Raw genomic sequence first — 48,039 nt, 5'->3', positions numbered from 1 at the left:
TTTGTACGTCTGATTGCTTAAACTTCATAGTAGGAGCGCCTCCTTGATGTGTTGTCGACAAACCCATCATACTGAGGCGCTCCCTTTTTTACAAAGCCCATTTCTTAGGCTCAACAGGAATGTTTAGCGTAATGCCTTACACCATCTAAGGACTGCCTCGTCAACTTCATCGATATAACCTACATTATCGGTAAAATTCCAAAATAAAATTTTGTCTGTTTCATCATTTTCTTTAAACGGAACTACCTTATCTAATTCTGCATAATAAATTGGGTTATACTTCATTGTTCCATCTGGTTTTCTAACTTTCAGTAAGCCCCTAAGCTCCATATCCTTAACGACCTGCCCTGTTTCCTCATAAAGCTCCCGAATCGCACATTCCTTCGTCGTTTCATTGCCATCTCTTCCTCCAGCAGGTACTTCCCACTGTTTTCTCAGTGTATTAAAACAAATCAGATACTTACTATCGAATCGAACTACGGCGTATGAACCTGCCAGCGGTGAGTAATGATTTAGTTCGTGTTCATTCAATGAGATGCACTCTACAAACTCGTAGCCATCTTTATTAATAATAGCTGTCAATTCGAGCCCTCCTTCCCTCAAATTGTACCATAATGTTACAGGAGACTATTAAGCAAATCTGCCCGTTAGTTTAATGCCACCCTTTAATTTTACAATATTCCCACCTATCCAGGCAGAGTAATTTTTGAAGAACGAATTACACATATCTTATATTTTGTGAAATTCGCGGCATATCGCCAAACGCTTGGGAATACTGGGTTTGAGCCGATTTCAGAAAATGAATTTCACCTATCCTGCAAATGAGTAATTGAGCGAATGAGACGTAAGTTCCACTCGTTCAATTACTCCATTTTCTAGGAGATTGGGTTGGCCATACCGGACATTCTGTTCAACTCGCTCGACTTCGCAAACGCTTAGGAATATTGATCTTTTCCTTTTTTTTTAGAACGAGTTGCACATACCCGCAATATGTTCAACTAGAGATTAAGAACTCAAAATTTCCTGTGACCTTCGCCGCGATTATCAGTTCTGTAATTCCAGTTATTATTCGCCTATCAATGGTTGAGTCAGAATACATGCCCGCAAAATGTAAAACAGTAATTTTGTGAGGCTGCCCTTTAAGATACCTGAAAGCTATGATTTTCTTAATCTCTTCATCTCCGATCAAATCGATTAAGCTTTCAATCATTTGAACTTTCTTATTAAGTTTCTCGTATTCAGCAGAATTGTTCTCACAATGCGCTTCAAAAAAACCTAATAAGGATTTGTTTTTCCGATACTGCTCCAAAGTTATTTTCATTTGGCGATATTCTGCCTTCGAAACTTCAAGCGTTTTAGTCATGCTAATTCACCCCACATTTTAAACGATCTTGCTATATCGTTAATACCTTCAGTTATCTTGCGAAGCAATGTTCTCTCGGTGTAAGCAAGCCCACTAAAGAACAACATGGTCTGAGCATAAGATTGGCCTTTTAAGTACCTATGGGTTAGTAGCCGTTTGATGTCCTCGTCCAGTATCAATTCAATTGCTCTTTCAACCAATTCAAGTAAGCGACTCATTTCAACATAAGCGGGTATTGTTTGAAGATTCTCAGGAAGTTCATGTTTTTCGAAATCTTTAACAAAGGCCTTCGTTTTCGGGATAGTCTCCAAAATAGATTTCATTTTGTTGTATTCAACTTTAGTTACCTCGTAAGTCATCATTCCGTTTCGATTCCCCTCTTCCAGATATAATCACGATCAATGGAACGCCGCCGATCCGGCCCAACCATTTCAATAAATTCGGATTGACCGGTGATACGGCTAGAAATCTTCCCGCCATTGAATGGCAGCCGGCTTTTAATCCTACCTACAGCGTAATTGCTCGAAAAAATGGTTATTCGCTTCTTCCTCCACCGCTCATCCAAAATGCCAAACAATTTACCTTCGGCCCATTCTGTGTATTGAGCCGAAAAAATATCATCGATCATAAGGATAGGCACCTGATAATAACGATGTAAAACTTCCCTTTCACTTTCAACGTTCTTTCGTTCATATGTAGCTTTAATGTCCCCGAACAACCGCTCTTCGTTCACGAAAATTCCAGGTTGTTTTCGATGTGCCAGAGCATTGGCTATACACTGCATGAGAAATGTTTTACCTGTACCGAATGCGGACATCTCTTTTACTTGCTTGTTCAAGGATTCCGCCCTTTGTGCTTCTTTGACTTGCTTGCTTAAATAATCAGCTCTGAGTTCGTCACCGAAAACGTAAAGCCATGTGCCGTTATTGATATGAGCATCCAGATTCCGAATGAATGAAATTGCCGCTTCGAATTGCTTCATGTTGTCATCATCAATCAATGCGTTTTTGAAAGTGTGGCGCAATTCCTTATTAGTAAAATCCTCTGAAGGATTAAACTCTTTAAATCGTCTTTCTTTAACGCAGCTACATGGCTCCATGCTTGAGATATAAGTTTTGGTTTCATCAGTAAATTGATAAATCACTTCATTGTCCGAGCATATCGAACATTTATATAAGCTTTGCTCTTTAGTTGTAGAGGTCTGCGTATGGATCTTCATCTGCTCGATACGGTTCGCCAGCATTCTTGCTATCTTTTCTCCTTCGTTCGGCCATTCGATTTTCTTCATGGTGCTTGGCTCCCTTCAACTCATCTTGACGTACACGATCTATGACCCAATTGAGAACGGCCCGGTAATCGCTCTTATACACTCTGCCTGAAGCTCCCTTATAGTTATCCAGTGTGCTAATACACCGCTTAGTAAAATCTTCTCCTTCCGCTTCACAAAGCTTCTGATATTCTGCTTCAGTTAATGAGACGAATTCAGAAAAATACTTCTTTATCTCTTTTTTCTTACCATTCTTTTCATTCTTATCATTCTTTACATTCTTGTTTGTGCTCACTAGCTGCTCATTTGTTGATCGTTTGTTGCTCATCGATTGCTCAAATGACTGCTCATTCTGTTGCTCGTCATTTTGGTAAAAAGACCAATTAACCACGGTAACAATGGAGAATTTGTTGCTCGAATTGATGCTCACTAAACCATGCCTTTCTAAGGTCTGTAACCATCTCCACACCGTATACTCCGCAACTTGGTCGCTTCGCTTTAATCCTCTGTTATACATGCCATGAAGGTCGAATCTACCTGTTACAAATTGTCCTGGACTGAGTGAAACTGTTTGTCTTCCGACTGGTTGTTGATGCTTTTTATGACTCGCTTCAAGTAAACAAATGCTCCACAATCTATATAGCTGAAGATCATTAAAAATTGGATTTTCCCTAATTTTTCTATGAAGCTTAATCCAACCTTCCATCCTCACTTCCTCATTTCAAGTCGTTGAATAATTGATATACTTCAACTACAATTAAGGTTGAACAATAATGATTTACTTTGCAGGTTGCCTCTATTCGCAGTAGGGGCAACCCAACTTTTTTCGATTTCCTCAACTATGTCGTAAAAGAATTTCCCACGCATGATCCTCACACCACAACAAGAACCTGATTTCGTGCATATTGGAAACACGTAAGTCCGTTCTCCAAGAGTTTGAATCATCCTCTCAGAGCAAATTTCTGCAACGTATGTCATCATGCCAAATATCACTTCCAGCTTTTCGACAGATTTCATTTCTGAATCTGTCCGAGCTAAGTTTACAAATGTCTTTATTGCGGTACGAACTCCAACTTTTTGGATGACGATCTTAACGTTACTTTTAATTTCATTATTTGAGCATCGGTTCATTTTGTACCGCTCCCTCTCCCCATCCGATACAATTTTCTTTTTCTTGTTCATGCATCCACTTATCCAAACTTCCAGCTCGGAAAAATATTTTTGGTTTTTTTGAATTTGCAGCCCCACCCCTGTAATGGGGTATTTGCTTTTGTTTACAGAGAGTATAAATCGTATCTTCAGAGAGGCCAGTATAGCGTGCAGCATCTGGAACCGTTAGACAATGATGGTACACTTCGGTGTAAATGATCGGCAGAAGCTCCCCTCGAATTTCTTCGATCAGCTTCTGTTTAATTGATTTAAAAAAATCAGATGTTTCTTTTTCAAATTGCATGAATCTTTCTCCCTTCCTGATACCTTTTGGCAATTATTTATTTAAATGAAACAACTTCTTTAGACTTGTACTTTTAAAAACGCTGATTAGGCCTGCAATAAACTCATTACCAGGCGCTCTTTGACCACGAAAGACACGGTATACTTGCGTCCGCGAGACACCAATTTCGGCTGCTAATTTCTTTTCATCCCAGCCTTTCTGCTCCATAATTTGCCTAATGGTTTCTATGTTTAAATTTAGCCTCATACCCCTTAACCTCCTCTCCACTTTGTTACCATAAGGCAACATTACCTTATGGCAATAATATAAATCCGATTAGCCAAAAGGTAAAATTGACTAATAGATGATTTTCTTGATAAAAACATATGTTCTCTCACATATACTTGCTATTGCTATCTCATTCATCATTTTTCATTTTGCCAAATGGCAACAAAAATGATATTATGCCTTTAGGTAAAGATATAACGGGAGGAGTACAAAATAATGGAGAACAGTTTCGGGGATTACCTTAAAGAACTACGGTTATCAAGAAACATGAGTATCAATCAATTGGCAGAAGAATCGGGGATCAGCAATTCGCAAATTTCAAGGATAGAAAACGGGTTGCGTGGAATTCCAAAACCTGAAACGATCCGGAAAATTGCAGATGCTTTAAAGGTTGAATACGAAGTGCTTATGAATGAAGCTGGTTATTTGCCTGATAAAAAGGACATAAATACAATAATTGAAACTGGTAAGCAATATATAGATAAAGCCAGAAGCGACGCATTAATATCATCGGAGTTTTTAGATGAAACAGAAAATATGTTAAAGCGCGTTATAGAAATTGATAGTTTTATTGAAAACAACCCAAACATTGATGTAGAAACAAAATTTAATAAATACCTGGAATTGCAAGGATATATTGAGAATGCAATTTATGGTATGGAACGTATCAATAAACGAGTTTTGATTTCGATGAACCGATCACAAGGAAATGGGCAAGTACCTGAAAACTTGAGGACTATTTCTCTAAAATATTTGAACTTAGCCAATGTACAATTAAATAAGATTCGTCCGTTTAGAAACAATACCAAAAGTGAGAATGATGAAGCTGATTATGACATCATTGTTGATTTGTGGTTAGACGATATCATCCCCTATATCTCGTTTGATGAATCTAGATTCTTCCCAGTCGTAAAGGAAGAAATTGACGATATCCTTTTTGAAGTAGCTCCAGAGATTCGAGATCAGATCGAAATTACGCCTCAAGGCTTACCTAGATCCTTAAAATCGATAGTAAAAAGTGACAGTAAGATAGTCGACAAAATCCTAAATCCTCTCAGGTTAATTGGATTCAGATATAAAGCAAATGCAATCGACAATCCAAGTTCAAAAAAATATACTCTCGATCTTGAAAAATGGTTAAAAGAAGGTTCAATTATGTATCACAATATAATTCTAAATGAAGATCAGAAGCAGCATTTATTACGGACACTAAGCTTTATGGTACAAGATGACACAAGATAAGGGGGAGTCTAGGTGGCATCGTTTCAGAAACGCGGGAAAAATTCGTGGTATATGTACGTTGAGGTAGGTACAGACTCTTCTGGCAAGCGAATTCGAAGAACACAAACTGTAAAAGTAGATGATTCACAATTATTGAAGTCGCCAAAGAAATTAAATGCATATTTGAATGAAGAATTATTAAAGTTCAAAATGCTTATAGAGTCTGGTCAGTATATAACCCCTGAAAAAATGAGTGTATCAAAATTTATTGATATATGGATTGATAAATTTGTAAACAAAAATCTTGAAGAGACAACAGCCTTCAATTATTCTTATCATGCAAATAAACGTATAAAGCCTTATTTCGGGGAAAAATCAATTGAAAAGATAAAGACTATGCATATAGTCGATTTTCTAAATGAACTTGCTGAAAACAATGTTGGAGCAGCTACACGTGTGTATATTTTCCGCGTCCTTAGAAGCATTTTTATAAAAGCTCAAGAGTGGAAGGTTATTCCTCAAAATCCGATGGAAGGTGTTTCCAAACCAAAAGAAACGCCTCAAGAGATGTCTGTATATAACGAAGATGAGGTTTTATCTTTACTAACCTCTCTCCAAACAGAAAGTATTCGTTTGAGAGTAATTATTACTTTAGCTCTTACAACTGGAATGAGAAGAGCGGAAATTCTTGGATTAGAATGGAAGCATATTGATTTAGAAAATGGAACTATCGATATTAAGCAAACTATACCTATGTTTAAAAATGGTCTCCCTATAATAAAGGGCCCAAAAAGAAAAAGCTCATTCAGAAGAATCGTTATCCCCACTTCCCTAGTATCTGAACTTAAAGCTTATCAAGCCCATATGATGAAAGTCAGATCAAACTCAGAAGTGCCTTGGAAAGGTGGGGAATACTATTTCTTATTTGCGAGTGAAAACGGTGTACCACTCTACCCGAAAACAATTAGCGATAACTGGAGAGAATATATTAAGCGCATTCCAGGAATGAAATATATACGATTTCATGATTTAAGACATACATCTGCAACTTTACTAATCAATCAAGGAATTCACGCGAAAATCATTTCGAATCGACTTGGGCACTCAAAAATCTCCACTACTATGAATGTTTATGGTCATGTTATTGAGTCTGCTGATAGGGCTGCAGCAGATACTTTTGATGCCTTATTATCAGCAAAATCAAAAAAAGCAAAACAAGAATTTCGATGACTAGGTTGATGACAAATTGATGACTTAATACACAATACATATGCCGACAACACCCAAATATACAGACTCAGTTACTTCAGAAACCCATATTTATCAAGGTTCTAAAGAATATATCGGCAATCAACAGAAATGAAAACACACATCTCCCATGAAAGGGGCCCTTCGAAAGAAGGGCCCCGGATTTTTTTTACCCCTTTATGCGAATAAGCGAAGGAATCAAAAGCCCGTTGCCTTTGACGGCCTTTTTTTGTTGGCAGAAGATCCTTCTGCCGCGGCCGCCATTCGATAAGAATGGGCTGCCGTACGTTCCGCGGAGATATCTTCGATATGCTCGGGACATGCTATTAACAATGCGAACATAAGGAGTGGGTAAGCGGTGGAACTGGAATCCGCCATCCTGACCGCGTTGGAAGCAGTCAAGGATCCCGAAGTAGGAGCGAATATCGTGGATTTGGGGCTGGTGTACGGCATCGAAGCGGAGGCGAACGGCAGCGCTAGCATTCGACTGACGCTGACCATCCCGGAATGTCCGCTCGCCGATGAGATTGTCCGCGACGTGAAGCATGCGGCTTTGTCCGTGAACGGCGTGAACGACGTGCAGGTGCATTTGGTATGGGAACCGAAATGGACGCCGGCGATGATGAACGACAATGCCCGCGAAGAGATTCGGGCGCTGCGCCAGTCCGCGCACTGACGAACTTGCCTCTGCCCTGCGCGCTGACCGCGGTCTGCGGCAGCGCGCAAAACGAAAGCCGCCTTCCGGTCGAGCCCGGTATGGCGGCTTTATCGTTTCGCGTTCAATTCGCTTCGGAGAAAAGCCAGGAACCGCAGCGCTTCTTCGCGCGTCAACTCCCGTTCGCCCAGTGCAAAATTGAATTGCTTCAGAATGATGTCATCGTCCAAATGAAGCGCGTCGACTAAGTCTCGCACATGCTTGTCGATGTCAACCACGGCCATTTTCCCTCCTCATCCGGCAGCTGGCTGGCATTGAAGCCCCTATAGCTTTGCGTCACCACTTTTCAGTGGTTTTGCCTCGTCTTGCATACGTTTGATCGGGAAGCGATGAATGCTTAAGGAAAACGAAGTCGTTGCCCTAACGAACGGCCTGGATCCGCGGGATGCTCCTCCGGAATCTGTTCGACCTCGCCCTCGCTAGTCTCTTCGTCCATGACGATCGCAAACGCCCGGCCCTGTGTCTCTGTACGGGCTGCTTCGCCATCCAGCACGGCATCTTTCCATGCGTTGAATTTAACTGAACTAATTCCGAGCTGCTGTATTATATCACTTAAATCCAACTTCATCAATTTCCCTTCCCCCCATCTGCCAAAGGCATTCATGACAACCGACATCATTAACCATAGCAAGAATCGGACGAGGAAGTTGTCGAACGAGGTCGGCGATTTTTGTCGAAATCAACTTCATTTAGTACATCGAATTTTTCTTGACAAGGTAACGTTCCTGTGCTCCTAGAATTTTCCGGCTGTACCGGGCTGTCCCGCTTCTCGCGGCGCTGGCTTTAGCAGCGATATTGCCGATTCGACAAAACAAATGATGGCTCGCCCCTGCGGTTCGACGTACTTTTTAGCCAAGATTTAATAAAATGCTGTTATTCCGAAAACATTCATGATCCATGATACGATCAAAGGAGAATGCAACCCGTCCTATGAAAACGAGAGAATGCTCCTCCCAAGCGACGTTCGAAGCACTTATTTCGCGCATGGTCATTTCGAGAACGAAAAAGGAAGCCGTCCGGAAAGCAGCCTACGAATTGAACGCCGACAACGCCGATGCCAACCGGATCACGCTGCGCGGCGAACAAGGCCAGCCGCTGGTCTTCTTCATCGAAAGGGTCGAATTGTTGGATTGGCATGACGCGGAAATGACGGATTGCTGCCATCAATTCAAGGTGTTCGGACGGATGCGTCTCGCGATTCGGCCGCTTCAGACCTCGTTCGATCCAAGCGGCGAACCGGAGCGCGGCGGCTTCCGCCTGCCGGGCACGTCCTTCGGCGAGAATCCCGTATTCGTATTGCCGAACGGATCGGAGCCTTGTTTCTTGACGGTCCTGCAGCAAACCATGACCTGGGAATCTTCGCGCATCATCGGCATCGCCCACTTAAGCAAGCTTGCTTGACCCCGAAATCATTCATCGAGGAGATGGTAACATGCGGACGATCTACGAAAACTACAGAGGCTTTACGATTATTAAGCATTCAAACAATTATAACGCGGTCAAGAAAAAGACGGACGACAATCAAAACGACATCGTGTTCTGCCATCGGCAGCTGGGCGAAGTCCTGGACACGGTCGATAAGTATATCGAAGAATAACCGGCGCGGCCGGATCGAACCGCCTCGCCCCACGACGATATAATAAATCAAGCAGCAAGCACAAAGCAATTCGCGTCCGGCCGACGTAAACCGGACACGGGTTGCTTTGTCTTATATCCGCCGCCGCGGAGACGATATCGTGACGCCGTCAGGCGGTGCGCTGGTCCGGCATCACGGCCAGAATGTGCGCAATACGAAAAACGCGGGGCGCCCGCTTCTCCAGATCGAACGCTTTGACGCGTTCCCCTTGAACCGCATCCACCCGAATCCGACGCTGCGTAATCCGGCCGGATCGATCGCAGTAGATGATCGTCACGACCATACCCACATATTTATCGGGCATCTCCGTTCCCTCCGTTATCAACTTTTCTATAAGTATAAAACAGAACGCTTGTTCCCATCAAGCGTCAAAATGGTTCGGGAGACAGGGAAATAGCGGAAATCCAAAAAAGTGATTCATTTACCATTTTTTCAATACTAATTTCTGGAAGTTATAGAAGGGAAACGCAGCTTGGGAAGGAATTCATGTGAAGTCATCGTAATTCATGACCAGAAAGGGATGTTCGACATTGAAAGCCTTCCACCTAGACCGGACGGGCTCGATTCGGCCGCATGCGGAAGTCGGGCTGCTGAAGGTACATGGATTGACGGATCCGGTCATGACGGAGGCGATGCGCGCGTACTACCCGCACGGCCTGCCGTTGAACCAGGCGGTCGCCTCCGTCACACTGGCCGTGACCGGCGCCATCACCGGCCTGGACGGCTCCGGCTTCTCCGGCATTTCGCTCGCCGGTTCCGTTGCGCAATTGTTCGCGTCGGCCATCGGCTCGGGTGCGGCTACGCTGACGGCGCTAGGCCAAGTCGCGGCGATATGGGTCGGCGGCGGCACGCTCATACCGTGGGCGCTCATACCGGCCGCCGCGATATGCGGCGTCAGCCCGTTCGAGCTGGCGCGCCGCAATTTGAAGCCCGTTCTGATCGGCTTGGCCGCGACGACGGTCGTCGCCATGTTTCTCGTATAACCTATTGACTAATATTTTTTTCTATGGTATAATAGAAATTCTATATATTGACTAACCCTATCCCTTCGATTAAGATGGTCCTCGAGACTTTCTATACGGAGGGATTTTTTGATGATCATCGCAAATGGCATCGCCATGCTCGAACTTCGCGCCGTCGTCATGGGACGAATGACTTCGGTCTATCCGGCCTTGCTCTGGCGGGACGGCCGCGTCCTGCTCGTCGATACCGGCTACCCGGGCTAGCTGCCACTGCTGCGGGAAGCCATGGCGGAAGCGGGGCGCCCGCTCGAATCGCTGACCGATATCCTGCTCACCCACCAGGACATCGATCACATCGGCGGGCTTCCGGCACTGCGCGACAGCTTGCCGGCGCGTCCCGTCACGTGGGCGTCGGCCATCGAACGGCCCTACGTTCAAGGCGAGCGGCTGCTCCTCAAAATCACGCCGGCTGCCGTCGAAGCGGCCGTTGCCGCCCTGCCGCCGGAAATGCCGGACGACAAGCGCGCCGCCTTCCGCCATGCGCTGCTGCATCCGCCGCACGGACCGGTCGACCGCCTGATCGGCTATGGCGAAGCCAATGCGCCGCTCGAGGACGTCGACGTACTGGATACGCCCGGTCATACGCCCGGGCATGTCAGCCTGTATCACCGGCCGAGCCGGACGTTGATCGCCGGCGACGCGCTCATGCTCGAGGATGGCCGCCTGCGGCTGCCGGACGCTCCGCTGAACATCCACCACGAGCAGGCACGCCGTTCGCTTCAGCAGCTGGCCGGGCTCGATATCGCAGGCGTCGTCTGCTACCACGGCGGTTATTTCAAGGGCGACGCGCAGGCGCAGCTTCGCGAGCTGCTTGCCTAAACCACGCGCGGCAGCAGACCGATCGTCCCGGCCGCCGCCGTCCCGTCAAGCCGCTCCTTAACGCGTAACGCAAACAGCGCCGCGGTCCCTTCCATGAGAAGGGATCCGCGGCGCTGTTTTGTCGTGCGCAGCCGCTTAAGGATTCGCGCTCAAGACCGGGCGCCCGCACTTCCGAATCCGCCCGCCGCCGCGCGCCTACTCTTTCCGGCACGCCTCGCAGACGCCGAACACCTCGAAGCGGTGATTGATGATCTTGAAATTGCCGGGCAGGTCGAGCTGCTGCTCCATCGGGCAGTACTCGAACGTCAGCGTTTTCTCGCAGTTGATGCAAATCAGATGGTGGTGGTGGTGATCGAGACAGCTGGCCCGGAATTTCAGCCCGCCGTCCATGAAATAAAACTGCTCGAGCGCTCCCATCTCGCTCAGCAGCCGCAAATTGCGGTAAACCGTATCGAAGCTTACGCCGGGGTAGGCGACCGCCATTTGATCGTAGACGTCCTTCGGGGATAAATATCCTTCCGCCCGAGAGAAGATTTCCGCCAGCTCCCGCCGCTGCTCCGTGATCCGCCAGCCGTTGGCGGTCATGATCCCGATCATCTGCTTCACGGGATCTTGGTGCTGGTGCTGTGCTTCGGCCATGTTCCTCGCCCTTCCTGTACGGACCGCCGGATCGCCGGCGACCGCGTCATGAGATGATAGTGATAGTGTAGCATATTTCCCCGACGATTCATCATTTTTGGACCAAATTGCGCATCGCACCCAATAAAAGCCCTTCCGGCCTCCCCGGAAAGCGCGATTGCACTGCTTGGCCCGCGGCACGGCGCGTACATCGCGCACCCGCGCGCGGCACGGCGCGCAGGCTCAAGACAACCCGTAGAACGCCAGCGCGTTGGCTAGCAGACGATTCTCCGTCTCCGGCACAGGCAAGCTCTTGATCGCCGCGATCTCTTCCGCGACCCGGCGCACCATCTCCGGCGCGGTGCGCCGTCCCGCGAACGGACCTTCGAACGGCCACGGCCCGTCCGTCTCCGTCATCAACAGCCCGAGAGGGTAGATCCGGACCAGTTCGCGGATCTCCGCTTCGTAGAGCACGTCCGGCGTGACGGATACCGCGTACCCGCTTGCGATCATGCGCCGCACCGTCGCTTCCGGTCCCTTGAACCAGTGGAAATGCGCGCGCCGGACCCCATAGCGTTCCAGCAGCTCGCAGGCCTTCGCCGCATCCTCGTACACCGCGTGCAGCACGATCGGCCGATCCAGCTCGGCAGCCAGCCGGACGAACCGTTCAAGCAGCGCGGCATATGGCGCTTCGTCGAAACGGCGGCCCGCCGCCTCGGCTTCCGTGCGCGCATAATACGGCAGGCCGACCTCGCCGACCGCGAACGCTTCGCCCTCCGCCGCGCGCGCCGCGATCCAGGCGACCAGCGCGTCCAGCTCGGCCTCCAGCGGCAGCGGCTGCTCCGGATGGAAACCGTACGCGGGATGGACTCGCCCCGGATACAGCCGTGCCAGCCGGCGGTTCGTCTCGCAGGAGCGCAGATGCATCGAGACGGCGACGACGGCCGCGACGCCGCCTTCGCCGAACGCGCGACGCAGAAGCGGCTCTCGCTCATGCTCCTCGTACATATCCAGATGAATGTGGGCATCCGCCCATCGGCCGTCATGCCGCATATGACTCATGATGCCGCCTCCTTTCCGACGCTTCCAATGAGGGATTCAACCGCGGGCCGATTCGGGCCGCAGCATGTCGTACAGCTCCTGCTTCAGCCGGATGAATGCCGGATCGCTCCACAGCGCTTCCGAGCGCGGCCGCGGGAAAGGCACGGCCACCTCGCGGACGATCGATGCCGGTGCCGCCGACAGCACCAGGATCCGGTCGGACAGCAGCAGCGCCTCCTCGATGCTGTGCGTGACGAACAGCACGGAGCGGCGATTACTCTCCCATAGGGAGAGCAGCCAGGCTTGCATATGCTGCCGGGTGAGCGCATCGAGCGCGCTGAACGGCTCGTCCAGGCACATGAGACGCTGCGGGGACAGCAGCGCCCTCAGGAAGGAGACCCGCTGCTGCATGCCGCCGGAGAGCACGTCCGGATATTGGTCCGCGGCTGCCTCCAGCCCGATCCGGGCCAGCCAGTCGCGGGCGAGCCCGCGCGCTTCGCGCTTGCCGAGGCCGGCGATCGTCAGCGAAAGCTCGATGTTCGCGGACACGGTGAGCCACGGCATGAGGGACGCCTGCTGCGGCATGTACGCGATCCGGCCGCGCGTGCCGACCGTACTGCGGCCGTGCAGCAGAATATCGCCCGACGTCGGCATTTCCAAACCGCCGATTAAGTGAAACAACGTCGTCTTGCCGCTGCCGGACGGACCGATCAGCGTGACGAACTCGCCTTCGTCCACGCGGAACGACACGCCGCCTAGCACCGCCTTCTCCGGCGTTCCCCGCTTCCCGGGGAACCGCTTGGACAACGCCCGAACTTCCAATACGGCGCTCACGATGGCCGTCCCTCCCTTCGCCTATGCGCCGCGCCGCGCGCGAGAAGCCGCTCTGCTAGCGCGATGGCGCCGAACAACGCCAGGCTGAGCAGTACGATCACGCCGATGGCGGCGAATACTTTCGCGGTCTCGAAGCCGTGCTGCGCGATCAGCATGAAATAGCCGAGGCCGCTGTCCGCGCCGATCGCCTCCGCGTAGATGGCGCTGATGACGGCGTAGGACGCGGCGATCTTGAGGCCCGAGAACAGATGCGGCACGGCGCCCGGCAGCTCCAGCCGCCAGAACAGCTGGCTGCGGGAGGCGCCGATCATGCGCATGTAGTCGTACAGCTTGCCGTCGCTCTTCGACAGCCCCGTCATCGTCGCCACCGCGATGGGAAAAAACGTGACAAGCGCGATCAGGATGACGCGCGGCAAGGCGCCGAAGCCGAACCAGAGCACGAGCAGTTGGCCGATCGCCATGACCGGCACGTTCTGGCTCAGCACCAGCAGCGGGTAGAATCCCGCGCGCACCCAGGGCAGCACGTGCAGCAGCGCGGCGATCAGAAATCCTGCCGCCGCACCGATGCCGAAGCCGAGCAGCGTGATGCCGAGCGTCGCCCGCATATGATGCGCCAGCAGCGGCGCGGAGTCCATCGCCTGCTTGGCGATGGCGGACGGCGCAGGCAGGACGTACGCCTCCGTCCCGAAGAGCCAGACCGCCCCCTGCCAAAGCAGCAGAAGAGCCGCCATGACAATCGCTGGCGGCAGCAGGAGGGCTCGTTTATTGCCCATCCGGATATTTCTCCAGCAGGGCGTCCATCGACGCAGTGCCTGCCGGCACATAATACACTTTGATCTGCGAGATGATCGACGGGCAGCCCATCTCCGCCATGGCGCCGTTCATCTCCTGCACGATGGCGAGCAGCTTGTCCAGCTCCCCCTCCATCGTCGTCTCGAGCGGCGCGACGCGGTACGGCACCCCTGACGCCTTGATGACATCGATGGCGCGGTCGACGTACGGAATGACGCTTTCCCCGTTCGGGGTGCGCGGCAAAATTTGAATGCTCAGCAGTGCGTTGGCCATAGATCAGTTCTCCTTTTCCGGCAGGAAGTCGTTGGTGAAGGCTTTCTCGGCGTCGAGCGGCTTGTCGAGCAGCTTATGGTCGTACATCCATTCGGCGTAATTTTTCCACACCGTCAGCTTCTGCTCGCCCCAGCGCGGCGCGTCCGACTGATAGCGCGGGCTGAGCCATTTCTGGCTGGCGCGGACGAGATCCGCGTTCAGCTCGGGCACGGCCTTGATCAGCACGTCCGCGGCTTCGTCCGGATGATCGATCGCGAATTGATAGCCTTCGGACGCGGCCGCCATGAACGCTTCGACGGTGTCCTTATGCTCGGCGATCATCTTCTCGTTCGTCGCCAGCACCGGCGTGTAGTAGTCCAGCTTGTCGCTGTAGTCGGTCAAGTAGACCATGTTGATCTTCTCGCCCTTCAACTCGGCCGCGACCCCGTCCCAGCCGTAGAAAATCCATGCGAAGTCGATGTTCTTCTTCGTCGCCGTGAAGAAATCGGCGTCGCCGATGTTGGCGATCTTAACCTTCTTGAAGTCGCCCTTGTCTTCCTGCATCAGCGACTCGATGACCGCCGGCTCCGCGGGCGAGCCCCAGCCGCCGTACGTCTTGCCCTCGAACGCCTTCGGCGACGTGATGTTCTTGTCCGCCGGCGACGCGAAGCCCGAGGTGTTATGCTGAATGACCGCCGCGAGCGAGACGAGCGGCACGCCTTGGATCCGCGCCTGCGTGACGCCTTCCTGGTAGCTGACGCCGAAGTCGGCGGCGCCCGTCGCGATCATGGTGTCCGCGCCCGCTTCGCCGGGCTGGATGATATCGACCTTCAAGCCGTGCTGCTCGAAAAAGCCTTTGTCGCGGGCCACGTACAGACCCGTATGATTCGTGTTCGGCGTCCAGTCGAGCACGACCTTGATCTCCTTCAGCGCGTCTCCCGCCGAAGCGTTGCCGCCGCTCGCGGACGCGTTCGAGCCAGCGTTCCCCGCGCCGTTCGCGGCATTTCCCGCGTTCCCCTCATCGTTCTTGGCGCCGCAGCCGGCCAATGCCAATGCCGCGATCAGCACCGTCGTCAGCGCGGCCGTCCAGCCGCCCCGTCTAGCTTTGTGTCTCATCTTGTTTCTCCCCCTCGCCTGCCCTCGTACCGGGCTGCGGATAATCGTGCGAATCCATGCTGCTCCGAATCGTGATCTGCGCCACTCGGATTCCCGTCGTTTGCTATCTATCGTGTCCCGAACGCCGCAGCGGCATCAGGCCGCGCCTGGCGTCGCGCGCCGGTTCTCCCCGAATGAACCGAACAAGAACCAAAAAAGCATCCCCCGTCCGGAGGATGCCTCTATCAGCTGCTTACGGCTTGCCACGACGCCGTGCCACGGCGTGCGCCAAGCAATTGTACGCGGTTCCTACGCTGGCATTATCCAGATCAGGTCTAGGGTCGAGATCGTACGGAATCTCCTCTCAGCCGGCCTTGCCCAGCTCCCCGTCGCTATTCGATTGGTTGCAACGTGCTAATTATAGCAGACCCTCCGCCAAATTGGCACCCCCTCCGGGAAAAAAGCCCGTACGGCGGGAATGAGCCCGGAGCTGCTCCGTTCAACGCAAAAAAAACCGGGGGTCAAGACCCCCGGCCGTTACGAAATTTCTGCGTATGCGCCTTGGCCTCGTCGGTATTCGTGACGCGGTTGCGGCTCCACTCGATCAAGATCCGGTCGATGTACCGGAAATGCAGCTTGCCGGCGAATACCGCCTCCTTGAGCGCAAACCGGATCAGCTCGTCCGGATACCGGTCCTGGTCGACCCAAGCGCTGATCGTCTCGCATTCCATCGGCGACAGCGGCCGGCCGAATTCCTGCTCGAACGCCGTGTACAAATCCGCCGGCTTCGTCCACTCCGCCGCATCCGGCTGCGCTGCGGACGACCGTCCGGATTGCGCCTCCCGCTCGGCGCCGACCGAGCGGCGCGCTTCGTCCGCCAGCCATTCGGCGCCTCGAATCAGGAAGCCTGTCCAATTGTACCGCTCGATGACGATGCCGCTGACGGGATCGGCCTCTTCGTCGATCGCGAGCAGCCCTTCCTTGATCAAGCGGCCAAGCTGCCCGTGCGCCGCCTTCGGCGCGATGCCGAGCCGCTCCGCCAGCTGCTCGGGCGTCGGGAAATCAACGCCCTCCACCTGCCGGAACAGCATCAGCTGCAGCATCAGCATCATATCCGCGTCGGACAGGCCGACGCCGCGGTAAGCGCGCAGCAGACCGGCGGGAACGACGACGCTGCCGCCGTTCATGGCCGCCGCCATCCCGCGCGCGTACGCTTTCCACATGTCTTGTTTCACCGGCCGTATTCCTCCCCCTTGCCTGGCCTAACCGATGCCCGGTGCGTCCGGCGATTACGGATACAGGCGGTACAGCATCCGCGGGAACGGGATCGTCTCGCGTACGTGGTCGAGCCCGCAAATCCACGCGACGGTCCGCTCGAGGCCGAGGCCGAAGCCGGAATGCGGCACCGTGCCGTATTTGCGCAGGTCGAGGTACCATTGGTACGCCTCCGTGGACAGTTCATGCTCCGCGAAGCGCTCCGCCAGCAGCTCGGGATCGTCGATCCGCTGCGAGCCCCCGATGATTTCGCCGTACCCTTCCGGTGCGATCATGTCCGCGCACAGCACGACTTCCGGCCGGTTCGGATCCGGCTTCATGTAGAACGCCTTGAACGACGTCGGATAGTGCGTGATGAACACCGGACGGTCGTACATCTCGGCGATGGCCGTCTCGTGCGGCGCGCCGAAATCCTCGCCCCATTGGATCTCGTGGCCCTGCTTCTGCAGATACGCGATCGCTTCGTCGTACGTGATACGCGGGAACGGCGCCTGAACGGCCTCCAGCTTGCTCACATCGCGGCCGATCATCTCCAGCTCCTTGCGGCAGTTCTTCAGGACGTTCTGCACGACGAAGGAGACGAACTGCTCCTGTACGCGCAGGTTCTCTTCGTGGTCGACGAACGCCATCTCCGGCTCGATCATCCAAAATTCGATCAGGTGGCGGCGCGTCTTCGATTTCTCCGCCCGGAACGTCGGCCCGAACGAGTACACCTTGCCGAGCGCCATCGCCGCCGCTTCCATGTATAGCTGGCCGCTTTGCGTCAAATACGCGTCTTCGTCGAAGTATTTGGTATGGAACAAGTTCGTCGTCCCTTCGCACGAGGACGGCGTCAGCACCGGCGGGTCCACCAGCGTGAAGCTGCGCTCGTCGAAGAATTGCTGGATCGAGCGGATGATCTCCGCGCGGATGACGAGAATGGCGCGCTGCTTCGGCGCGCGCAGCCACAGGTGGCGGCGGTCCATCAGGAAGTCGACGCCATGCTCCTTCGGCGTGATCGGGTAGTCGTGCGAAATCTGGATGACCTCGATCCCCTCCACCGTCAGCTCGTAACCGGATTGGCTCCGCGGCTCTTCCCGCACGATGCCTTTCACGTACAGCGAGCTCTCCTGCGTCAGCTCCTTCGCGGCGTCCCAGACGCCCTCCGCCACTTCGCTCTTCACGACGACGCCCTGCACGTAGCCCGTGCCGTCCCGCAGCTGCAGAAATTGGATTTTGCCGCTCGAGCGCTTGCCGTTCAGCCAGCAGCCGATCCAGACGGACTGGCCGACCGCGTCTTTCAATTGTCCGATCGTCGTTAAGGTTTTCATCGTTTATCGTCCTCCGTTAAATGTCTTCAATGTCACGCTATTCTTTGATTATTTTCGCGAGCCGGTACGTGTCTCGGGCGATGAGCAGCTCCTCGTTCGTCGGCACGACCAGCGCCTTGACGCGGGAGTCGTCGGTCGTGATGAACCGCGCTTCCTTCGAGCGGACCGCGTTGCGCGCCTCGTCGAGCTCGATGCCGAGGAACGACAGGTTCTCGCACACCGCCTTGCGCACCGCGACGGAGTTCTCGCCCACGCCCGCGGTGAACACGATCGCGTCAAGGCCGTTCATGCCGGCGGCATAGGCGCCGATGTACTTGCGCAGCCGGTACGTGTACATGTCGAACGCCAGCTTCGCTTGCTTGTCGCCGTCTTCCATCGCTTCAACGATCTCGCGCATGTCGCTGCCGATCCCGCTGATCGCGAGCAGCCCGCTGTGCTTGTTCAGCATGGAGTTGACCTCGTTCAGCGTCAGCTCTTCCTTGTTCATCGTGAACGGCACGATGGCGGGATCGAGATCGCCGCTGCGCGTGCCCATCATGAGCCCTTCGAGCGGCGTCAGCCCCATGCTCGTATCGAACGACTTGCCGTGCAGGATCGCAGCGCAGCTCGCGCCGTTGCCGATGTGGCAGGTCACGAGCTTGAGCGACTCGAGCGGCTGGCCGAGCGTCTCCGCCGCCGCCTTGCTGACGTAGTCGTGGGACGTGCCGTGGAAGCCGTAGCGACGGATCTTATGACGGCGGTAGAGCACCATCGGGATGGGATACAGGAACGTCTCCTGCGGCATCGACTGGTGGAACGCCGTGTCGAAGACGACGGCCTGCGGCACGCTCGGCAGGTTGTATTCCACCGCGGCGATGCCCATCATCGCCGGCGGGTTGTGCAGCGGCGCCAGGTCGAACAGGCGGCGGATCTCCTTCTTCACGTCTTCCGTGACGAGCGTCGACGCCTTGAAGCTTTCGCCGCCGTGCACGACGCGATGGCCGACGGCGTCGATCTCCTTCATGGACAGCAGCACGCCGTGCTCCTTATGCGTCAGCATGTCGATCACCCGGCGCACCGCCGTATTATGATCCAGGATTTCGCTCACTTCGTTCACTTCCGGCCGCCCCGCCGGCTCGTGCACGAGAATCGACGCGTCCATGCCGATCCGTTCCACGCGCCCCTGGGCCAGCACCGCTTCTTCTTCCATATTATACAGCTGGTACTTCAGCGAAGAACTGCCGGCGTTCATGACCAGGATGATCATACCCGTCCACCGTCCTTGTCGTATTCGAAGAAGCCGCGCCCGCTCTTGACGCCGAGCTGGCCGCCGCGCACCATTTTTTTCAAAATGAACGACGGCCGGTACTTGAGCTCGCCGTACTCGCGGAACATCCGCTCCAGCGCGGCCAGCACGGCATCGAGCCCGAACCGGTCGGCCATCTCGAACGGCCCGTGCTGGAACGCGTAGCCGATCCGCATCGCGCTGTCGATGTCTTCCGCCGACGCGACGCCCTCCTCCAGGACATGAAGCGCCTCGTTGATGAACAGGCAGATCAGCCGGGTCGTGACGAAGCCCGGCGATTCGAACACCATGACGCCCTTCTTATGTATCGTCGATTCCACGAACCGCTTCGTCCGTTCGAACACGTCGTCGCTCGTCTTGAGCCCGCGCACGATCTCCACGAGATCCGCCCGGTTGACGGGATAGACGAAATGCATGCCGATGACGCGGTCCGGATTGGACGTCACGCTCGCGAGCTCCGTCAAGCTGAGCGTCGACGTGTTGCTCGCCAGGATGACGTCGGGCGGGCAGACGGCGTCCAGTTCGTTGAAGATCGCCAATTTGCTGTCCAAGTCTTCCGTGATCGTCTCGATGACCAGCTCGCAAGACTGCAGCTCGTTCAGCGTCGTCTTCGGATGAATGCGGCTTAGGACGAGCTTCTTCTCCGCCGCCGTCACCGCCCACCGTTCCATCTGCTTGTCCAAGCTTAATTCGATCATGTTCAGGGCATGCGCGAGCCGTTCTTCGTTCAGCTCGGCCATATACACGTCAAGCCCATTGGCGGCGAGCATCTCGCAGATGCTCTGCCCCATCGTTCCGGCGCCTACTACGCCGACTTTTCGTACTGCAGTCAATCAAGCACACCTCCAAATTTCATCTTCTAGTATACCGTTTTTGCGCGCAAATAAGAAGGCGGATCCGCATCCGCCTTCTTAAGCGATACCTATCATTGCGCGAGCGCCTCGGGACGCTCCGCGGTCAGCTGCCGCAGCAGCGCGCGGAACCGGTCGCCGCTCAGCGTTTCTTCCTTGATCAGCACGTCGAGCGCCGAGAGGAACACGTTCCGGTGCGCCTCGAGCAGCCCTTTGACGCGATGCATCAGCTCGTTCAGCACGCTGCCCGTCACGGCCGCCCATTTGTCCGGCGTCATCATGGAACCGTCGACGATGCCGAGCTCCGTCAACCCCGACTCCACCATCGAGCGGACGATGTTCATCGCCTGCTCGAAGTCGCCGCGCGAACCCGTGCTCCGTTCGCCGTAAAACATCTCTTCGGCCGCGGCGCCGCCGAGCGCGATCATGATCTGGCCCTCGAGGAACTGCTTCGTGTACAAATATTTGTCCTGCTGCGGATTGTGGCGGACGTAGCCGAGAGCCCCGCCCCGCGGCAGCAGCGCGACTTGCGAAACGCTGCCGGGACGGACGAGCTCCGCCGCGATCGCGTGGCCGAGCTCGTGGAGCGCGACGCGCTCCCGCTCCTCGTTCGTAGCTTCGCGGTCCGTCCGCTCGCCCATCATGACTTTGTCGATCGCCATGGACAAGTGCCGCTGGCAGATTACCTCGCCATCCTCGCGCATCGCGTAGATGGCCGCTTCGTTCATGACGCTCTCGAGCTGCGCGCCGGAGAAGCCGAACGACTCCTCCGCGATTTTCCCGAGGTTCACGCTGTCCGGATCGATCGGCTTGTTGCGGGCATGCAGATTCAGAATGTGCTCGCGGCCTTTCTTATCCGGCAGGTCGACGGCGATATGCCGGTCGAATCGTCCCGGACGAAGCAGCGCCGCGTCGAGCATCTCCTTGCGGTTCGTCGCGCCGATGAGCAAGATGCGCGGCGTGTCCGTCGTGTGAATGCCGTCGAGCTCAGTCAGCAGCTGGTTGAGCGTCTGGTCGTATTCGCGCTGCTGCCCGCCGTCCCGCTTGCCGCCGATGACGTCGATCTCATCGATGAAGATGACGGCGCTGGATTTGCCCTGCTTGGCGGCCTTCTGGCGCGCCTCCTTGAACAAATCGCGGATCCGGCTCGCGCCGACGCCGACGTACATCTCCACGAACTCCGAGCCCGACGCGCCGATATAGACGGAATCCGTGTAACTGGCGGCGGCTTTCGCCATCAGCGTCTTACCCGTGCCCGGAGGTCCCGTCAGCAGAATGCCTTTCAGCGGGCGAATGCCGAATTTCGAAATTTGGTCGACATGCACGAGAAAATCGAGCGCTTCGATCAGCTCCTGCTTCGCCCGATCCTGTCCGCCGATTTCATCGAACGACATCGGTTTAAGCGGACGCGGCTTGCTTTTGCGCTCGCCGCCGACCGTCGCCAGATTGCCGCGCGAACGGGCCATGTAGATCAGCCCGCCGGCGATGACCGCCAGCAGGACGAGCGGCATGATGTTGATGCCTGCCGCGAACTGAAGAAACAAAATCAAGACCGGGACGAACCCGATCAGCATTTCCTTGCCGTATCTAAGCATTTGGCCACGCTCCAATCGTATTGGCTTCGCGCGGAAGCACGACGTATTTGACCGACTGGCCGTCTTTCAGCGTAATGTAGACGTTCGCGTCGTCCATCTCGGACACGGCTTGAATGCCGGGATGTTCGGCCTGCGCCTCTGTCATGGCGGCCGGGATCGCCGCGTATTCGCGATGATCCATCGCCTGGGCGACCTTGAAGAGCATGGAAGACCACACGTCGTCCAGCTTCGCGGACGAGCCCGAAGGCTTGATGTTCAGCTTCAGCGTCTTGGAACCGATGATGGCATCGCCTTTCGTGGCGATCGCATCGTATATTTGCCGGAGATTCGCATCCCGGTCGAGCGTCAGATTCACGGTGATGGCATCGCGGCCGATGACGGGCTTGGCGTTCATGACGCCCGGCGTGCCGGTTGCGATCCGGTCGAGCGGCTTCAGGTTGGCTTCGTTGCGGTACATGAACCACCCGCCAGTCAGCAGGGCGGCGGATATGACAGCCGTCAGCACGATCGGCAACGGACGTATTTTCATGGCAAAAAAGCTCCCTTCATCCTTGGATATGCTATACTTTCGTCTATCAACGTTGCTATACGAAAGTATATCATAATCCACGGAGTTCAGGAGCCGGGGAATGCTGGCAGGCCTGCCTGTCGGCTATTGGGCCGGCAGCTTGTACATGACGATCAGCGACCCGTCGCGAAACCGGTAGAAGTCGTAGAAATGATACACGACGCCGCTTTGCTTGCGCGAATAAAACACTTCCCACACCGGCTCGCCGCCGAACAGGCCGAGGCGGATGTGGGCGATGTCGGCGTCCGGCTTCTGCAGCAGGAACGCCGCTTTGATGTCATCCTTCGTTTGGCCTTCGCTCGCCTTGAGCGTGATGGCTTCATCCTTCTTGAGCCAAGCGTATGCGGCCGCGCCGCTCTCGTCCTTGCCCTTGACGACCCATACCGGCTCGTCCCAGACGTACGAATACGAACCGGTAATGTCTTTCAATCCGCTGCGCTTCTTCGCGTCGGCCTCTGCGGCGTCCTCCGCCTTCCACACCGGCGCCTGCACGTAACGATAGTAGGCGTTGAAGGCGACGAGCAGCAGCGCGAGCACGACGACGAGCAGCGCGATCCAGCGGCCCGTCGTCATGAACGGCGCTCTCTTGAACCGGTTGACGCGCATCAGCTCGTTAACAGCCTTTCGAAGCAGCGCTGCGCCTCAGCCCTGATCCGCGCCTCATCGAGGAAGACGCAAGCGCCGTCCTTGACGACCCGAACGCCGTCGACCCAGACATGGCGCACGTCCCGTCCCGTTCCCGCGTATACCAGATGGGAGACGAGATCGGTCCGCGGGTAGAAATGCGGCTGTTCGATATCGAGCGCGATGAAGTCGGCTTTCATGCCTTCCTTCAGTTGGCCGATCCGTCCCTCCTGCCAGATCGCGCGGGCGCCGGAGACGGTGCCGAGCTTCAGCGCTTCCCAAGCGGGAACGGCGGTCGGGTCGCCGGAGACGCCTTTATGGATCAGCGCCGCCAAGCGGATCTCGTCGAACAGGTCGAGGTTGTTGTTGCTCGCCGCGCTGTCCGTGCCGAGACCGACGGTCACGCCCAAGCGCAGCATATCCGGCACGCGCGCCACGCCGCTCGCCAGCTTCAGGTTGCTCGCTGGATTGTGTGAGACGCTGACGCCGCGCTCCGCGAGCAGGGCGATCTCGTCGTCCGTCAGATGCACCGCGTGCGCCACCAGCGCCGGCCGCGAGAAGAAGCCGAGCTTGTCCAGATGCTCGACGGGACGGCAGCCGTAATCGAGGACATTGCGCTGCACCTCGGCGGCCGTCTCCGACATGTGGGTGTGGAGCGGGAGATCCAGCTCATGCGCCGCTTCCACGATGCGCGCGATATAATCGGGCGGGCACGTATAAGGCGCATGCGGGGACAGCATCGTCCGAATGCGGCCGTTCGCCCGGCCATTCCATTCCTGCGCGAACCGCGTCGCTTCGTTCAGCTTGGCGGTCTGCACGTCGGGCGGGCACAAGCCGATGACACCGCGCGTCAGCAGCGCGCGGATGCCGGACTGCTCCGCCACTTCGGCGACCAGATGCATCCGGTCGTACATGTCAACGAATGTCGTCGTGCCGGAGCGGAGCATCTCGCTGACGGCCAGCGCTGTCCCCCATCGGGCGTCTTCGTCCGTATACTTGCCTTCCATCGGCCACATCTTCTGCTCCAGCCATACCTGCAGCGTTTCATCGTCCGAATAGCCGCGCAGCAGCGACATGGCGGCATGGCCGTGCGTATTGACGAGGCCGGGCATGAAGACATAGCCGCGTCCGTCGATAATTTCGGCGCCTTCCGGCGCGGGGTCCGGCGTCTCTTCGCTTAAGTATAGGATGGTATCGCCTTCTACGACCATATGGCCGTAGACCACGGGACGAACGTCGTCCATCGTGACGAAGGCGCCGTCTTTAATCCAGATCCGCTTCATTTTCGTTCTCTTCTCCTTCTTCGTCCAAATAATACGCGAGGCTCATTAGTTCGGTCGTGAAATTCGCATAGTGGATCCGCACGCCGTCCTGCACGCGGAGAATGGTCGGCGCGAAATTCAGGATGCCGTCGACGCCGGCGTCGACGAACCGGTCTGCGACGTTCTGCGCTTCGACGGCCGGTACCGTGATAATACCGATCCGGATATGTCGCTCGACGATCGTCTCCTTCAACTTCTCCATCGGCAATACGGTCAGCCCGTTGATGGACGTGCCGATCATCGACGGATGCACGTCGAACACCGCCGTGATCTTCATATTATCCTTTAAATACGTGTTGTAATTGCATAGCGCCCGGCCGAGGTTGCCGGCGCCGACGAGCGCGACGTTGAGCGGTTGGTCGAGCTTCAGGATTTGCCGGATCTTCTCGATCAGGTACGTCACGTCGTAGCCGATTCCTTTGCGGCCGAAATCGCCGAAGTATGCCAGATCCTTGCGGATTTGAGCAGGATTGAGATCGAGCCGGTTGCCGAGCTCCTGCGATGAAACCGTCTGGACATCCCGTGCGCTCAAGTCGTTCAATACCTGCAAGTACACGGGAAGTCTGCGAACGACGGCCTCGGAAATTTTCATCGGTTTCATGTTTCCACTCCTTCTTCGCGCGAGGCCAGCCACTCGTGCATCCGCGGCACGATTTGGTCAACGTGCATCGTTTCGATCTTCGGGCCCGGAAGCGAGTACAGAAAATATTTGCCGTAATAGGTATCGATGACGCGAGTATCGTAAATAAGGACGATGCCGCGGTCCTTCGCCGTCCGGACCAGCCGGCCGAAGCCCTGCTTGAAGCGGATGACCGCCTGCGGGATAGACAGCTTCATGAACGGGTTCTGCTTCTGCTCCTGCAGCAGCTCCGACTTGGCTTCGACGAGCGGATGGTTCGGCGGCTGGAAGGGCAGCCGGACGATGGCGAGGCACGTCAGCGCGTCGCCGGGAATGTCGACGCCTTCCCAGAAGCTGCTCGTCCCGAGGAGGATCGAAGCGGCCTGCTGCTGGAAGCGGCGCGTCAGCTTGCTGCGGTTGCTGCTGTCGATCCCCTGCCCCAAGACCTGAATGCCATGTTCCGACAGCGCTTCTTTCAGCGGCTCGTACGCCTGCTTCAGCATTTTGTACGACGTGAACAGGACGAGCATCCGGCCATGTGTGCCGACGGCCGTCTCCGTCAGCGACGCGACGAGCTTCTCCATGAACATCGGGTCTCCGGACGCGCCTTTCAACACCGGGAAATTGCGCGGGATGATGACGAGCGCCTGCTCCCGGTAATTGAACGGCGACGGGAGCTGAACGGTCTTCAGCCGCCCCGCCTCTTCCTCGCCGGCCAGGCCGAGCTGCTCGCATGCGTATTGAAACGATTTCTGCACGGACAGCGTGGCCGACGTCAAGATGACGCTGCGCTTCGTGTCGAAGAAATAGGTGCGCAGCTGGCTGCTGACGTCCGCGGGCACGGCGTACAGCTGCACCGATTTCGCCCGGGAATTGGCGTTCGCCTCCAGCCAGTACACCGTATCCGCCTTATCCGCCTTGATGAACTGGCGCAGATCGTCTCTCGCCCGGGCCAAATCCTTCACGGTGCCGCTAAGGTCGGTGACGAGCGCCGCGATGGCGGGATCGTCGATCTCCTCTTTGATGGCGGCGAACACCTTATCGAGCGGCCGGATGATTTGGCTCAAGTAGCCGTGCACCGCTTCCTCGATCAGCTGGGCTTCCTTCCACAGCTCCGGCAGCTTGCCGCCCCGAAGCCGCAGCACGTATTGCCCGCCCTCGCCGCCGGCCGCGTCGGCAGCCGCGCTCTTCGCCCCGCCGCCCGCGCTCGTGAGCGCGTACAGCAGCTCGAACAGCCGGTCCCATTCGTCGCGCAGCTCGCCGAATACCGGCACCACCTCGTCGATTTCCTCGCGCCACTTCTGAGTCTGTTCGACGTTCTCATGCGCCAGCCGGCTGTTCAGCACGATCAGCTGGCCGTTCCGCGCATCCTTGCAGAGCCGGAACACCGGCTGCTGAATCGCGTAGTACGACAGCTGCGTTCCGAGATGCTTGCCCGCGACGTCTTCCAGGTGATGTGCCTCGTCCAGGATGAGGTGCTCGTAGCCCGGCAGCAAGCGGTGATCCGCGCGGATATCCGTGAACAGCATGGAATGGTTCGTGATGACGACGTCCGCGAGGTTCGCTTCCTGCTTCGCGCGGTGATAATAGCAGCGCTTGAACCACGGGCAGCTTCGGTTCAAGCAGGAGTCCGCATCGCTCGCGACCGCGCTCCAGAAATCCGCGCCGCGATTGCCGAAGTTCAGCTCTTCTTGGTCGCCGTGCTCCGTTTCGCTGAGCCAGACGACCATTTGCGAAGCCGTTATCCGGTCCTCGGCCGGCGCGACGAAGTCGCGCATGTTCACTTTGCCCTCGAACTTGCGCAGACATAAGTAATTACCGCGCCCTTTGAAGACGGCTGCTTTAAACGGATACGGCATGACGGCGAGCAGCAGGGGCAAATCCCGCGACCGCAGCTGTTCCTGCAAATTGATTGTATGCGTGCTCACGACTATCTTCTTGTTGTGCTGGACACCATAGTAGAGAGCCGGAATGAGATAGCCGAGCGACTTGCCCGTGCCCGTGCCGGCTTCAATGAGCAGATGCCGTTCTTCCTCGAGCGCGTCGATGACTTCCTGGAACATCATGTTCTGCGGTTCCCGTTCTTCGTAGCCCGGAATGACGGCGGCGATGCCTTGCTTGAGATGGTTGAGAAATGCGGAGAACGTCCAATCGGCGGCTGCGGCGGCCGCGTCCTCGTCGCTGCGCGGATGCTGCTCCTCCGTCCAGTCGCCGGCCTTCATCGCGAACTGCCGGAAGTACGCGAACGCGTCCATGTCGATCGCCGAGGCCATCTCCTTGCGAGTCGCGAATCGCGAGACGAACCAGCCGAGATCGTCGGTCTCGTCGCCGAGCAGCTGAGCCACCCGCTGCAGCGTCAGCAACGGAAGGCCTTCCAGTTTGCGGCAGCACGCAGCGAACAGCTCCGCCGTAGCCATGGCGTCGCTGTCCGCGCGATGATGCTGATCGTGTTCAATGCCGAATAGCTCCGTCACCGCGCCTAGTTGATAGGTCGTCAGCGTCGGATACAAGATGCGCAGCAGGTCGATCGTGTCGAGCCGCCGTCCGTCGAACGCCACGTACCCGCAGCGGTCGAGCGCCGCGTTCAGAAATCCGGCGTCGAAGCCGACGTTATGCGCGACGAGCACGGCGTCGGAGAGCAGCGGCACGACCTCGAGCAGCACTTCCTCCAGCTCCGGGGCATCCGCTACCGTCGCGTCATCGATACCGGTCAAGCCCGTAATGAAGGCCGGGATCGAAATGGCCGGCTTGACGAACGAGCTGTACGTCCGCACGACCTTCATGTCCTCGTCCATCAGGACGAGCCCAACCTGTATAATATCGTCTCCGGCGCCGTGGCCGGTCGTTTCCAAATCCAATACGGCGTAATTCATCCGGTACGTATCCTCCCCAAACAAGCAAAAACGGCTGCTCCCGGCAAGCGCGGCGCGTGACCGGGCAGCCCGGCCGGCGCCGGCCGGGCGCAGCGCGTTTCGTTTATAGAACGTTCAGCGAGGACCGATAGTTTCCCCTGCTCACATGACCGTTCGATTTTACAGCTGGCCGCTCCCGAAATAAAGCGACAGTTGGCCCGCGTGCTTCGCGCATGATTGCATGTTCGCGAGCGGGTCGGTGAAATTCGGATCGGCCTGATGCGCCTTCTCGAAATAAACGGCCGCCTGCTCCAAATTCATGCGCACCGCTTGAATGCAGCCGAGTGCGTTCAGCCCGAGCGCCCGCCATCTCGGATGCTCCGTGATTTCGACCAGCAGCTGGAAGTGCCGCTGGGCTTCGTGCCATTCCTGCAGATGCATGAAACTCATGCCGAGGAACAGGCGAGCCTGGTTATTCTCGGGCGAGCGGTGCACAGCGTCTTCGAAATGCGCGGCCGCTTCGCGGAACATCAGCAGCTTGAAGTAGCCCTGCCCCTTGGACATGGACCGGTGGAACCCGGCCGCGGCTTCCCATTCGCCGTCGTCCGCTTCCGCCAAGCCGATACCGGCCGGGGAAAGTCCGGCCTGCTGGGCCGCTAGCGGCACCTCGGAGACGATTTTCGGGTACGCCTGTTCTTTGGGGCTTGCCCCGGCCGGCTGGCTGTCGCCGGCTGCCGGGCCATACCCGAATTCCTGCTTCAATTCGCGGAAATCGGCCATCTTCTCCTCGAACTGCAGCCATTCTTCGATAAACTGATCGCTGAACTGCTTCAGCTTGGCTAACTGCTCATCCAATCGTTGGCGCTCTGTGTCGTTGGCATGCGGATAATGAATGATGATGTCTTGAAGGATGTCCTGCATCGTGGCAAAAACATGCTTGAACATGATACGCCCCCCACCTTCACGCCGTAATGTAGAGAATGAAGCGAGTGTTATGCTCATTCTTTGCCCGGGCATCGGTTTTCATACTCCAACCCAGACGTTTCACAGCGTTGGCATCGGGTTTTCGACGCTCTCGTTACAGAACGGTCGCGTGCAGCTCTTCATTCGTCAATTGGACGGGCTTGTTAGCAGCGTCCAGGATAACGACCTTCGGCTTATAAGCGCGCGCTTCTTCCTCCGTCATGACGCCGTACGAAATAATGATCACGTTGTCGCCGGGCTGCACGAGCCGCGCCGCCGCGCCGTTCAGGCAGATGACACCGCTCCCCCGCGGGCCGGTGATGACGTACGTCTCCAGACGCGCACCGTTCGAGTTGTTGACGATTTGCACTTTCTCGTTGGGCCATATGTCAGCCATCTCCATCAAGTCTTCGTCGATGGTGATGCTGCCGACGTAATTCAGGTTCGCTTCAGTGACTGTGGCTCGGTGAAGCTTCGATTTCATCATCGTTCTGAACATGGCGGCCACCTCCAGTCGGTTGAAATAAACGGTTATCAATTAATCGCGTGCCGCCGAATTTGACGGCAAGCGCGAGAATCAGCTGCGTGTCGGCATCGGCAAGCGGCTGATCCGGATCGAGCGGCTGCAGCGACGGATACGTCAGCAGCTCCACGTAGTCGATCTCGGCCAGCGGCGCCGTGCGGATGCGCGCGGACGCTTCGGCGGCCAGACGTCCTGCGGTCATGCCTGGCTCGGTCAACCGCTTCTCCGCGGCCTCGAGCGTTTGCGACAGAACGAGCGCCTGCCGGCGCTGCTCCTCGCTCAGGTAGACGTTGCGGGAGCTCATCGCGAGGCCGTCCGGCTCGCGTACCGTCTCGCACGGCACGATGTCGACCGGCATGTTGAGGTCATTCACCATTTGCTGGATGACCGCCACCTGCTGGGCGTCCTTCATGCCGAAGTAGGCGCGGTCCGGCTGAACCAAATTGAACAGCTTGCTCACCACGGTGCCGACGCCGTCGAAATGCCCGGGCCGGGAAGCACCGCACAGTTTCTCCGTCACCTCGCTGATCAGCACCCGGGTGAGCGGCTTCGTCGGATACATCTCGGCGACCGAAGGCGCGAAGAGCAGCCCGGCGCCGTTCCGCTCCGCAAGCGCGGCATCCCGCTCCAAGTCGCGGGGATAGCGCTCGAAATCCTCGTTCGGCCCGAACTGCAGCGGGTTGACGAACACGGACACGACCGTGAACGCGCCGTCGTCGGCCGCGCGCCGCATCAGGCTCGCATGGCCTTCATGCAGGTAGCCCATCGTCGGCACCAACCCGATCAGCCCGTTCGGCGACTCGCTGCGCCGGCGCGCGAGCTCGGCTTTCAATTCGGCGATCGTCGCGCAGATGATCATGACTGTCCGCCTCCTTTGGACGCGCCCGTCTGGTCGCCCTGCGCCTTGTTCTCTTCGGCGGCATCGGCGCCGCCGCCATACAGCCGGCGAAGCACTTCCTGCTCCATCGGGAAGGCATGCGCCTGCTCCGGAAACGCGCGCGACTTCACGTCAGCGACATACGCCCCGATCGCACCGCGGATCGTCGAGCCGAGGTCCGCGTACGTCTTCACGAACCGTTTCTCGTAGTACGGCGAGGCGTACTGTAAAATATCGTGATACACGAGCACTTGCCCGTCGCAGCCGCGGCCCGCGCCGATGCCGATCGTCGGGATGGACAGCGCGGAGGAGATCGCTTCCGCGAGCGGCTCCGTCACGAGCTCCAGCACGACGCTGAACGCGCCTGCCGCTTCAAGCGCTTTGGCATCGTCGATGAGCTGCTGCGCTTCCTTCTCCAGCTTGCCCTGCACCTTGTAGCCGCCGAGCTGGTGGACCGACTGCGGCGTCAAGCCGATGTGTCCCATGACCGGAATACCGGCCTTCACGAGAGCCTCGACTTCGTCCGCGACCTCCGCGCCGCCTTCTAGCTTAACGGCATGGGCATAGCCCTCTTGAAGCAGCCGAGCCGCGTTGCGCAGCGTCGTTTCCCGGCCGAGCCGGTACGTCATGAACGGCAGATCGGCCACGATGAACGTATGTTGAGCGGCGCGGGCGACCGCGCGCGCGTGGTACACCATATCGTCTAACGTCACGGGAATCGTCGTGTCGTACCCCAGTACGACGTTGCCGAGCGAGTCCCCGACGAGGAGTATGTCGATGCCCGCTTCCTCCGCGAGCTTGGCGGATGGATAGTCGTAGGCGGTGAGCATCGAGATCGGCTCTCCGTTTTGCTTCATTTTTTTCATCTTCGTAATCGTAAGCGGTTGGGTCATGGGTTTCGTCCTCCTTAGAATGGATGGGCGTCCGCGAGGTTCGTCATGCCTAAGTTAAGCTTTCACGATCGGCGTTCGTCCTATGTGATCAACACAAAAAAACCTTCTAGCCGCCGCTAAAAAGGTTCCAATCCAAAAAGGAACATCCTGGCTAAAGCGAGCTTCCTTCTGTCTCGGTCCCTGACGGCTCAGAGCAGAAATGCGCACTGCCTTACATACGAAGCGGATGAATATCAGTCCGGTCCGCCGCATTGTCCCGGGTGCGGTTCGCGTCCCAACGCGATACCGCCCCGTCCATGAGCATGACTGGTAAGGCGAGTATATCATTAAATCGGCATGCCGTCTATGAACGGTTACCCCTGCTGCGGCACCTGTTCGGCGGAGAACAGCGGCACGACGGCGCCGTCGTCCATCCGCACGAGCAGTGCGCCCTGGTCATTCAGGCCGATCGGCGTGCCCGTCGTTTCCTTGCCGCCGACGATCAGCCGCGCCGGCTTATGCAGCGTAACGGACAGCGCCTCCCAGAGCGTCCGAATCGGAGCGAACCCCTCCCGCTGGTAGACGGCGTACAGCTGCTCGAATTGCGCGAAAAACGCCGCGACGGTCTCGGCCCGGTCGAGCTCCCGGCCCAGCTGGATGCGAAGCGACGTCGCAATGTCGAGCAGCTCCGGCGGGTAATCGTCCTCCGTCAAGTTGACGCTGATGCCGATACCGGCGATTACGTGGCGCAGCCGCTCTTCTTCGGCCGTCGTTTCCAGCAGGATGCCGCTGATTTTGCGGCCGCCGACGAGCAGGTCGTTCGGCCACTTGATGCCGATGTCGAGCGGTGCGGTGGCCGCGCGCAGGGCGCGGCACAGCGCGACGGCCGTCAGCAGCGTCAGCTGCGGCGCGAAATGAAGCGGCATGCCGGGACGGAGGATGAAGCTCATCCAGATGCCCTTACCCGAAGGCGACACCCATTTGCGGCCCAATCGGCCCCGCCCGTTCGTCTGCCGCTCGGCGATGACGAGCGTTCCTTCGGGCGCGCCTTCTTCGGCCAGCCGCTGCGCGATATTCTGAGTCGAATCGACCTCGTCGAACAGCCGGATGCCGCCGATCATCTTGACGCCTTTCTCCCCGAGCTTCGCGCCGAGCTCGAGCGCCGTCAGCTTGGAGGGACGGCCGACCAGCCGATAGCCGAGCCTGCGCGACGCTTCGATCCGGTACCCCGCGGTCTCCAGCTTCTTGATTTGCTTCCAGATCGCAGTCCGGCTGACCCGAAGCTCCTGGCTCAGCTGTTCGCCGGATATGTAATGTTCGCTTCCCTGCTGTTCGAGCAGCTCGAGCAGGCGATTGTTCATGAATGGTCACCTCGTGTTTCGTGCGGCCTGTCTTCCTGCGCCAGACGGGCCGCCGCTTCGGCGAGCAGCGCCGCTTTCTCGTTCGGCACGGCGCCGAGCGCCGCAGCCTCCAGCAAGCTATGAAGCAGCCGGCCCAGCCACGGCCCCGACGGCCTGTCCGCGAGCGCTAGCAGCTCCTTGCCCTTCACGGCCAAATCGCGCACTGCGCCAGCGGGCATCCCGCGAACCGCCGCCTCCAGCGCCTGAAGGTACGGACCTAGCACGGCATGTTGTCGTTCCGCGGCATGAATGTCCGCCGCGATCAAGTCCGGGACGCGCCCGACGATGCCCGCCCAGGCCAGCGCGGCGGTTTGTCCATGCCGCAGCGCAGCGAGAATCCAGCTTCGCCGCGTATCCTCCCGCAGCCGTGCGGCCAACGCAGCGTTCTCCGCCGCCACCGGCTGATCGGCGAGAGCAGTCAAGTCCCGTCCGGCCTGCTCCGCCATTGCGCCGTGAACGCCAAGCACAACCGACAGCCGCTCGCCGCGGGCCGTCGCGTAGCGCAGCGTTCCGAACAGCTTCGCGGCTTCGTCCGCGCCAAGCCCGAGCAGCGCGCAGAGCGCCGCCCACCGGTCCTCGGCGTCCGCAAGGCCGGCAAGACCGCGGATACCGCGGGCGAGCGGCTCCCCTGCTTCTGAGCTCCGGCCGGCGTTTAGCGCCGCGTAGGCTGCCGCCGCGGACGAAATAGCTTCCGGAAGCAGCTCCTTCGTGTGGGCCAAGAGGCCGCTCGACGCGAGCAGCGCGCCGGCCCGTTCCGGATGGCGGCCGCCGATCATTTTGTCGAACTCGAGCCCGATCCGTTCCATGGCGATATGCGCGAGCAGCGCGCGATGCCGCCGGATCGCGCGCCACGTGCCGGGCGCGATCCGAAGGTCGTACGCCGCGGCGAACCGGACGGCCCGGACGATGCGCAGCGCGTCCTCCTGCAGCCGCGCGTCGGCGTCGCCGACGCAGCGCAGGATGCCGCGCCCGAGGTCCCGCCGTCCGCCGAAGGGGTCGACCATCGTCCCGTCGCTGCGCATCGCCATGGCGTTGATTGTGAAGTCCCTGCGCAGCAGGTCTTCCTTCAGCTCGGTCACGAACCGCACCTCGGACGGCCGGCGGAACCCTTCATAGGCCGATTCCGTGCGGAACGTCGTGATTTCGTACGTATCGCCATCATGCACGACCGTGACGGTACCGTGCTGCAGCCCTGTCGGAATCGTATGCGGAAACGCCGCGATGACGTCTTCGGGCGAAGCGGACGTCGCGATGTCGACGTCCTTTAGCGGCCGTCCGAGCAGCGTGTCCCGGACGCAGCCGCCAACGAATACGGCTTCGAATCCGCGGCTTTCCAGCGCGGCTAGCAAAGGGAGCGCCTTCGTCAGCGCTTCGCTCATCGACATGGCCCTCCCTCCTTTTCCGCTATGGTTGATTGATGGCTTACTCGCAAACCGGCTCCGGAATGTCCGCTTCGATGCCGAGCGTTTTATAGTAGATTCGTTCGTATTCGGTCGTGATCAGATCGTTGCAGAAGCGGGTTCTGGCCCGGTGCAGGCACGCTTCGCGCACCTTCCGGTAGAGCGCTTCGTCGCGCAGCAGCTGAATCGCGTTGTACGCCATATCGTCCGTATCGCCGATCGGCGACAGGTAACCCGTCTCGCCGTGCGACACCAATTCGGGAATCCCGCCAGCCGTTGAGCCGATCGTCGGCACGCCGCAGGCCATCGCTTCCAGAGCGACGAGCCCGAAGCTTTCCTTCTCCGACGGCAGCAGCATGACGTCTGCGATCGAGATGACCTGCGCGACGTCATCCTGCTTCCCGAGGAAGTGCACGCGGTCCTGCAGGCCGAGCTGGCGCGTCCACGCCTGCACCTTCGGCAAATCCGGTCCTTCCCCGACGAGCAGCAGCCGGCTCGGCACTTCCCGGACGACCTTGGCGAACACCTCGACGACGTCCTGGAGCCGCTTCACCGGCCGGAAATTCGAGATGTGCATGAGGATTTTCTCGTCGCTCGAGGCGAAATCGCCGCGCAGCGAGCTGCATTCCCGCGGAAAGTAGACGCGTTTATCGACGAAGTTATATGTCAGCTCGATCGGTTTGTCGATATCGAGCAGTTCCCGCGTTTCCCGGATCAGGTCCTGGGAGACCGCCGTGACGGCGTCGCTGTTGTTGATCCCCATGCGAATCAGGTCCTTGAGCGATTCGTCCTGCGCCAGCACCGTAATGTCGGTCCCGTGCAGCGTCGTCACCGTGCGGAGGCCGTCGCCGACCATTTCCTTGGCCAAGTAGGCGCATACCGCATGCGGCACCGCATAATGGACATGCAGGATGTCGAGCTCCTGCATTTTCGCGACCTGCGCCATTTTGCTCGCGAGCGACAGATCGTATGGGGGATAGCGGAAGACGTAATAATCGTTAACTTCGACTTCGTGATAGAAGATGTTTTTCTGGAATTGGCCCAGCCGGAACGGGACGCTGTGCGTAATAAAATGAATTTCATGCCCCTTCTCGGCCAGCAGCTTGCCGAGCTCCGTCGCGACGACGCCGGAGCCTCCGAGCGTCGGGTAGCAGGTGATGCCGATCTTCAAGTGTCTAGCCATGCGCTGCACCTCCAGTTCTTTCAATACCTATGCGTATGCCGAGTGAACAAATCCGCTTGACAACGGTTAAAACAACGTTACCGCATGTGGCTTCCGGATTGCAAATCCTTCGGCGTACGCCCAGCCGCGGGACTGCCCGAGCAGCATGTCCCGTGCCTCCACCCGCTGGATGTAGCGGTCGGTCAGCGGGGTCCGCACCCGGTCTTCCCCTTCGGCCGGCGGCGCGAATTGCGAGCGGTACGCCTGCAGCGCCGCGAGCTTCGTGTCGATATACTCGCTGATATCGGTGACGAGGCTAACGTCCCCGCTGTCATTGATATAGTAGAAATACGTCTGCTCTACCTGCACGGCGGGCAGTTCCGGCATATAATTGCGCAGCTTCGCGTTGAAGACCGCTTCTTCGATCAATCTGCTGCAATTGACATGGTCCGGATGGCGGTCGTTCCAATACGGCGCGAAAACGATCCGCGGCCGGAGCCGGCGAATTTCGCCCACGATCGTCCGGATTTGTTCGTCCGAGCCGGTCAACCCCCGGTCGGGCAGGCGCAGTACGGAGCGATGCGCTAAACCAAGCACCGCGGAAGCGTCGGCGGCTTCCTGCCGCCTTGTTTCCACGGTGCCGTTGGAGGACATCTCGGCTTCGGTTAGGTCGCAGATCGCGACACGGTATCCTTGCGCGACGTGCTTCGCGATCGTGCCGCCCATGCCGATCTCGACGTCGTCCGGATGCGCGCCGAAAGCCAATAAATCGACGGCCGGCATCACGCTTCACCCGGCTTGTACTTATGCACAAGCTCCCGCCAGGCGAAATCGCCGCGCTGCAGCGCGCGGACGAGCAGCTCGCCTGTCGCGACGTTGGTCGCGACCGGAATTCCCTGCACGTCGCAAAGACGCAGAAGCGCGATGATGTCCGGCTCGTGCGGCTGCGCCATGAGCGGGTCGCGCAGGAAGATGATCAAGTCCATTTCGTTCTGCGCCACGAGCGCGCCGATCTGCTGATCGCCTCCGAGCGGACCCGACATGAACCGGTGGATCTTCAGCTGCGTCTGCTCCATGATTCTGGCGCCCGTGGTTCCCGTCGAATACAAGGCGTGGCCTTGAAAAACCTGTTCGTACGCGGTGACGAAATTGACCATTTCGTCTTTCTTTCGGTCGTGCGCGATAAACGCGATGTTCACCCTTGCTGCACTCCTCTCCTGTGTCCTCAAGCTCTCTTTCGCTGTGAGCGGCCGGCTTGTCCGGACTGCCAGCTAGTCCATCAAATGTTCGAATCCGTATATAAGTCCGGTATACATCATGATTTTCTTGCACGCGACGTTCACGCCGGGCATATACCCCGCGCGCTCGTAGGAATCGTGCCGGATTTTCAAAGTTTGGCCATAACCGCCGAAGACGACTTCCTGCTGGGCGAATACGCCCGGCAGCCGTACGCTATGTATGCGGAATCCGTTATAATACCCGCCGCGGGCACCCTCAATGATTTCCTTCTCGTTGGGATTGCCCTGCCTAAATTCCTGCCGCGCCTCCGAGATGAGCTCTGCGGTCTTGATCGACGTGCCCGACGGGGCGTCCAGCTTCTGATCGCCATGATATTCGATAATTTCGACGTGCGGCATATACTTGGCCGCCTGCGCGGCAAATTTCATCATCAGGATCGCGCCGATGGAGAAGTTCGGCGCAACCAACGCGCCGAGCCCTTTTGCCCTGCACAGCTCGTCCAGCTCGGCCATCTGCTCCGGCGTCAGCCCGGTCGTGCCGATGATCGGGCGTACGCCGTAGGCGATGGCGAGGTTCGTATTGCCGTATGCCGCGTGCGGCACGGTGAAATCGACCAATACGTCCGCTTCGGCGCTCTTAAGAGCGGTTTCCAGATCGGCTTGCACGATTACGCCGCAGGGCGCCAGACCGACAAGCGTTCCCGCGTCGACGGGACCGGCGGATGGACTTACCGCCGACGCCAGCGTCAGTCCTTCGTCCTGAAGTACCATTTTGACGACCTCGCGCCCCATCCGCCCGTTTGCTCCCGTTACTGCCACTCGAATTTGTTCCGCTGCCATTGGGTCACCTGTTCCTTTTCCGTTTACTTCGCTGGCTGTACGCGCGGAGGGCCCTGCCCTTTCGCCTCAGCTCGGCATACAGCGTTCGCGCCGCGGCATGTTCGGGATCAAGCCGTACGGCTTCCCGCGCGTAGGTCACGCCTTCGTCGTAGTGCCGCAGCGAAGCGTAGGCCGAGCCGAGCAGCAGCAGCGCCTCCAAGTTCAGCGGATCCATCCGCGAAGCTTCGATCAGCATCGAGAGCGCACGGTCCGTCTCCGCGGGCGACTGCGTCAGCAGCTGCCCCGCTTCGCTGACCAGCGCTTTCGCTTTCACCGTCTGCAGGTGATAGCCGTACTCCTCATGCGCGGCATCCAGCTGCACGGCCGTCTCCGCGTACTGCAGCGCCTTTTGCCATTTCCCGCTGCGCGCGCATGTAATCGAGCATTTATAATAAACCGCGCCGTTGTCCGGCTCCAGCTCGATCGCTTGCTCGAACCGTTGAATCGCCAATTCGTAATCCCCGTTCAAAATGGCTTCGTAAGCCTTCTTCACGCAGCTCTCTACATCCATCCGCCCACCCTCCTTGTACACAGGTTGATGGTACAGCATATGTAGGAAGCCGGTTTACGGTTCGACGTTTTTTCTCGTCCAACGGTCGGCGTCGCGCGTATTGAATTTATGCATGACACGGTCATGGGCTTCCGTCAAGTCGATGCCGAGCGAATTGGCGAAGCAGACGACGATGAACAAAATATCGCCTAATTCCATCTCGATAGAATTGTCCGCCTCGTCCGCTTTCTTCGGCTTCTCCCCGAAACGGTGATTGACTTCCCGCGCCAGCTCTCCAACTTCCTCGCTCATCCGGGCGAGCATCGAGAGCGGACTGAAATAGCCCTCTTTAAACTGCGCTATGTATGCGTCAACCTCTTTTTGTATATCCGCCAGCGACTTTTGATGCGACACCGTCCAAGCTCCTCTCTGTGCATGAGGTTTCCCTACATATGTTATATCAAACCGTTTCCGAACACAATGCTTTTGACTTTCGCACGAAAGAGACATACTATGTTATAGCCTTCATCTTTGCACCCATTATCGAGAGGAGCCGTTTTCCCGTTGAAAACGAACGTTACGCAGCTGCTTCGCAATTTGATTCCGGTCATGCTGGGAACCGCGATTTATGCATTCGGCCTGCATTATTTCCTGCTTCCCAATCAACTGATGGAAGGGGGCGTCACCGGGATCGCGATATTGCTCAACTACGCGCTCGGCTGGCCGCTGTCGATCTCGACCTTCGTGCTGAATATCCCGCTCTTCATTATAGGCTGGCGCATTCTCGGCCGCTCCCATACGGGCTACACGGTATTCGGCGCCATCTCGCTCTCGGTGTTCCTGGCGATCATGGAGAAGTTCATCGCGCTCGGCTGGATCGTGCCGTTCCGAACGTCGAACGATTACATACTGGCGGTACTCTATGCCGGCGTCACGCTGGGCGTCGGCCTCGGCATCGTGTTCCGCTTCGGCGGAACGACCGGCGGCGTCGACATCGTCGCCCGCATCGCCGTCAAACTGAAAGGCTGGAGCATGGGACAAGTCATTCTGACGCTCGACGCGGTCATCATCGCCTTGTCGCTGCTTTATATTCCGAAGGAAAAGGTGCTCTATACGCTCGTCGCCGTCTTCATCGCCTCCAAGATGATCGACTTTATCCAGGAAGGCGCCTACGCGGCCAAAGAATTCACCATCATCACGGAAGCCGGCGAAGAGATCGGCCGGAAAATCACCCAAGAGATGGAACGCGGCGTTACACTGTTCCCGGCTAAAGGCGCCTATTCGGGCAAGCCGAAGCAGGTCGTCTACTGCATCGTGGCGCGGCATGAAATCCGCATGTTGCGTGCGATCGTACGAGGTGTCGATCCGCGTGCGTTCATCGTCATCAACGACGTGCACGACGTGCTCGGCGAAGGCTTCAAAGAAGAATAACCGGCCCAAAAGGACCGGTTATTTTTTCGTTCTCCTCTATGAAGACATACCGTTTATAATTTGTTGCGCGATATCGGAACACTGCCGTTTCGATCGTCCCGGTATTTGCGCCAGCCGATAAAGCCGAGCACGCCCATGACGAAGGCGGCGATGAACATTTCCCCGATCAGCATGGAGCCGTGCCGCTGTTGACCGACCGTCACGCCCGGCGGAAACACTTCTGCAGCGGTCGCTTCGCCGGCTAGATTCGGGTCGCGGAACAGTGCGTTCGCGGCCGACGTCAAGCTGTCGAGCGCCGATAGGACGGAATCCGGCCGCATCTGGCCTTTCTCCACGGCCGCCACGACCCCTCTCATGTATCCGATACGTTCCTTGACCGCTTCGATCGAGCCGGCATCCCGCTGCATGAGCGCCGCTACCTCCAGCCGATCGACATGCTCGCCGTAAATATTGATTGCCGCTTTGGCCGCCATGGCCCGATCCTCGGATTGCGATTGCCAGCTCGTCCGGATACGCTGCGCATCATCCTTCAAAATATCTTGGTATTGGAGCCATAAAGGCGACTTCGGGCGAAAAACGGCATCGCTGGCCAGCTTCAGCCGGGCGGCTTCCGTATACCATAGCGTGGTCGTTCCTTTTTGGGGCATTGCCTTTTTGGCCGCCTGCAGGCTGAGATCGAACGCCTGCCAGCCGACCGGCGTGCCGGAGCCGCGCACCTCGGGCGCGGAGGCCAAGCCTTCGATGCGCTGCAGCAGCATATAGGCTTCCTGCCGGTTCGAGCGATTCGCCGCCGAATAAAAGGCATCCGACCAAGCGCTTAGCTGCTCCAGCGATGAATTGTTGTTCACATCCGCTTGTTCCGGAATCGCGTCGACAGCCGACGCTGCGTATTGCGCGGGTTTCAGGCTGCAGCCCGACGCGAGAATCAAACAAAACCCGGCGCAAACCAGCGCAAAGAACGTTGATGCCTTCATGACCATCCCCCCTATTACCATCGTATGGGGGGATGTCCCATCTTATACCTTGCGGTAGGCGATTAATAGCCAAGTGACTAGCAGACTGATCACCGATAACCCCATCGTGAACGTCTGGATGGCGGACAAATCATCGTCGAGCACGTCCGGCAGCCAGGGAAATACGAAAAACGTATAATCGATCGTATCGTTAAGCAGCAGCCACAGCAAGGCAAGGAAGGCCATGAACCGTCCGAACACCATATAACGGACGAACAGCATCGCCTCGAACGCCATGCCGAGATGGGAGGCGATGAGCATATAATGCTCCCACTCCAAATGGTCGCCCTGCGCGCTGCCTGCCAAGATCATCGTGACCGCCCATATGCCGTATTTGATCGACGTGACGACCCCGAGCGCTTCGATGATCGAACGAATCGTCAAGCCTGCGGTACCCGAACCCGCGAGCCGCGGGAATAAGAGAAACAGCAAGGACAGCGTAAAAAACAGGCTGGCGGTCGGGCTGTCCGGCACGAAGACGACTTGCCACGCGGATTGCGTCTCCACCGTATACACCATCTGATTGCCATACCAGTAATAACCGTACAAGGTCCCTAACGCGTTTACGATCAAGAGAAGCCATAGCATCGCGCGATTGATCAAAAAATCGCGGCTCCACGGCAAAACGGCTGCTTTCACGTCAAACCTCCTCGTCTTCGGAATAGTTGGGCATTGCTGCAAAAAAACCTGATCGATGAACGATCAGGTTTTTGGATCTTTGCCTTCAACGCCTTATTTTGCGGGCGCTTTTTGTTTCGCGAGCCAAGTGGCCAGTTGATCGATCTCGTCGGCGGTCAACTTGTCCTTGAAGGGCGGCATGTTGTTTTTGCCGTTCGTTACGATATCGACCAAGTCTTCTTTGCTGAACTTGTCGCCGATGCCGTGGAACGACGGAATGCCCGAGCTTTCATTGCCTTTCAGGTCCGCGCCGTGACACATGACGCACTGCGCTTTCTGTTCGATCAGCGAGCTAACAACCGGATCCTTGGCGTCGACGAGCGGAATTTCCGGTGCGGGTTCGCCTGCCGGACGGCCTGCTTTCGCCGCTTCTTCCGCGGCTTCGCGCGCTTTCTCTTCCCGGAGGATTTGCTCCGGAATCGTGTTTGTGATCTTCAGCTCGTGCTGGTAATGATCCCACGATTGCTTCGTCAGATAGAAGCAGGAGATGAGCGACATGAACATCAACAGGGACGCGACCGGACGTCTGTAGAACCGGCGTTCTTTGCCTGTGTCCAGGAACGGCGCAAGCAAGAGTGAGCCGAAGGCAATGCCCGGAATGCCGACCGTACCGAGCACGACGTAGCTGCCCGACACATATTGCAATTTCAAGAATTGATACAGGAACAGGAAGTACCAGTCCGGCATCGGAATAAAAGACGCGTTCGTCGGGTCGGCCGGATAGCCGAGCGGGGCCGCTTCGGAGATCGTCAGCACGAGGAAACCGACGAGCACCACGACGCCGACCATCCATTCCTTCAACAGGAAGTTCGGGATAAACGCTTCCGATTTTCCTGGATAGGCTGAATAGTCCGGTGGTGTCACGGGGCCGGGAGCCGACTTTTTACGAACCCGGGAGTCACCGACGAAAACGACTTTCTCGTTCGATTTATGACCGTGTGCCATTCGCGAAATGCCTCCTTTCGGCTTAAAGTGGTCCCGAAATCCCTTGCTTTCGGATCATAAAGAAGTGTGCCGCGAGGAGCGCGAGCAGCGCGCCAGGCAGGAAGAAGACGTGAATCGCGAAGAATCGCGTAAGCGTTTCGGCGCCGACGATCTCGCCGCCTTGCATCAGCTCTTTAATGTATGTACCGATCCACGGCACCGATTCGGCGATCTGAATGCCGACCTTCGTCGCGAAGTAGGCTTTGTTATCCCAAGGAAGCAGGTAGCCCGTGAACCCGAGACCCAGCATGATGAAGAAGATCAGCATGCCGACCACCCAGTTCATTTCGCGCGGCGCTTTGTAGGAGCCCGTGAAGAATACGCGCAGCGTGTGAAGGAACATCATGACGATTACGAGGCTCGCGCCCCAGTGATGCATACCGCGCACGATGCCGCCGAAGGCGACCTTGTGCTGCAGGAAGTCAACGCTCTTGTAGGCATTGATGATATCCGGCACGAAGTACATCGTCAGGAACATCCCGGACAAGATTTGAATAACCGTAATGAAAAACGTCAGGCCGCCGAAGCAATACACGAATGCGGAGAAGTGATGAGCAGGGTTGACGTGCTCCGGTACTTCGTGGTCGGCAACGTCCCTCCACATCGGCGTAATATCAAGACGTTCGTCGATCCAGTTGTAAATACCTTTCATCATCTGATTGTTACGCCTCCTTATACCCGTGTATTGGCTTTGATCGGACCGAGGTAAATCCAGCCGTTATCGACCTTCAAATCGTATTCGTCCAAAGGCTTAGGCGCGACGACCAAATTCTTGCCGTCCTTGGTGTAGTGGGCGCCGTGGCATGGGCAAACATATTCCTCGTTCTTCTCCGTGTTCCAGGCAATCGTACAACCAAGATGCTTGCAAACCGGCGAAAGCGCGAACGGCTTGCCGTCCTGCCCTTTGGAAATCCAGGCCGTCAGCTCAGGGTCGCTGACATACCAGCCGTCCACCTGGTGGATTTTGAACTTGAATTCTTGAGGTTCGTTCGTAATTTTTGTTTCTTCTACGACTTTAATCCACGTACCGCCCGCTTTTTTCTGCAAGATCGGATCTACCGCAAAGCGGATCATCGGAAGCGTCATACCCGCTGCCATGAAAGCGCCTGCGCCGCCGAGCGTATACGACAAAAATTGACGCCGCGACATCCCGCTGCGTTTCACCGCGCTGTGCGTGTTATCGTGTTCATGGTTACTCATCTTCTGTTCTACCCCCTTTGCTGAGCCATATCTTGTGTTCTGCCGGAGAAGGCAAAACATACGATGAACTAGGACATTACTTATAATAGCCTAGGTGATATGGAGCGTCAAGAATTTGCCAATCGAATATAGCGACAGTTCAAAATGGGAATTGTCAATTGTTATCAATTTGTCACAATTGACCTTGTCTGGAATTTGTTTTACCCAAACCGCTGTCACCTTATGCAAAACGGTGCAAGCTCGTCCAGCCGCGGATATCAAGCGCGTCCGAGCCAAAGCGTGCGTACGGCTTCGCTTACGGCGCCAGGTTCGGGCAATGCTCCATCCCCGTCCGGGCCGACCGCCAGATCCGCGCCGCAAGCTTCGGCGGACTGCAGCGGAATGGCAGACGCCAAGATGATGTATTTGAATCCCGCTGTTCGCAGATTGCCGCATACCTCGCGGAGCTGCCCGGCAAGCTCGGGCGACTGTGCGCCGTACTGAATCGCGGGATATGTGACGGTTCTTCCTTTAAAGGGCTGTTCGATCGTGAGCAGCACGTCGCGGAGCCGTTCGAGCCGCAGCGTCGCTTCGTGCGGCATTTCCGCGCCAGTCAGTCCCGTTACCGGCAGCACCGCCGTATCGAGATACGGCTGAAGCTCCGCCCACTGTTCTGCGTTTAATTCGCTGAATTTCATTTGTTTTCCCGCTCCTCCGGTCATTAGGATATGTAGGTTTACCAAAATCCATTCTATTAATATACCATACGGATTCCTACTATAATGAAAGAAAATTTCCGGATCTCCGCTGGCCGGGCGCCCGAAGCAAAAAATGCCAGGACGACCGGAGCCCTTGCCCCGATGTCCTAGCATCATGTAATCGACCGGCCTGCGTCCGCCGCCTCTGGCATCAAACGTGCAGCGACTTCAATTCGTCCGTCAACCGCTGAAAGGTATCCTTGTCGCCGGAAGCCAGCGCCGTATCGATCTCGGCGTACAGCTTATCCATGCGAAATTTGAGTACGGCTTCATCCAAGAGCATTTCCGCGGCAAGTCCAAGCATGACTTCGTAAGAGAGTTTCATTTTGTCCATAGGATACACCTCCACCTCCAACTGAGCGTTTAAGAGATCCTATATTCCTTTCCTTACGCCTCTCGCTTCCCAATCGTCTTCTTTTCTCCGTGCCGATCGTCTAATCTGTCCGTGCCGACGACTCCCGCAGGCGACCAAGTGAAAGCATATAGGTGGTTCAAGTAAGTGCGATCCTCCCGTTCGGGGAGGGAATCGGCTTCTACTAAATTATATTCATCGACTTGAAAGAAGCTAAGGGCGTTGGCCCGCCGCCGAACGGAATGTGCTTTCGCCCGGGCGTCGTCCCTGTCCGGCTGCTAGCCGTTCAGCACGATCGCTTCGTCGTCGAGGCTTTGTCCGGCCACGATCGTCCGGCCGAGCGGCGTCATCCGCAGCACTTGGCCGAATTCGGCGTGCTCGCCGAGGCGAAGCAGGCCCAGATGCAGCATCATGCCGATGAGCCGCTGCTCGAGAATCGTTTCGGGCTGGTCGTAATAGAACGGTTTGACATAAGGCTTCAGCGTCGCGAGAACGGTTTCGGTCTTCACCCATTTATTCCCCAGCTTGTCGATCCAATAAACGAGCGAGCGAATATTCGGGATCGGTCCCTTGTACAACCGCAGCCAGAATTGATACAGCTTGTCCGGCGGCTCCGGCGACTTAAGCGCCTGGCGCTCTTTGCCCGCCGGCGACAGCTCCAGCACCTCGTTCTGCTCGACGATCCAGCCTTTATAGTAGCAGTAATCGTACAGCAGCGACATCCGGTTCGGGTAATCTTTGATTTTCCGTCCGTAGCCGAAGCGCCATTCGCCTTTGCCCGGCAGCGCCTCCTTAACGCCGAACAGCTCAAGCAGCTGCAGGACGCTCCGCTTGTACATCGTGCCTTCCGTCGTGAGCGCGACTTCATTCAAATGGATGTAGGTCAGCAGCTGCGCCACGTCTTCCCCCATCAGCATCTGTTCGTCCCGATACGCGTGCGGCTCATCGTCCGCGTAGACCGCGCCCGCGACCAAGCGGCGCTCCAGCGATTGCTTGAACCGCTCCTTCAAGTCGCTCGGCACTTGAAAGAGATAGCGCTCCGGGCCGGCATAGCCGTTGAACAGCCAGCCGTACTGCTTAAAGCGGGAAATCGTCTCCCGAGGCCCGGTTTCCGGTTCCGGCCGTTCCTTCGCCGTCGTCTTCGATTTGGACGGCCGCTTGGCCGAGCCCGGGGACTTCGCCGCCGATTTCTTGGCTGCCGGCGCGGTTTCGTTCGCACCGGACGCAGAGCCTGGAGGCACCTGCTGCCCGGCCGGCACGCCGAATCGGCTCAGTTGCACCCGCGCGACCAATTCCTCTAGACTGAAGGCATCGCGAGCGTCGAACAGCAGCGAATTCATAAACCGCAGATCTTCCAGCTTCAAGGCGCCGATTTGCGCTTCGAACACTTCGCGGCGATTGACCGTCGACAATATCGACTGGATAAGCTCGTGTTTCGAGTTTCCGTTGCATTCGCATTGATAGGTTGCCGCAATGCGGCTCAGCTGGCCGATGTCCGCATAGCTGAGCATGTCCGCTAATTTCATCTGCCGCTCCTCCGTTCCCATCTCTCTTGCAGGTGTACTATCATTATGGGAATCTTGACGTTTTTTATAACCCCGCTGGGAGAAAAGTTCCTGTCGCTCGCTTCCCGCGCCCGCGATTCAGCAGAATCGGACACCCGGACCCGAGCAAAAAAAACAGCCGCCACTCTCGCTCCGTTGCGAGAATGGCGGCTGTTCGCCTAGACCGGCTTATCGGCAATCTTGCAGCTGTTCCAGATGCTGCGTGCAATTATGAAGCAGCGGGGTCCACTTCGCACCCGTCCGTTCCATGATCGAAAACGAAAGATTCTGAATCGGCTTATCCTCCAATTCCGCGGACATCGCCCGCAGCAGCTGCGACAGCAGACTGCCGTGGGTCACGACCAGCAGATGGCGCTCTGGCATCGACGCGGCGGCCTCCTCGACGAACGCCAGCGCGCGGGTCCGCAATTGCTCGTCGGTCTCTTGGCCATGGTCGAGCTTCTTCCAGTCCGGGCCCCAGCGTGCCAGACGGTCCGCCTCCGTCGTGCCTTCGACGTCGCCGTAATAGCGTTCGCGCAGCCGCGCGTCCGGTTCGAGCAGCGGTATGCCGAGCGCCTCCGCGATGATTTGGGCGGTCTGCCGCGCGCGCATGAGGTCGCTCGCGATGATCGCATCCCACTTCATCGGCTCCGTCGTCAGGCGGCTTGCAAGCGCCTGCGCTTGGCGGATCCCCTCCTGATTGAGCGGAATATCGGTTTGGCCTTGGATTTTGCCAAGCTCGTTCCAAGCCGTCTGGCCGTGGCGAATGAGTCCGATTCGCAATCCTTCTCCCTACTTTCAACGAAGATCTCCGGCGCGAAACGCCGGAGTCAGGTTCATGCCCGTATTCAATATGTATGCGTCAGCTGCGCGTTCGTGAAAACCAGTTCAATATGAGCAGCGTCATGATGATGCCGAGCAGCGATAACGCCACATAGTATTGCGGAACCGTCGGCACGATATTCACCACGATGGGATCGCTGATACTGGCGACCGGCACGTCGGCGTAAAACGCGTTCTGGATAATGTCTGGATCGCTTGCGGCATCCGCGGTTTCAATCAGCCCCGTCAGCTTGGCCACGTTCACGCTGGACGCGTCGTGATTCCCGATGACGACGTAGAACAAGCCGACCACGAACATCGCCAGGCAGCACGCGATGATCGCCGTGACGTTCCGGCGGAACGTCTTGGAAAACTGATAGGATCGGCTCGTGACCGGCATAAACCAGGACTGTTCCGCGTAAATGCGGTCCATGACGCCATGGTTGACGTGATCGATGGGACCGATCTCGTCGGCGTCTTCCGAGAAGACGCGGATAAGCTGTTCACTCTCTTCCCATATCCGAAACTCCTCCCTGCACGCTTCACAGGTTTGGAGATGCAAATCCACGAGCAGACGTTCGCTGTCGTCTTCGGCCAGATCCCAATAGACGCCGAACGTTTCCTGTACATCCTGGCAGTTCATCGCATTTTCATCCCCTCGTACTCTTCCAGCATTGGCGATTCGCCGAAATACGGTTCCAGCTGAACCTTGACGCTGCTGCGCGCACGAAACAGAAGCGATTTTACGGAGCTGACGGTCTGGCCGAGGATATTCGCGATCTCCTGGTAGTCCAGTTGATCGTACTCGCGTAAAATGAGCGCCGAACGCTGCTTCTCGGGGAGGCTGTTGATGGCTTCCCGAACCATCGTCATGCGCTCGTTCTTCAGCAGCCGTTGTTCCGGAACGGCATCCGGCGGCGCGACCGGGGTAAATCCGACTTCTTCGAAGGATACGTTCCCGGCCTTCTGTTTGCGAAGCTCGCTAAGCACCGTATTTCTGGCGATGGTGTACAGCCATGTTGAAAAGGAAGCATCGACTTCCCTGAACGAATGGAGGCTGCGATACGCTTTGTAAAACGTTTCCGAGCAAAGGTCTTCCGCAAGAAGCTCGAGCTTCGCGCTCTTTAGCATGTGGAAGATAAAGGCAAGGATTTTTCGTTGGTAGCGCCGCATCAACTCCGAGTACAGCTGTATGTTGCCATCCTTGATTTCGCGTATAAGCTGGGAATCGGTCATCGCGGGCGACCCTCCTTGGCCATAGGAGTGACTCCCGGATCGGTTATACATTGTACCGACACGGGAGGAAAAAGTTGCGCGATCGTAAAAATTTTGTGATCCGTGCTATTTTCTTTATCTAATTCGAGGGATGAAACCAAATTCCTGCTTCTTTCGACACGTTTCAGCCCCCCACATTTTTACATAAACAACATCGATTGTAACATGCGGCGGAAGCGCGTGGGGTAAAAATTTTTCAAAGATCGCGTATAGTCCGGAATACCCGGCAATGGTAATCGACGAATCGAGCCGCTG

General features: G+C 57.0%; 56 protein-coding genes, 2 pseudogenes and 2 riboswitches. Of the genes and pseudogenes, 9 read left to right on the top strand and 49 right to left on the bottom strand.

The window, feature by feature from the left end; translation table 11 throughout:
* Positions 1–123: 123 nt before the first annotated feature.
* From ACFPB1_RS04640 to ACFPB1_RS04610, 7 genes are all read right to left on the bottom strand, one after another.
* On the bottom strand, positions 124–582 hold the full coding sequence (locus ACFPB1_RS04640; protein ID WP_240545974.1) for an NUDIX domain-containing protein: 459 nt from the start codon (positions 580–582) through the stop codon (positions 124–126).
* A gap of 412 nt (positions 583–994) precedes the next feature.
* The gene (locus tag ACFPB1_RS04635; protein WP_208847112.1) at positions 995–1,363 is read right to left on the bottom strand and encodes a hypothetical protein; all 369 of its coding nucleotides are present in this window, start codon (positions 1,361–1,363) and stop codon (positions 995–997) included.
* Positions 1,360–1,725, bottom strand: coding sequence for a hypothetical protein (locus tag ACFPB1_RS04630; protein WP_208847111.1), 366 nt, complete (start codon positions 1,723–1,725; stop codon positions 1,360–1,362). Before ACFPB1_RS04630 ends, ACFPB1_RS04635 begins: the two co-directional genes overlap by 4 nt.
* Positions 1,722–2,651, bottom strand: a complete 930-nt coding sequence (locus tag ACFPB1_RS04625; protein WP_208847110.1) for a DnaA ATPase domain-containing protein — start codon at positions 2,649–2,651, stop codon at positions 1,722–1,724. The genes ACFPB1_RS04630 and ACFPB1_RS04625 overlap by 4 nt, the downstream gene beginning before the upstream one ends.
* Complete coding sequence (locus ACFPB1_RS04620) at positions 2,551–3,336, bottom strand: hypothetical protein (protein WP_208847109.1); 786 nt, start codon at positions 3,334–3,336, stop codon at positions 2,551–2,553. Before ACFPB1_RS04620 ends, ACFPB1_RS04625 begins: the two co-directional genes overlap by 101 nt.
* Positions 3,337–3,741: 405 nt before the next feature.
* A complete protein-coding gene (locus ACFPB1_RS04615) occupies positions 3,742–4,083 on the bottom strand; it encodes a helix-turn-helix domain-containing protein (protein ID WP_208847108.1) in 342 nt (113 codons plus the stop codon).
* 33 nt (positions 4,084–4,116) lie between these two features.
* On the bottom strand, positions 4,117–4,329 hold the full coding sequence (locus ACFPB1_RS04610) for a helix-turn-helix domain-containing protein (RefSeq protein WP_208847107.1): 213 nt from the start codon (positions 4,327–4,329) through the stop codon (positions 4,117–4,119).
* Positions 4,330–4,566: 237 nt separating this feature from the next.
* On the opposite strand from ACFPB1_RS04610, the pseudogene ACFPB1_RS04605 reads away from it, so the two are divergent.
* The 3 genes and pseudogenes from ACFPB1_RS04605 to ACFPB1_RS04595 all read left to right on the top strand — a co-directional run.
* Positions 4,567–4,797: pseudogene (locus tag ACFPB1_RS04605) on the top strand (helix-turn-helix domain-containing protein); the annotation flags it as partial.
* A gap of 807 nt (positions 4,798–5,604) precedes the next feature.
* Entirely contained in the window at positions 5,605–6,801 is a 1,197-nt protein-coding gene (locus ACFPB1_RS04600; RefSeq protein ID WP_208847105.1) for a tyrosine-type recombinase/integrase, read from the top strand.
* Positions 6,802–7,177: 376 nt separating this feature from the next.
* Entirely contained in the window at positions 7,178–7,495 is a 318-nt protein-coding gene (locus ACFPB1_RS04595) for a metal-sulfur cluster assembly factor (RefSeq protein ID WP_379222368.1), read from the top strand.
* An 89-nt stretch (positions 7,496–7,584) separates the two neighbouring features.
* Here ACFPB1_RS04595 and ACFPB1_RS04590 read toward each other — a convergent pair whose 3' ends face one another.
* Both ACFPB1_RS04590 and ACFPB1_RS04585 read right to left on the bottom strand, forming a co-directional pair.
* Complete coding sequence (locus tag ACFPB1_RS04590; protein WP_379222366.1) at positions 7,585–7,752, bottom strand: hypothetical protein; 168 nt, start codon at positions 7,750–7,752, stop codon at positions 7,585–7,587.
* A gap of 18 nt (positions 7,753–7,770) precedes the next feature.
* Positions 7,771–7,844, bottom strand: a riboswitch (cyclic di-GMP riboswitch).
* Between the two features lie 27 nt (positions 7,845–7,871).
* Positions 7,872–8,102, bottom strand: coding sequence for a hypothetical protein (locus ACFPB1_RS04585; RefSeq protein ID WP_379222364.1), 231 nt, complete (start codon positions 8,100–8,102; stop codon positions 7,872–7,874).
* A gap of 362 nt (positions 8,103–8,464) precedes the next feature.
* Between ACFPB1_RS04585 and ACFPB1_RS04580 the strand changes: the two genes are divergently transcribed.
* Positions 8,465–8,935, top strand: a complete 471-nt coding sequence (locus ACFPB1_RS04580) for a hypothetical protein (protein WP_379222361.1) — start codon at positions 8,465–8,467, stop codon at positions 8,933–8,935.
* Positions 8,936–8,966: 31 nt separating this feature from the next.
* Positions 8,967–9,131: a hypothetical protein gene (locus ACFPB1_RS04575; RefSeq protein WP_379222359.1), complete on the top strand. Its 165-nt coding sequence runs from the start codon at positions 8,967–8,969 to the stop codon at positions 9,129–9,131.
* 148 nt (positions 9,132–9,279) lie between these two features.
* Here ACFPB1_RS04575 and ACFPB1_RS04570 read toward each other — a convergent pair whose 3' ends face one another.
* Positions 9,280–9,474, bottom strand: a complete 195-nt coding sequence (locus ACFPB1_RS04570; RefSeq protein ID WP_379222357.1) for a hypothetical protein — start codon at positions 9,472–9,474, stop codon at positions 9,280–9,282.
* 370 nt (positions 9,475–9,844) lie between these two features.
* Between ACFPB1_RS04570 and ACFPB1_RS04565 the strand changes: the two are divergent.
* The 3 genes and pseudogenes from ACFPB1_RS04565 to ACFPB1_RS04555 form a co-directional block, all read left to right on the top strand.
* Positions 9,845–10,153 (top strand): annotated as a pseudogene (locus ACFPB1_RS04565) (hypothetical protein); the annotation flags it as partial.
* Between the two features lie 111 nt (positions 10,154–10,264).
* The gene (locus tag ACFPB1_RS04560) at positions 10,265–10,396 is read left to right on the top strand and encodes a hypothetical protein (protein ID WP_379222355.1); all 132 of its coding nucleotides are present in this window, start codon (positions 10,265–10,267) and stop codon (positions 10,394–10,396) included.
* A 21-nt stretch (positions 10,397–10,417) separates the two neighbouring features.
* Positions 10,418–11,011, top strand: a complete 594-nt coding sequence (locus ACFPB1_RS04555; RefSeq protein ID WP_379222353.1) for an MBL fold metallo-hydrolase — start codon at positions 10,418–10,420, stop codon at positions 11,009–11,011.
* A gap of 195 nt (positions 11,012–11,206) precedes the next feature.
* On the opposite strand, the gene ACFPB1_RS04550 is transcribed toward ACFPB1_RS04555, so the two are convergent.
* From ACFPB1_RS04550 to ACFPB1_RS04415, 28 genes are all read right to left on the bottom strand, one after another.
* Entirely contained in the window at positions 11,207–11,650 is a 444-nt protein-coding gene (locus tag ACFPB1_RS04550; RefSeq protein WP_379222350.1) for a Fur family transcriptional regulator, read from the bottom strand.
* Positions 11,651–11,872: 222 nt separating this feature from the next.
* The gene (locus tag ACFPB1_RS04545) at positions 11,873–12,691 is read right to left on the bottom strand and encodes a TatD family hydrolase (RefSeq protein ID WP_379222348.1); all 819 of its coding nucleotides are present in this window, start codon (positions 12,689–12,691) and stop codon (positions 11,873–11,875) included.
* Positions 12,692–12,727: 36 nt separating this feature from the next.
* The gene (locus ACFPB1_RS04540; protein ID WP_379222346.1) at positions 12,728–13,504 is read right to left on the bottom strand and encodes an ABC transporter ATP-binding protein; all 777 of its coding nucleotides are present in this window, start codon (positions 13,502–13,504) and stop codon (positions 12,728–12,730) included.
* Entirely contained in the window at positions 13,501–14,277 is a 777-nt protein-coding gene (locus ACFPB1_RS04535; RefSeq protein WP_379222344.1) for an ABC transporter permease, read from the bottom strand. Before ACFPB1_RS04535 ends, ACFPB1_RS04540 begins: the two co-directional genes overlap by 4 nt.
* A complete protein-coding gene (locus ACFPB1_RS04530; protein ID WP_379222342.1) occupies positions 14,267–14,569 on the bottom strand; it encodes a thiamine-binding protein in 303 nt (100 codons plus the stop codon). The genes ACFPB1_RS04535 and ACFPB1_RS04530 overlap by 11 nt, the downstream gene beginning before the upstream one ends.
* Before the next feature lie 3 nt (positions 14,570–14,572).
* Positions 14,573–15,664, bottom strand: coding sequence for an ABC transporter substrate-binding protein (locus ACFPB1_RS04525; protein WP_379222340.1), 1,092 nt, complete (start codon positions 15,662–15,664; stop codon positions 14,573–14,575).
* Positions 15,665–15,932: 268 nt separating this feature from the next.
* Positions 15,933–16,042, bottom strand: a riboswitch (TPP riboswitch).
* 122 nt (positions 16,043–16,164) lie between these two features.
* Positions 16,165–16,878, bottom strand: a complete 714-nt coding sequence (locus tag ACFPB1_RS04520; RefSeq protein ID WP_379222337.1) for a DnaD domain protein — start codon at positions 16,876–16,878, stop codon at positions 16,165–16,167.
* 54 nt (positions 16,879–16,932) lie between these two features.
* Positions 16,933–18,228: an asparagine--tRNA ligase gene (gene asnS / locus ACFPB1_RS04515; protein ID WP_379222335.1), complete on the bottom strand. Its 1,296-nt coding sequence runs from the start codon at positions 18,226–18,228 to the stop codon at positions 16,933–16,935.
* Positions 18,229–18,265: 37 nt separating this feature from the next.
* Complete coding sequence (locus ACFPB1_RS04510; RefSeq protein ID WP_379222333.1) at positions 18,266–19,474, bottom strand: acetate/propionate family kinase; 1,209 nt, start codon at positions 19,472–19,474, stop codon at positions 18,266–18,268.
* Entirely contained in the window at positions 19,471–20,346 is an 876-nt protein-coding gene (locus ACFPB1_RS04505) for a 3-hydroxyacyl-CoA dehydrogenase family protein (protein ID WP_379222331.1), read from the bottom strand. Before ACFPB1_RS04505 ends, ACFPB1_RS04510 begins: the two co-directional genes overlap by 4 nt.
* 92 nt (positions 20,347–20,438) lie before the next feature.
* Positions 20,439–21,959: an AAA family ATPase gene (locus ACFPB1_RS04500; protein WP_379222328.1), complete on the bottom strand. Its 1,521-nt coding sequence runs from the start codon at positions 21,957–21,959 to the stop codon at positions 20,439–20,441.
* Positions 21,952–22,488: a hypothetical protein gene (locus ACFPB1_RS04495; RefSeq protein ID WP_379222326.1), complete on the bottom strand. Its 537-nt coding sequence runs from the start codon at positions 22,486–22,488 to the stop codon at positions 21,952–21,954. The genes ACFPB1_RS04500 and ACFPB1_RS04495 overlap by 8 nt, the downstream gene beginning before the upstream one ends.
* A 123-nt stretch (positions 22,489–22,611) precedes the next feature.
* Positions 22,612–23,100, bottom strand: a complete 489-nt coding sequence (locus ACFPB1_RS04490) for a DUF5590 domain-containing protein (RefSeq protein WP_379222324.1) — start codon at positions 23,098–23,100, stop codon at positions 22,612–22,614.
* A 32-nt stretch (positions 23,101–23,132) separates the two neighbouring features.
* Entirely contained in the window at positions 23,133–24,434 is a 1,302-nt protein-coding gene (locus ACFPB1_RS04485) for an amidohydrolase (RefSeq protein WP_379222322.1), read from the bottom strand.
* On the bottom strand, positions 24,415–25,074 hold the full coding sequence (locus ACFPB1_RS04480) for a redox-sensing transcriptional repressor Rex (protein ID WP_379222320.1): 660 nt from the start codon (positions 25,072–25,074) through the stop codon (positions 24,415–24,417). Before ACFPB1_RS04480 ends, ACFPB1_RS04485 begins: the two co-directional genes overlap by 20 nt.
* Complete coding sequence (gene dinG, locus ACFPB1_RS04475; protein WP_379222318.1) at positions 25,071–27,965, bottom strand: ATP-dependent DNA helicase DinG; 2,895 nt, start codon at positions 27,963–27,965, stop codon at positions 25,071–25,073. Before dinG ends, ACFPB1_RS04480 begins: the two co-directional genes overlap by 4 nt.
* 159 nt (positions 27,966–28,124) lie before the next feature.
* Positions 28,125–28,889: a hypothetical protein gene (locus ACFPB1_RS04470; RefSeq protein ID WP_379222316.1), complete on the bottom strand. Its 765-nt coding sequence runs from the start codon at positions 28,887–28,889 to the stop codon at positions 28,125–28,127.
* Between the two features lie 133 nt (positions 28,890–29,022).
* Positions 29,023–29,406, bottom strand: a complete 384-nt coding sequence (gene panD / locus ACFPB1_RS04465; protein WP_379222313.1) for an aspartate 1-decarboxylase — start codon at positions 29,404–29,406, stop codon at positions 29,023–29,025.
* Positions 29,357–30,289 (bottom strand): pantoate--beta-alanine ligase, encoded by a 933-nt coding sequence (gene panC, locus ACFPB1_RS04460; protein WP_379222311.1) that lies wholly within the window; start codon positions 30,287–30,289, stop codon positions 29,357–29,359. Before panC ends, panD begins: the two co-directional genes overlap by 50 nt.
* Positions 30,286–31,200, bottom strand: coding sequence for a 3-methyl-2-oxobutanoate hydroxymethyltransferase (gene panB, locus ACFPB1_RS04455; protein ID WP_379222309.1), 915 nt, complete (start codon positions 31,198–31,200; stop codon positions 30,286–30,288). The genes panC and panB overlap by 4 nt, the downstream gene beginning before the upstream one ends.
* Before the next feature lie 353 nt (positions 31,201–31,553).
* Positions 31,554–32,540 carry a biotin--[acetyl-CoA-carboxylase] ligase gene (locus ACFPB1_RS04450; RefSeq protein ID WP_379222307.1) on the bottom strand — a complete coding sequence of 329 codons (987 nt, stop codon included), beginning with the start codon at positions 32,538–32,540 and terminating at the stop codon, positions 31,554–31,556.
* Positions 32,537–33,964 carry a CCA tRNA nucleotidyltransferase gene (locus tag ACFPB1_RS04445; protein WP_379222305.1) on the bottom strand — a complete coding sequence of 476 codons (1,428 nt, stop codon included), beginning with the start codon at positions 33,962–33,964 and terminating at the stop codon, positions 32,537–32,539. The genes ACFPB1_RS04450 and ACFPB1_RS04445 overlap by 4 nt, the downstream gene beginning before the upstream one ends.
* 37 nt (positions 33,965–34,001) lie before the next feature.
* Complete coding sequence (gene bshA / locus ACFPB1_RS04440; protein ID WP_379222303.1) at positions 34,002–35,162, bottom strand: N-acetyl-alpha-D-glucosaminyl L-malate synthase BshA; 1,161 nt, start codon at positions 35,160–35,162, stop codon at positions 34,002–34,004.
* Positions 35,163–35,228: 66 nt separating this feature from the next.
* Positions 35,229–35,924 carry a bacillithiol biosynthesis deacetylase BshB1 gene (gene bshB1 / locus ACFPB1_RS04435; protein WP_379222301.1) on the bottom strand — a complete coding sequence of 232 codons (696 nt, stop codon included), beginning with the start codon at positions 35,922–35,924 and terminating at the stop codon, positions 35,229–35,231.
* Positions 35,924–36,340 carry a methylglyoxal synthase gene (locus ACFPB1_RS04430; protein WP_379222298.1) on the bottom strand — a complete coding sequence of 139 codons (417 nt, stop codon included), beginning with the start codon at positions 36,338–36,340 and terminating at the stop codon, positions 35,924–35,926. The genes bshB1 and ACFPB1_RS04430 overlap by 1 nt, the downstream gene beginning before the upstream one ends.
* 72 nt (positions 36,341–36,412) lie before the next feature.
* Complete coding sequence (dapB, locus tag ACFPB1_RS04425) at positions 36,413–37,219, bottom strand: 4-hydroxy-tetrahydrodipicolinate reductase (RefSeq protein ID WP_379222296.1); 807 nt, start codon at positions 37,217–37,219, stop codon at positions 36,413–36,415.
* A 4-nt stretch (positions 37,220–37,223) separates the two neighbouring features.
* Positions 37,224–37,769, bottom strand: coding sequence for a tetratricopeptide repeat protein (locus ACFPB1_RS04420; RefSeq protein ID WP_379222293.1), 546 nt, complete (start codon positions 37,767–37,769; stop codon positions 37,224–37,226).
* Between the two features lie 54 nt (positions 37,770–37,823).
* Positions 37,824–38,162 (bottom strand): nucleotide pyrophosphohydrolase, encoded by a 339-nt coding sequence (locus tag ACFPB1_RS04415; RefSeq protein ID WP_379222291.1) that lies wholly within the window; start codon positions 38,160–38,162, stop codon positions 37,824–37,826.
* A gap of 195 nt (positions 38,163–38,357) precedes the next feature.
* On the opposite strand from ACFPB1_RS04415, the gene ACFPB1_RS04410 reads away from it, so the two are divergent.
* Positions 38,358–39,179, top strand: a complete 822-nt coding sequence (locus ACFPB1_RS04410; RefSeq protein WP_379222397.1) for a YitT family protein — start codon at positions 38,358–38,360, stop codon at positions 39,177–39,179.
* A 53-nt stretch (positions 39,180–39,232) separates the two neighbouring features.
* Here ACFPB1_RS04410 and ACFPB1_RS04405 read toward each other — a convergent pair whose 3' ends face one another.
* From ACFPB1_RS04405 to ACFPB1_RS04355, 11 genes are all read right to left on the bottom strand, one after another.
* Complete coding sequence (locus ACFPB1_RS04405) at positions 39,233–40,153, bottom strand: sporulation protein YpjB (protein ID WP_379222289.1); 921 nt, start codon at positions 40,151–40,153, stop codon at positions 39,233–39,235.
* A 42-nt stretch (positions 40,154–40,195) separates the two neighbouring features.
* On the bottom strand, positions 40,196–40,780 hold the full coding sequence (locus ACFPB1_RS04400) for a DUF1405 domain-containing protein (RefSeq protein WP_379222395.1): 585 nt from the start codon (positions 40,778–40,780) through the stop codon (positions 40,196–40,198).
* A gap of 144 nt (positions 40,781–40,924) precedes the next feature.
* On the bottom strand, positions 40,925–41,815 hold the full coding sequence (locus ACFPB1_RS04395) for a c-type cytochrome (RefSeq protein WP_379222287.1): 891 nt from the start codon (positions 41,813–41,815) through the stop codon (positions 40,925–40,927).
* Between the two features lie 22 nt (positions 41,816–41,837).
* On the bottom strand, positions 41,838–42,509 hold the full coding sequence (gene qcrB, locus ACFPB1_RS04390; RefSeq protein ID WP_090637800.1) for a menaquinol-cytochrome c reductase cytochrome b subunit: 672 nt from the start codon (positions 42,507–42,509) through the stop codon (positions 41,838–41,840).
* A gap of 17 nt (positions 42,510–42,526) precedes the next feature.
* Positions 42,527–43,054 (bottom strand): ubiquinol-cytochrome c reductase iron-sulfur subunit, encoded by a 528-nt coding sequence (locus ACFPB1_RS04385; RefSeq protein WP_379222284.1) that lies wholly within the window; start codon positions 43,052–43,054, stop codon positions 42,527–42,529.
* 257 nt (positions 43,055–43,311) lie between these two features.
* Complete coding sequence (locus tag ACFPB1_RS04380) at positions 43,312–43,731, bottom strand: DUF2487 family protein (protein ID WP_379222282.1); 420 nt, start codon at positions 43,729–43,731, stop codon at positions 43,312–43,314.
* 211 nt (positions 43,732–43,942) lie between these two features.
* Entirely contained in the window at positions 43,943–44,125 is a 183-nt protein-coding gene (locus ACFPB1_RS04375) for an IDEAL domain-containing protein (RefSeq protein WP_090637806.1), read from the bottom strand.
* Positions 44,126–44,421: 296 nt separating this feature from the next.
* A complete protein-coding gene (locus tag ACFPB1_RS04370) occupies positions 44,422–45,669 on the bottom strand; it encodes a hypothetical protein (protein ID WP_379222279.1) in 1,248 nt (415 codons plus the stop codon).
* Positions 45,670–45,876: 207 nt separating this feature from the next.
* Positions 45,877–46,470 carry a histidine phosphatase family protein gene (locus ACFPB1_RS04365; protein ID WP_379222277.1) on the bottom strand — a complete coding sequence of 198 codons (594 nt, stop codon included), beginning with the start codon at positions 46,468–46,470 and terminating at the stop codon, positions 45,877–45,879.
* Positions 46,471–46,549: 79 nt separating this feature from the next.
* The gene (locus ACFPB1_RS04360) at positions 46,550–47,152 is read right to left on the bottom strand and encodes an anti-sigma factor family protein (RefSeq protein ID WP_379222275.1); all 603 of its coding nucleotides are present in this window, start codon (positions 47,150–47,152) and stop codon (positions 46,550–46,552) included.
* Entirely contained in the window at positions 47,149–47,745 is a 597-nt protein-coding gene (locus ACFPB1_RS04355; protein ID WP_379222273.1) for an RNA polymerase sigma factor, read from the bottom strand. The genes ACFPB1_RS04360 and ACFPB1_RS04355 overlap by 4 nt, the downstream gene beginning before the upstream one ends.
* Positions 47,746–48,039 lie beyond the last annotated feature (294 nt).

The sequence above is a fragment of the Paenibacillus sp. GCM10023250 genome, assembly GCF_042653205.1.
Lineage (GTDB): Bacteria > Bacillota > Bacilli > Paenibacillales > Paenibacillaceae > Paenibacillus_Z.
The sequence above is the reverse complement of the archived record's forward strand: the minus strand, read 5'-3'. Positions and strand labels throughout refer to the sequence as shown.

Excerpts from the sequence above, each read along its gene's own strand:
- ACFPB1_RS04580 (WP_379222361.1), top strand. The coding sequence starts at position 8,465 with ATGAAAACGAGAGAATGCTCCTCCCAAGCGACGTTCGAAGCACTTATT.
- ACFPB1_RS04395 (WP_379222287.1), bottom strand. The coding sequence starts at position 41,815 with ATGGCACACGGTCATAAATCGAACGAGAAAGTCGTTTTCGTCGGTGAC.
- ACFPB1_RS04625 (WP_208847110.1), bottom strand. The coding sequence starts at position 2,651 with ATGAAGAAAATCGAATGGCCGAACGAAGGAGAAAAGATAGCAAGAATG.
- ACFPB1_RS04550 (WP_379222350.1), bottom strand. The coding sequence starts at position 11,650 with ATGGCCGAAGCACAGCACCAGCACCAAGATCCCGTGAAGCAGATGATC.
- ACFPB1_RS04370 (WP_379222279.1), bottom strand. The coding sequence starts at position 45,669 with ATGAAATTAGCGGACATGCTCAGCTATGCGGACATCGGCCAGCTGAGC.
- ACFPB1_RS04380 (WP_379222282.1), bottom strand. The coding sequence starts at position 43,731 with ATGAAATTCAGCGAATTAAACGCAGAACAGTGGGCGGAGCTTCAGCCG.
- ACFPB1_RS04585 (WP_379222364.1), bottom strand. The coding sequence starts at position 8,102 with ATGAAGTTGGATTTAAGTGATATAATACAGCAGCTCGGAATTAGTTCA.
- ACFPB1_RS04570 (WP_379222357.1), bottom strand. The coding sequence starts at position 9,474 with ATGCCCGATAAATATGTGGGTATGGTCGTGACGATCATCTACTGCGAT.
- ACFPB1_RS04355 (WP_379222273.1), bottom strand. The coding sequence starts at position 47,745 with ATGACCGATTCCCAGCTTATACGCGAAATCAAGGATGGCAACATACAG.
- bshA (WP_379222303.1), bottom strand. The coding sequence starts at position 35,162 with ATGGCTAGACACTTGAAGATCGGCATCACCTGCTACCCGACGCTCGGA.
- ACFPB1_RS04555 (WP_379222353.1), top strand. The coding sequence starts at position 10,418 with ATGGCGGAAGCGGGGCGCCCGCTCGAATCGCTGACCGATATCCTGCTC.
- ACFPB1_RS04530 (WP_379222342.1), bottom strand. The coding sequence starts at position 14,569 with ATGGCCAACGCACTGCTGAGCATTCAAATTTTGCCGCGCACCCCGAAC.
- ACFPB1_RS04480 (WP_379222320.1), bottom strand. The coding sequence starts at position 25,074 with ATGAAACCGATGAAAATTTCCGAGGCCGTCGTTCGCAGACTTCCCGTG.
- panC (WP_379222311.1), bottom strand. The coding sequence starts at position 30,289 with ATGATCATCTGCGCGACGATCGCCGAATTGAAAGCCGAGCTCGCGCGC.
- dinG (WP_379222318.1), bottom strand. The coding sequence starts at position 27,965 with ATGAATTACGCCGTATTGGATTTGGAAACGACCGGCCACGGCGCCGGA.
- bshB1 (WP_379222301.1), bottom strand. The coding sequence starts at position 35,924 with ATGCCGGCCGTCGATTTATTGGCTTTCGGCGCGCATCCGGACGACGTC.
- ACFPB1_RS04610 (WP_208847107.1), bottom strand. The coding sequence starts at position 4,329 with ATGAGGCTAAATTTAAACATAGAAACCATTAGGCAAATTATGGAGCAG.
- ACFPB1_RS04500 (WP_379222328.1), bottom strand. The coding sequence starts at position 21,959 with ATGCTTAGATACGGCAAGGAAATGCTGATCGGGTTCGTCCCGGTCTTG.
- ACFPB1_RS04560 (WP_379222355.1), top strand. The coding sequence starts at position 10,265 with ATGATCATCGCAAATGGCATCGCCATGCTCGAACTTCGCGCCGTCGTC.
- dapB (WP_379222296.1), bottom strand. The coding sequence starts at position 37,219 with ATGGCAGCGGAACAAATTCGAGTGGCAGTAACGGGAGCAAACGGGCGG.
- ACFPB1_RS04375 (WP_090637806.1), bottom strand. The coding sequence starts at position 44,125 with ATGGACAAAATGAAACTCTCTTACGAAGTCATGCTTGGACTTGCCGCG.
- panD (WP_379222313.1), bottom strand. The coding sequence starts at position 29,406 with ATGTTCAGAACGATGATGAAATCGAAGCTTCACCGAGCCACAGTCACT.
- ACFPB1_RS04535 (WP_379222344.1), bottom strand. The coding sequence starts at position 14,277 with ATGGGCAATAAACGAGCCCTCCTGCTGCCGCCAGCGATTGTCATGGCG.
- ACFPB1_RS04470 (WP_379222316.1), bottom strand. The coding sequence starts at position 28,889 with ATGTTCAAGCATGTTTTTGCCACGATGCAGGACATCCTTCAAGACATC.
- ACFPB1_RS04405 (WP_379222289.1), bottom strand. The coding sequence starts at position 40,153 with ATGAAGGCATCAACGTTCTTTGCGCTGGTTTGCGCCGGGTTTTGTTTG.
- ACFPB1_RS04575 (WP_379222359.1), top strand. The coding sequence starts at position 8,967 with ATGCGGACGATCTACGAAAACTACAGAGGCTTTACGATTATTAAGCAT.
- ACFPB1_RS04510 (WP_379222333.1), bottom strand. The coding sequence starts at position 19,474 with ATGATCATCCTGGTCATGAACGCCGGCAGTTCTTCGCTGAAGTACCAG.
- qcrB (WP_090637800.1), bottom strand. The coding sequence starts at position 42,509 with ATGATGAAAGGTATTTACAACTGGATCGACGAACGTCTTGATATTACG.
- ACFPB1_RS04420 (WP_379222293.1), bottom strand. The coding sequence starts at position 37,769 with ATGGATGTAGAGAGCTGCGTGAAGAAGGCTTACGAAGCCATTTTGAAC.
- ACFPB1_RS04490 (WP_379222324.1), bottom strand. The coding sequence starts at position 23,100 with ATGACGACGGGCCGCTGGATCGCGCTGCTCGTCGTCGTGCTCGCGCTG.
- ACFPB1_RS04445 (WP_379222305.1), bottom strand. The coding sequence starts at position 33,964 with ATGTCGATGAGCGAAGCGCTGACGAAGGCGCTCCCTTTGCTAGCCGCG.
- ACFPB1_RS04635 (WP_208847112.1), bottom strand. The coding sequence starts at position 1,363 with ATGACTAAAACGCTTGAAGTTTCGAAGGCAGAATATCGCCAAATGAAA.
- ACFPB1_RS04485 (WP_379222322.1), bottom strand. The coding sequence starts at position 24,434 with ATGAAGCGGATCTGGATTAAAGACGGCGCCTTCGTCACGATGGACGAC.
- ACFPB1_RS04615 (WP_208847108.1), bottom strand. The coding sequence starts at position 4,083 with ATGCAATTTGAAAAAGAAACATCTGATTTTTTTAAATCAATTAAACAG.
- ACFPB1_RS04525 (WP_379222340.1), bottom strand. The coding sequence starts at position 15,664 with ATGAGACACAAAGCTAGACGGGGCGGCTGGACGGCCGCGCTGACGACG.
- panB (WP_379222309.1), bottom strand. The coding sequence starts at position 31,200 with ATGACCCAACCGCTTACGATTACGAAGATGAAAAAAATGAAGCAAAAC.
- ACFPB1_RS04450 (WP_379222307.1), bottom strand. The coding sequence starts at position 32,540 with ATGAACAATCGCCTGCTCGAGCTGCTCGAACAGCAGGGAAGCGAACAT.
- ACFPB1_RS04630 (WP_208847111.1), bottom strand. The coding sequence starts at position 1,725 with ATGATGACTTACGAGGTAACTAAAGTTGAATACAACAAAATGAAATCT.
- asnS (WP_379222335.1), bottom strand. The coding sequence starts at position 18,228 with ATGAAAACCTTAACGACGATCGGACAATTGAAAGACGCGGTCGGCCAG.
- ACFPB1_RS04495 (WP_379222326.1), bottom strand. The coding sequence starts at position 22,488 with ATGAAAATACGTCCGTTGCCGATCGTGCTGACGGCTGTCATATCCGCC.
- ACFPB1_RS04385 (WP_379222284.1), bottom strand. The coding sequence starts at position 43,054 with ATGAGTAACCATGAACACGATAACACGCACAGCGCGGTGAAACGCAGC.
- ACFPB1_RS04400 (WP_379222395.1), bottom strand. The coding sequence starts at position 40,780 with ATGCTATGGCTTCTCTTGATCGTAAACGCGTTAGGGACCTTGTACGGT.
- ACFPB1_RS04620 (WP_208847109.1), bottom strand. The coding sequence starts at position 3,336 with ATGGAAGGTTGGATTAAGCTTCATAGAAAAATTAGGGAAAATCCAATT.
- ACFPB1_RS04545 (WP_379222348.1), bottom strand. The coding sequence starts at position 12,691 with ATGAGTCATATGCGGCATGACGGCCGATGGGCGGATGCCCACATTCAT.
- ACFPB1_RS04410 (WP_379222397.1), top strand. The coding sequence starts at position 38,358 with ATGCTGGGAACCGCGATTTATGCATTCGGCCTGCATTATTTCCTGCTT.
- ACFPB1_RS04360 (WP_379222275.1), bottom strand. The coding sequence starts at position 47,152 with ATGAACTGCCAGGATGTACAGGAAACGTTCGGCGTCTATTGGGATCTG.